48 protein-coding genes (2 of these 48 cut by a window edge) are annotated in these 57,671 nt (G+C 61.3%); 14 read left to right on the forward strand and 34 right to left on the reverse strand.

Translation table 11 applies throughout. The annotated features are described in order from the left end of the window. From AO268_RS31800 to AO268_RS31820, 5 genes are all read right to left on the reverse strand, one after another. Window positions 1-1,308: the 5' portion of a dihydroorotase gene (locus AO268_RS31800; protein WP_099170873.1), read on the reverse strand. Its footprint begins 30 nt before the window's first position; only the first 1,308 of its 1,338 coding nucleotides appear in the window; it begins with the start codon at window positions 1,306-1,308; its stop codon lies beyond the left edge, outside the window. Window positions 1,309-1,310: 2 nt separating this feature from the next. Continuing rightward, entirely contained in the window at window positions 1,311-1,871 is a 561-nt protein-coding gene (locus tag AO268_RS31805) for a gamma carbonic anhydrase family protein (protein ID WP_076963068.1), read from the reverse strand. Further along, window positions 1,868-2,293, reverse strand: coding sequence for a phosphoribosyl-AMP cyclohydrolase (hisI, locus tag AO268_RS31810; RefSeq protein ID WP_076963069.1), 426 nt, complete (start codon window positions 2,291-2,293; stop codon window positions 1,868-1,870). Before hisI ends, AO268_RS31805 begins: the two co-directional genes overlap by 4 nt. Beyond that, a complete protein-coding gene (folE2, locus tag AO268_RS31815; protein ID WP_099170874.1) occupies window positions 2,290-3,195 on the reverse strand; it encodes a GTP cyclohydrolase FolE2 in 906 nt (301 codons plus the stop codon). Before folE2 ends, hisI begins: the two co-directional genes overlap by 4 nt. Window positions 3,196-3,273: 78 nt before the next feature. Continuing rightward, window positions 3,274-3,642: a glutamine synthetase gene (locus tag AO268_RS31820; RefSeq protein WP_099170875.1), complete on the reverse strand. Its 369-nt coding sequence runs from the start codon at window positions 3,640-3,642 to the stop codon at window positions 3,274-3,276. A 126-nt stretch (window positions 3,643-3,768) separates the two neighbouring features. Between AO268_RS31820 and dksA the strand changes: the two genes are divergently transcribed. From dksA to AO268_RS31840, 4 genes are read left to right on the forward strand one after another with little or no spacing between them, the layout of a single operon-like run. Further along, window positions 3,769-4,173: an RNA polymerase-binding protein DksA gene (gene dksA, locus AO268_RS31825; protein WP_099170876.1), complete on the forward strand. Its 405-nt coding sequence runs from the start codon at window positions 3,769-3,771 to the stop codon at window positions 4,171-4,173. A gap of 26 nt (window positions 4,174-4,199) precedes the next feature. After that, window positions 4,200-5,408, forward strand: a complete 1,209-nt coding sequence (gene zigA, locus AO268_RS31830; protein WP_076963073.1) for a zinc metallochaperone GTPase ZigA — start codon at window positions 4,200-4,202, stop codon at window positions 5,406-5,408. Then, window positions 5,408-6,052 carry a DUF1826 domain-containing protein gene (locus tag AO268_RS31835; protein WP_099170877.1) on the forward strand — a complete coding sequence of 215 codons (645 nt, stop codon included), beginning with the start codon at window positions 5,408-5,410 and terminating at the stop codon, window positions 6,050-6,052. Before zigA ends, AO268_RS31835 begins: the two co-directional genes overlap by 1 nt. A gap of 45 nt (window positions 6,053-6,097) precedes the next feature. Beyond that, window positions 6,098-7,060, forward strand: a complete 963-nt coding sequence (locus AO268_RS31840) for a CobW family GTP-binding protein (RefSeq protein WP_099170878.1) — start codon at window positions 6,098-6,100, stop codon at window positions 7,058-7,060. Here AO268_RS31840 and AO268_RS31845 read toward each other — a convergent pair. Next, a complete protein-coding gene (locus tag AO268_RS31845) occupies window positions 7,054-7,446 on the reverse strand; it encodes a DUF3301 domain-containing protein (protein ID WP_099170879.1) in 393 nt (130 codons plus the stop codon). The genes AO268_RS31840 and AO268_RS31845 overlap by 7 nt on opposite strands. 116 nt (window positions 7,447-7,562) lie before the next feature. On the opposite strand from AO268_RS31845, the gene pdxY reads away from it, so the two are divergent. Continuing rightward, entirely contained in the window at window positions 7,563-8,435 is an 873-nt protein-coding gene (gene pdxY / locus AO268_RS31850) for a pyridoxal kinase PdxY (protein WP_076963077.1), read from the forward strand. A 35-nt stretch (window positions 8,436-8,470) separates the two neighbouring features. Here pdxY and AO268_RS31855 read toward each other — a convergent pair whose 3' ends face one another. Then, window positions 8,471-8,956: an acyl-CoA thioesterase gene (locus AO268_RS31855; protein ID WP_076963078.1), complete on the reverse strand. Its 486-nt coding sequence runs from the start codon at window positions 8,954-8,956 to the stop codon at window positions 8,471-8,473. A gap of 292 nt (window positions 8,957-9,248) precedes the next feature. Between AO268_RS31855 and AO268_RS31860 the strand changes: the two genes are divergently transcribed. After that, window positions 9,249-11,012: a cation:proton antiporter gene (locus AO268_RS31860; protein ID WP_076963079.1), complete on the forward strand. Its 1,764-nt coding sequence runs from the start codon at window positions 9,249-9,251 to the stop codon at window positions 11,010-11,012. Window positions 11,013-11,072: 60 nt separating this feature from the next. Here AO268_RS31860 and AO268_RS31865 read toward each other — a convergent pair whose 3' ends face one another. From AO268_RS31865 to uvrD, 8 genes are all read right to left on the reverse strand, one after another. After that, window positions 11,073-11,480, reverse strand: coding sequence for an SMI1/KNR4 family protein (locus AO268_RS31865; protein WP_099170880.1), 408 nt, complete (start codon window positions 11,478-11,480; stop codon window positions 11,073-11,075). A gap of 99 nt (window positions 11,481-11,579) precedes the next feature. Continuing rightward, window positions 11,580-13,013: a surface lipoprotein assembly modifier gene (locus AO268_RS31870; RefSeq protein ID WP_236309575.1), complete on the reverse strand. Its 1,434-nt coding sequence runs from the start codon at window positions 13,011-13,013 to the stop codon at window positions 11,580-11,582. A gap of 159 nt (window positions 13,014-13,172) precedes the next feature. Next, window positions 13,173-13,931 carry a Slam-dependent surface lipoprotein gene (locus AO268_RS31875; protein ID WP_076963080.1) on the reverse strand — a complete coding sequence of 253 codons (759 nt, stop codon included), beginning with the start codon at window positions 13,929-13,931 and terminating at the stop codon, window positions 13,173-13,175. Window positions 13,932-14,019: 88 nt separating this feature from the next. Next, on the reverse strand, window positions 14,020-17,136 hold the full coding sequence (locus AO268_RS31880; protein ID WP_099170882.1) for a TonB-dependent receptor domain-containing protein: 3,117 nt from the start codon (window positions 17,134-17,136) through the stop codon (window positions 14,020-14,022). A 135-nt stretch (window positions 17,137-17,271) separates the two neighbouring features. Then, window positions 17,272-18,252 carry a FecR family protein gene (locus AO268_RS31885; protein WP_257154496.1) on the reverse strand — a complete coding sequence of 327 codons (981 nt, stop codon included), beginning with the start codon at window positions 18,250-18,252 and terminating at the stop codon, window positions 17,272-17,274. A 43-nt stretch (window positions 18,253-18,295) separates the two neighbouring features. Beyond that, window positions 18,296-18,793: an RNA polymerase sigma factor gene (locus tag AO268_RS31890; protein ID WP_038444572.1), complete on the reverse strand. Its 498-nt coding sequence runs from the start codon at window positions 18,791-18,793 to the stop codon at window positions 18,296-18,298. 183 nt (window positions 18,794-18,976) lie between these two features. After that, the gene (locus AO268_RS31895) at window positions 18,977-19,852 is read right to left on the reverse strand and encodes a Tim44 domain-containing protein (RefSeq protein WP_099170883.1); all 876 of its coding nucleotides are present in this window, start codon (window positions 19,850-19,852) and stop codon (window positions 18,977-18,979) included. Window positions 19,853-20,076: 224 nt separating this feature from the next. After that, entirely contained in the window at window positions 20,077-22,260 is a 2,184-nt protein-coding gene (uvrD, locus tag AO268_RS31900; protein WP_099170884.1) for a DNA helicase II, read from the reverse strand. Between the two features lie 279 nt (window positions 22,261-22,539). Here uvrD and AO268_RS31905 point away from each other — a divergent pair, with 279 nt between their 5' ends. From AO268_RS31905 to AO268_RS33465, 3 genes are all read left to right on the forward strand, one after another. Next, entirely contained in the window at window positions 22,540-25,413 is a 2,874-nt protein-coding gene (locus tag AO268_RS31905; protein ID WP_076963084.1) for an EAL domain-containing protein, read from the forward strand. Between the two features lie 162 nt (window positions 25,414-25,575). Beyond that, window positions 25,576-26,442 carry a transcriptional regulator HexR gene (gene hexR, locus AO268_RS31910; RefSeq protein WP_029290040.1) on the forward strand — a complete coding sequence of 289 codons (867 nt, stop codon included), beginning with the start codon at window positions 25,576-25,578 and terminating at the stop codon, window positions 26,440-26,442. Between the two features lie 223 nt (window positions 26,443-26,665). After that, entirely contained in the window at window positions 26,666-26,863 is a 198-nt protein-coding gene (locus tag AO268_RS33465; RefSeq protein ID WP_076963085.1) for a PA3496 family putative envelope integrity protein, read from the forward strand. Here AO268_RS33465 and AO268_RS31920 read toward each other — a convergent pair. After that, window positions 26,793-27,767, reverse strand: a complete 975-nt coding sequence (locus tag AO268_RS31920; RefSeq protein WP_076963086.1) for a LysR family transcriptional regulator — start codon at window positions 27,765-27,767, stop codon at window positions 26,793-26,795. The genes AO268_RS33465 and AO268_RS31920 overlap by 71 nt on opposite strands. A gap of 194 nt (window positions 27,768-27,961) precedes the next feature. On the opposite strand from AO268_RS31920, the gene AO268_RS31925 reads away from it, so the two are divergent. Beyond that, window positions 27,962-29,377, forward strand: a complete 1,416-nt coding sequence (locus tag AO268_RS31925; protein ID WP_029290035.1) for an acetyl-CoA carboxylase biotin carboxylase subunit — start codon at window positions 27,962-27,964, stop codon at window positions 29,375-29,377. An 11-nt stretch (window positions 29,378-29,388) separates the two neighbouring features. Next, window positions 29,389-31,197, forward strand: a complete 1,809-nt coding sequence (oadA, locus tag AO268_RS31930; protein ID WP_076963087.1) for a sodium-extruding oxaloacetate decarboxylase subunit alpha — start codon at window positions 29,389-29,391, stop codon at window positions 31,195-31,197. Between the two features lie 78 nt (window positions 31,198-31,275). Here the strand turns inward: oadA and AO268_RS31935 are convergent, their stop codons facing one another. Beyond that, the gene (locus tag AO268_RS31935; protein WP_099170885.1) at window positions 31,276-32,544 is read right to left on the reverse strand and encodes an autotransporter outer membrane beta-barrel domain-containing protein; all 1,269 of its coding nucleotides are present in this window, start codon (window positions 32,542-32,544) and stop codon (window positions 31,276-31,278) included. A gap of 275 nt (window positions 32,545-32,819) precedes the next feature. Here AO268_RS31935 and AO268_RS31940 point away from each other — a divergent pair, with 275 nt between their 5' ends. Further along, window positions 32,820-33,353: a hypothetical protein gene (locus AO268_RS31940; protein ID WP_099170886.1), complete on the forward strand. Its 534-nt coding sequence runs from the start codon at window positions 32,820-32,822 to the stop codon at window positions 33,351-33,353. After that, window positions 33,350-33,628, forward strand: a complete 279-nt coding sequence (locus AO268_RS31945) for a helix-turn-helix domain-containing protein (protein WP_076963090.1) — start codon at window positions 33,350-33,352, stop codon at window positions 33,626-33,628. Before AO268_RS31940 ends, AO268_RS31945 begins: the two co-directional genes overlap by 4 nt. A gap of 3 nt (window positions 33,629-33,631) precedes the next feature. On the opposite strand, the gene AO268_RS31950 is transcribed toward AO268_RS31945, so the two are convergent. Genes AO268_RS31950 through AO268_RS31960 form a run of 3 tightly spaced genes read right to left on the reverse strand, consistent with a single transcriptional unit; the run spans window position 33,632 to window position 35,395 of the window. Then, window positions 33,632-34,306 carry a GNAT family N-acetyltransferase gene (locus AO268_RS31950; RefSeq protein ID WP_099170887.1) on the reverse strand — a complete coding sequence of 225 codons (675 nt, stop codon included), beginning with the start codon at window positions 34,304-34,306 and terminating at the stop codon, window positions 33,632-33,634. 10 nt (window positions 34,307-34,316) lie between these two features. Beyond that, window positions 34,317-34,763: a GNAT family N-acetyltransferase gene (locus AO268_RS31955; protein WP_099170888.1), complete on the reverse strand. Its 447-nt coding sequence runs from the start codon at window positions 34,761-34,763 to the stop codon at window positions 34,317-34,319. Beyond that, complete coding sequence (locus tag AO268_RS31960) at window positions 34,760-35,395, reverse strand: FMN-binding negative transcriptional regulator (RefSeq protein WP_076963093.1); 636 nt, start codon at window positions 35,393-35,395, stop codon at window positions 34,760-34,762. The genes AO268_RS31955 and AO268_RS31960 overlap by 4 nt, the downstream gene beginning before the upstream one ends. A gap of 103 nt (window positions 35,396-35,498) precedes the next feature. On the opposite strand from AO268_RS31960, the gene pdxR reads away from it, so the two are divergent. Beyond that, window positions 35,499-37,034: a MocR-like pyridoxine biosynthesis transcription factor PdxR gene (gene pdxR, locus AO268_RS31965; RefSeq protein WP_076963094.1), complete on the forward strand. Its 1,536-nt coding sequence runs from the start codon at window positions 35,499-35,501 to the stop codon at window positions 37,032-37,034. A 3-nt stretch (window positions 37,035-37,037) separates the two neighbouring features. Here the strand turns inward: pdxR and AO268_RS31970 are convergent, their stop codons facing one another. The 14 genes from AO268_RS31970 to AO268_RS32035 form a co-directional block, all read right to left on the reverse strand. After that, on the reverse strand, window positions 37,038-41,648 hold the full coding sequence (locus AO268_RS31970) for a dermonecrotic toxin domain-containing protein (RefSeq protein WP_099170889.1): 4,611 nt from the start codon (window positions 41,646-41,648) through the stop codon (window positions 37,038-37,040). 114 nt (window positions 41,649-41,762) lie between these two features. Then, window positions 41,763-42,854, reverse strand: a complete 1,092-nt coding sequence (locus AO268_RS31975) for a polyamine ABC transporter substrate-binding protein (RefSeq protein WP_076963096.1) — start codon at window positions 42,852-42,854, stop codon at window positions 41,763-41,765. After that, complete coding sequence (locus AO268_RS31980; RefSeq protein WP_099170890.1) at window positions 42,851-43,885, reverse strand: histone deacetylase family protein; 1,035 nt, start codon at window positions 43,883-43,885, stop codon at window positions 42,851-42,853. Before AO268_RS31980 ends, AO268_RS31975 begins: the two co-directional genes overlap by 4 nt. A 147-nt stretch (window positions 43,886-44,032) precedes the next feature. After that, window positions 44,033-45,025, reverse strand: coding sequence for an AraC family transcriptional regulator (locus tag AO268_RS31985; protein WP_076963098.1), 993 nt, complete (start codon window positions 45,023-45,025; stop codon window positions 44,033-44,035). A 48-nt stretch (window positions 45,026-45,073) separates the two neighbouring features. Next, window positions 45,074-49,645, reverse strand: coding sequence for a hypothetical protein (locus AO268_RS31990; protein WP_099170891.1), 4,572 nt, complete (start codon window positions 49,643-49,645; stop codon window positions 45,074-45,076). A 116-nt stretch (window positions 49,646-49,761) separates the two neighbouring features. After that, window positions 49,762-50,739 (reverse strand): asparaginase, encoded by a 978-nt coding sequence (locus AO268_RS31995; RefSeq protein ID WP_099170892.1) that lies wholly within the window; start codon window positions 50,737-50,739, stop codon window positions 49,762-49,764. Window positions 50,740-50,816: 77 nt separating this feature from the next. After that, window positions 50,817-52,268: an alanine/glycine:cation symporter family protein gene (locus tag AO268_RS32000; protein WP_076963101.1), complete on the reverse strand. Its 1,452-nt coding sequence runs from the start codon at window positions 52,266-52,268 to the stop codon at window positions 50,817-50,819. 688 nt (window positions 52,269-52,956) lie between these two features. Next, a complete protein-coding gene (locus AO268_RS32005; protein WP_257154497.1) occupies window positions 52,957-53,643 on the reverse strand; it encodes a tail fiber assembly protein in 687 nt (228 codons plus the stop codon). Continuing rightward, complete coding sequence (locus tag AO268_RS32010; protein ID WP_099170893.1) at window positions 53,640-54,719, reverse strand: hypothetical protein; 1,080 nt, start codon at window positions 54,717-54,719, stop codon at window positions 53,640-53,642. The genes AO268_RS32005 and AO268_RS32010 overlap by 4 nt, the downstream gene beginning before the upstream one ends. Further along, entirely contained in the window at window positions 54,719-55,294 is a 576-nt protein-coding gene (locus tag AO268_RS32015; protein ID WP_099170894.1) for a YmfQ family protein, read from the reverse strand. Before AO268_RS32015 ends, AO268_RS32010 begins: the two co-directional genes overlap by 1 nt. After that, on the reverse strand, window positions 55,291-56,361 hold the full coding sequence (locus AO268_RS32020; RefSeq protein WP_099170895.1) for a baseplate J/gp47 family protein: 1,071 nt from the start codon (window positions 56,359-56,361) through the stop codon (window positions 55,291-55,293). The genes AO268_RS32015 and AO268_RS32020 overlap by 4 nt, the downstream gene beginning before the upstream one ends. 1 nt (window position 56,362) lies before the next feature. Next, window positions 56,363-56,713 carry a phage GP46 family protein gene (locus tag AO268_RS32025; protein WP_099170896.1) on the reverse strand — a complete coding sequence of 117 codons (351 nt, stop codon included), beginning with the start codon at window positions 56,711-56,713 and terminating at the stop codon, window positions 56,363-56,365. 56 nt (window positions 56,714-56,769) lie between these two features. Next, window positions 56,770-57,312: a phage baseplate assembly protein domain-containing protein gene (locus AO268_RS32030; protein WP_099170897.1), complete on the reverse strand. Its 543-nt coding sequence runs from the start codon at window positions 57,310-57,312 to the stop codon at window positions 56,770-56,772. Then, window positions 57,312-57,671 carry part of the coding region annotated (locus AO268_RS32035) for a phage tail protein (RefSeq protein WP_099170900.1) on the reverse strand (this coding region is incomplete at its 5' end). The annotated region continues 561 nt past the right edge of the window, so 360 of the 921 annotated nt are shown. The genes AO268_RS32030 and AO268_RS32035, both read right to left, overlap by 1 nt.

The following is a 57,671-nucleotide window of genomic DNA, read 5'->3' on the forward strand; positions in this document are numbered from 1 at the left end:
GCAACTGTCAATGACCTGCCCCTGGTGCCAGGCCACATGGCCTGACACCAGGGTAGTGCTGACGCTATGGCGAAAGCTGCGCCCGGCAAAGGGTGTCCAGCCGCAGCGGGCGAGGATCGGCTGGCTGCTCACCGGCTTGCCTGCGGGCTCGGGCTTGATCAGTACCAGGTCGGCCCAGTAGCCCTCGCGTAGATAACCCCGGTCAGGAATGGCGAACAGGTCGGCGACGCGATGGCTGGTTTTCGCCACCAGGGTGGTCAGGGGCAACAGGCCGTCAGCCACCAACTCCAGCAATGCGGGCAGCGCATGTTGCACCAGGGGCAATCCCGCAGGCGCTTCGCGGTATGCCCGTTGTTTTTGCTCCCAGGTATGAGGCGCATGGTCGGTGCCGATCACATCCAGGCGATCGCTCAGCAGTGCCAGGCGCAGGGCATTGCGGTCGGCGCGGGTCTTGATCGCCGGGTTGCATTTGATCTGGTGCCCAAGGCGGGCGTAGTCGCGGTCATCGAACAGCAGGTGATGCACGCACACTTCTGCAGTGATGCGTTTTTCTGCCAGCGGTTTGTCTTCAAACAGTGGCAGTTCCCGGGCGCTGGTCAGGTGCAACACATGCAGGCGCGTACCGTGGCGGCGCGCCAATTCCACGGCCAGGGACGAGGAGCGATAGCAGGCTTCGGCGTCGCGAATCAGTGGGTGGGCGACGGCGGGGATTGCCTCGCCAAACCGGTTTCGCAAACGTTGCTCATTGGCCTGGATGCTCGGCGTGTGTTCGCAATGGGCCAGGAGAATGGTCGGCACCTCGGCAAACAGGCGCTCTAGAACCCTTGGATCATCCACCAGCATATTGCCGGTGGAGGCGCCCATGAATACTTTGACCCCGGCGACCTGCCGCGGATCCAGGGCGGCCACGGTGTCGAGGTTGTCGTTGCTGACGCCAAAGTGAAACCCATAATTGGCCACCGAGTGCAGCGCGGCGCGGCGTTTCTTGTCGGCCAGGGCTTCCAGGGTCAGGGTCGCCGGTTGGGTATTGGGCATGTCCATGAAACTGGTGATGCCACCGGCCACCGCGGCGCGGGACTCGCTGTAGAAACTGCCTTTATCCGATGCCCCCGGTTCGCGGAAATGCACCTGGTCGTCGATCATGCCCGGCAGCAACCATTGGCCTTGGGCATCGATCTCGCTCTCGGCCGTTTGCCCCTGGAGACTACTGGCGATGTTTTCGATACGGCCGTTGGCGACCAGCACGTCGGCGTCGAATTCCCGGCCCTCATTCACCAGGCGTGCGTTGCGGATCAGCAGGCGGCTCATGTTCAGAACTCGTTTTGCAGGGCTTTGTAGCCACGCACCAGGTCGACATTGGTGCGCGCCACGTCTTCGGAAAACTCCGACGCGCTGACGCTGACGGGCGGGAACTGCGACAGGTCGGTATTGGGCCCGATACGGGTGGTGGACGGCACGTAGAAGGCGGCCGGCAAGTCACGGCCATCGACCACCGAGTTGTGCCGCACCACGCAGCCATCGCCGACCACGCAGTTGAACAGCACGCTGTTGAAGCCGATAAACACCCGGTCGCCGACGGTGCACGGGCCGTGGACAATCGAGCGATGGGCGATGGAGGTGAATTCGCCGATGGTCACCGCCGCCCCGGATTTGGAGTGGATCACCACGCCGTCCTGAATATTGGAGTTGGCGCCGATGGTGATCGGGTCCATGGCGCCGTCGGCGTTGACTTCGTCGGCGCGGATCACCGCATAGGGGCCGACAAATACGTTCTCGCCGATGATCACCTTGCCGCAGATGATCGCGGTTTTATCCACGTAGGCCGATTCGGCAATCACCGGCAGATCGCCGGAAGGGTTCTTGCGGATCATGCAGCAGGTTCCTTGAGGGGCGCGGTGAGGATATGCACTTGGTCGTCTTCGATGGCGTTGTAAAAGCAGGTGGGGCGGCCGGTATGGCAGGCCGGGCCTTGTTGGTCGACGATCAGCAAGATGGCATCGCCGTCGCAGTCCAGGCGTGCTTCGATCAATTGCTGCCAGTGGCCGGAGCTTTCGCCTTTGCGCCACAACTGCTGGCGTGAGCGTGACCAGTAGCAAACCTGGCCGCTGGTGAGGGTTTCGTCGAGGGCCCGGCGGTTCATCCAGGCCAGCATCAACACCTCGCCGCTGCCGTGTTGCTGGGCAATGGCGGCGATCAGTCCGTCACGGTTCCACGGCAAGGCCTCCAGCACCGGGGCCAGGGGAAAGCGGCTGCCCACGGCGGCGGCTTCCAGGTCGAGCATTGTCAGCTTCATGGTGTGCCCAAGGCCGCCCTCGTCCAACGGCTCTCGGCCACCGCGTCATGGGCGTGCAGGCTTTCGGCGTGGATGACCTTCAGGTGCAAGGCTTGCACCGTATCCAAACGTTTTAGCGCCAGATTCAGACGGCGAGCGGCGTCTTCGCAGAACATCAGGTTCTGGCCATTGGCCAAGGCGAAGGCTTGTTCATCGGCGCGTTTTACGGCGGTCTGTACGGCGGTGCCGAGGGCTGCTTCAGCCTGGTCAATCACGTCAGTCAGGGGCAAGGCTTGAACGCCTGGTTGCAGATGGACCTGCAACAGCGCACTGCTGCGTTGGCTATGGGGGGTGGCGACGATGCCGTTGGGGCTGCCCAGCCAGGCCAATACCTCTTCGTGTTGCAATGAGATGTTGGCGAAATCGTCGACAAATTGCTGTTGAATCAACTGCCTGGCGAGGGCGGCTGAGCACGGACAGGTTGAGGAGTAGCTCACGTCAATTTTTAGTTCCACGTGGAACATCTGTTTTTCCAGACGCGCTTCGATGGTCACTGGGTAGGTCTTCCAGCCTGATAGCGGGCTGACCAAGGCCGGGCGTTTAAGCAGCAAGTCGCTATGAATCCGCAGGTAGGCGCTGCTCGATAACCCTTCGTGGCTATCGAGGAATTGCTGCAACACCTGGCGCAACAGCGCCGGCCGCAGGTCTTGTTGCTCAAGCATTGCCAGCGCCAGGTACAGGCGCGACATATGAATGCCGCGCGCCGCGCCGTCATCCAGGCTCACGCCCGCATCGGCCTTGGCGCTCAAGCGTTGGCCGTCGATCAGGATAGGAAGGGCAATGCCACACATGCCCACCCAGTCGAGAGGCAAGGCTTGGCGAGAAGCCTGCGCGGCGATATCCGGCAGAGTCAGCGCATTCATGAGCAGGTCCGTCGTTGAAAATAATTCGACATGTTATATTATAACAATTGAATCGACGATTATTTTTCTACGACAGGCCTAGCACCCACTGATCCGGCTGCAGGTGAACTTGGCGCTGGAACCCCCCGAACTGGAAAACCGGTTGATCGTGGTCCAGCCCACACGCCGTGTGTAGCCGACCCACGCCTCACCGTCGGAGGCCAGCCCGGTAAAGAACGTCAATTGGCCATAGCGGCTATTAGTCTGCGCCCAGTAGCGCTTGCCGATCACCTCGAACCCGCGCAAATACGTGGTGTTGCCTGCGGTCGCGACACTGTAGGCATTGCCCTGGGCATCGACGCAGGCCAACAGGGTGGCACTGCGGGTGCAGGTGGCCAGCGGGCCGGGCACTTGGGCGCCGGCCTGGGTCGCCGTCAGCAGCAACACGCTGCATAACAGGTATCTCATCGCGGTTCTCGGGGCATGGAGGGGCTCAAGGATTGCGCCCTTCGTCGTGACGGGCAAGAGGGGATTGGCTTATTTGCATTGTTATACTATAACATAAAAGCACAGCCTGACCCGTGAACCGTCCCGATGACTGAACAAGACCTGCTTGCCCAACCGCCTGCGGATTACATGAATGAGGCCCAGCAAGCCTTTTTCCGCGAGCGGCTATTGGCCCAGCGCGATGACCTGCAAGCGCGCATCGAAGCCGAATTTATCGTGCTGCGCGAGCAAGAGCCCAACAGCGACCTCGCCGATATCGGCAGTGCCGAAGAACAGCGCCAGTGGCAATTGCGCCTGCTGGAGCGGGAAAAGAAGCTGCTGGACAAGATCGACGAAGCCCTTGAGCTCCTGGCGCGTGGTGAATACGGCTGGTGCCGCGAGACGGGCGAGCCGATTGGCCTCCAGCGTCTGTTGCTGCGGCCCACCGCCACCCTGTGTATCGAAGCCAAAGAACGTGAAGAGCTGCGCGAACGCCATCAACGGGCGATTTGACCGACCACCCTGATGAGGAACACCCGATGACCGACCGTCTACCCGTTACTGTGCTCTCCGGCTTTCTCGGCGCCGGTAAAAGTACGCTGCTCAATTACGTCCTGCGCAACCGCGAAAATCTGCGGGTGGCGGTGATAGTCAACGATATGAGCGAAATCAACATTGATGGCGCCGCAGTCCAGCGCGACGTCAGCCTCAATCGCGCCGAAGAAAAACTGGTGGAGATGAGCAACGGCTGCATCTGCTGCACCTTGCGCGAAGACTTGCTGGTCGAGGTAGGAAAGCTCGCCAGGGAGGGTCGGTTCGATTACCTGCTGATCGAATCCACCGGCATTTCCGAGCCGCTGCCGGTGGCGGAAACCTTCACCTTTCGCGATGAAAACGGCCAGAGCCTGGCGGATATTGCGCGGCTCGACACCATGGTCACCGTGGTCGACGGCATGAACTTCCTGCTCGATTACCAGGCGGCCGAAAGCCTGGCGTCCCGCGGCGAAACGTTGGGTGAGGACGATGAACGCTCCATCACCGACCTGCTGATTGAACAGATCGAGTTCGCCGACGTCATTCTGATCAGCAAGATCGACCTGATCAGCCGCCACGAACGTGAAGAACTGGTGGCCATCCTGGAGCGCCTGAATGCCCAGGCGCGCATTATCCCTATGGTGATGGGCGAGGTGCCGCTGGCCGAGATTCTCAATACCGGGCGTTTTGATTTTGAGCGCGCGGCCCAGGCGCCGGGCTGGTTGCAGGAGCTGCGCGGCGAACATGTGCCGGAAACCGAGGAATATGGCATCGCCTCCACGGCTTATCGGGCGCGCCGGCCATTCCATCCCCAGCGCTTTTTCGACTTTATCGACCGCCCGTGGAGCAATGGCAAGCTGCTGCGCTCCAAGGGGTTTTTCTGGCTGGCCAGCAAGCACCGTGACGCTGGCAGTTGGTCCCAGGCCGGTGGCCTGATGCGCCATGGTTTTGCCGGTCGCTGGTGGCGCTTTGTGCCGAAAAGCCAATGGCCCGAGGACCAGGAAAGCGTCGCGGCAATTATGGGTAACTGGCAACTGAGCACCGGCGATTGCCGCCAGGAACTGGTGTTTATCGGGCAGAACATCGATTTTGTGCAGATGCGTATGGAACTGGACGCGTGCCTGCTGACGGATGAAGAAATGGCCCTGGGCGCCGAAGGTTGGGGCCTGCTGGCCGATCCTTTTGGCCCTTGGTACGAGGAGGCAGCCGCCTGATGCTGGCACCTGTGATTCAACTGCGCCCGGTGATTCGCCAGACCCGTGGGGAAACCCCGTTGGCCCTCGCCGACATCCTGGATAACGGCGTCAACCTGGCGCTGTGGCAGCGCCAGTTGCCGCTGCACATCGCCGAGTTTGGCGCGTTGCTGGTCTCGCTGGGCGAGCCGCTCGCCGAGTCGCTGGTGGTGGAGTTGGACAGCGAAGACGCCGAACCCAACTTGCAGGGGCTGGCCGCAGGCTGTCGTGACCTTGAGGGCTACGAAGGCTTTATCGCTGATGTTGCCTGGCTGATCAGTGCTTTTGCCTGCCTGTTGGGCGCCAAGCGTATTGGCGTGCGGCTGAGGCTGCTGGACAAGGCCATGTGCCCGCGCTTTCACGTCGATCACGTGCCCGTGCGTTTGATCACCACCTATGCCGGCATCGGCAGCCAATGGCTGCGCGAAGGGGTGATGGACCGGCGCCAGTTGAGCCAGGCAGACGCGGAACCCCGCGAGCGTATCGAGCAGATCCACTGTGGCGAAGTCGCCCTGCTCAAGGGCGAAAAGTGGCGCGGCAATGAAGGCTATGGCTTGATTCACCGCTCGCCGACGCTGGCCGCCAACGAGCGACGGCTGATTCTGACGCTGGATTGGCTGGCATAACCGGGTAGGATCAAGCGTCTCTACACGGCCTGAATAATGTCCACGATGCTGCAGAATATTCCCACGCATGTGATTGCCGGCCCATTGGGGGCCGGCAAGACCAGTTTGATCAAACACCTGTTCACCCAGCGTCCGGCCAACGAGCGCTGGGCCGTGTTGATCAATGAGTTCGGGCAGATCGGCCTGGATGCCGCGCTGCTGACCCTGGATGACGACGGCATTGCCCTTGGCGAAGTGGCCGGTGGCTGTTTGTGTTGTGTGAACGGTGCGCCGTTCCAGGTAGGGCTGGGCCGCCTACTGCGTAAGGCCAAGCCGGACCGGCTGTTTATCGAGCCCTCTGGGTTGGGGCACCCGGCGCAATTGCTTGCGCAGTTGCGCCAGGCGCCCTGGCAAACCGTGCTTGCCGTCCAGCCTTGTGTGCTGGTACTCGACGCCCAGGCACTGGCGGCGGGCAGACCGTTGCCCGACGCGCAACGCGAGGCATTGGCCAGTGCCGGGTTGCTGGTGCTGAACAAGGAAGAAGGGCTGGACCCCGCGCAACGAACCGCGATCGAAAGGGCACTGCCGGCCTGCGAGGTTTACTGGGCGCGGCAGGCGCAGTTGCCATTGGCTCGGCTACCGGGGTTTGGCGCACAGGCCGGGGCGGCTGTGGATAACTTTCAAGTGCCCAAGGGAGTGGCGCAAATCCAGGCAATCTGGAGCGATCCGTGTGTGCCGATTTGCCTGCATCAGGCCCAGGAGGGGGGCTGGAGCATCGGTTGGCGCTGGCACCCGAGCCAGCAGTTCGCCCCCACGCTGCTGCGGCAATGCTTGCAGGGCCTGGACTGGCGTCGTGCCAAATTGGTTATCCACAGCGCCGCGGGTTGGGTCTCGGCCAACGCTGTGGATAACACCACGCTCACCTGGCAGCCCAGCGAATGGCGCCGGGACTCGCGCATCGAGCTGATCTTTCGCGAAGAGCAGGACGTGACAGCACTGCAAAAAGCCCTGGCCGCTTGCCGTCAGTGACGGCCCTTGCCGTGCTCCTGGCGCCACTGGCTCAGTTCAATCACTTCGGCGCTGGGCTGTGGTGTCTTTATTTCAAACGGGTAGGGCGCCAGTTCGATCTGCGCACTGTGGGCCCCAAACTGGGTGATGGTGCCGGGATGGCGGGCTTCGCCGGTCACGGTGAATTCAAAGTTGTAGACCCGCGCCAAACGCCGTCGGCCGCTGGCGTCCTTGACGAAACCGATGCGTTTCAAGGCCACGGCACCATCGAGCAGTTCGATGTCGAGCTTGGCGCAATGCTGTTTGACCCTCTCCAGCGCGCGCTCGCGCAAGCCGTGGTTGTGCCACACCCAGGCGGCAGTCGCCGCCAGCAGCATCAGCACAAAGATATTTCCCAGGGTCAGCATGCGATTTGCTCCAACAAAGTAAGGCCAGCTTAACTGTGTCTCCGGTCTGTCGTACAGGCTGCTTTTAGTCGCATACTGCGCGGCCAGAATTTAACGGTTTTACGGAAGTTTCCTGCATGAAACGTACTCCTCATCTGCTTGCGATCCAGTCCCATGTGGTCTTCGGCCATGCCGGCAACAGCGCCGCCGTGTTTCCCATGCAACGGGTGGGGGTGAATGTCTGGCCGCTCAACACTGTGCAGTTCTCCAACCATACCCAGTATGGCCAGTGGGCGGGAGAAGTGTTGGCGCCGCAGCAAATTCCTGCGCTGGTGGAGGGGATTGCGGCGATTGGCGAGCTGGGCAACTGCGATGCAGTGCTGTCCGGCTACCTGGGCAGCGCCGCCCAGGGCCGGGCGATCCTGAGCGGTGTGGCACGGATCAAGGCGATCAACCCCAAGGCCCTGTACCTGTGCGACCCGGTAATGGGCCACCCGGAAAAAGGCTGCATCGTGCCCCAGGAAGTCAGTGATTTTTTGCTGGACGAAGCGCTGGCCATGGCTGACTTCTTGTGCCCCAACCAATTGGAGCTGGACAGTTTTTGCGGGCGTAAACCGCAGTCGCTGTTCGATTGCCTGGGCATGGCGCGGGCCCTGCTGGCCCGTGGACCGAAAGCGGTGCTGGTCAAGCACTTGGATTATCCAGGCAAGCTGGCAGAGGGTTTCGAGATGCTGCTGGTGACGGCTGAAGGCAGTTGGCACCTGCGTCGGCCATTGCTGGCCTTTGCGCGCCAGCCGGTGGGGGTCGGCGACCTGACGTCGGGCCTGTTCCTGGCGCGGGTGTTGCTGGGCGACAGCCTGCTGGCGGCCTTTGAGTTCACCGCCGCAGCCGTGCACGAAGTACTGCTGGAAACCCAGGCGTGCGCCAGCTACGAGTTGGAATTGGTGCGGGCCCAGGACCGCATCGCCCATCCGCGTGTGCGCTTTGAAGCCACGCCGATCAGCCTCTAACACCACCAGCCCAATGTGGGGTCCACAGCCTGGGATCAGAGAGTGTCAGCCTTGATCTCCTGGTAGCGCTTCTCCAGCTCCTGGCGAACCTGCCGGCGCTGTTTGGCCTGGATAAACCGGCGCTTGTCTTCACTGCTCTGTGGCTGCAACGTGGGCACGGCGGTCGGTTTGCGGTCGTCGTCGACGGCGACCATGGTGAAGAAGCAACTGTTGGTATGGCGTACCGAACGCTCGCGGATGTTCTCGGTGACGACCTTGACCCCCACTTCCATCGACGTATTGCCGGTGTAGTTGACCGAAGCCAGGAATGTCACGAGCTCGCCCACATGGATCGGCTCGCGAAAAGTCACCTGGTCCACCGACAGTGTGACTACGTAGCGGCCGGCATAACGGCTGGCGCAGGCGTAGGCCACTTCGTCGAGGTATTTGAGCAGGGTGCCACCGTGGACATTGCCTGAAAAATTGGCCATATCAGGGGTCATCAATACCGTCATCGACAGCTGGGCGTTTCCGGGTTCCATAGCACACTCACGGTTGTAGGCATTGGTTGGGGGGCACCTCTGCGGATGCTGGAATCATTACAGCGCCATCCCTTACGGGACGCCGGGGCGGGGCTTGCCGTCACGCCCGGGTCGATCTGTTTCCATATATTGCACCGGCTTTCTGCCGCAAGTCGCGGTGTTACCCTTGAAAAGCTCATTTCAAGGGCATTTCTTACGAATAACACAGACTTTTCCTTCCGCACATTGCGCGCCGTTGTGGCGGCTGCGTGGAACCTGGGAACGTGCCAGTACCCTCAAGGAGCCCCTCGCCATGCACGCCATCAGCTTTATCCAGGACTTGGCGGTGATCATGCTCGTGGCAGGGGTGGTGACCATCCTGTTCCACCGTCTCAAGCAGCCGGTCGTCCTGGGGTACATCGTCGCCGGCTTTATCATCGGCCCGCACACCCCGCCATTCGGCCTGATCCACGACGAAGACACCATCAAGACCCTGGCTGAGCTGGGGGTGATCTTCCTGATGTTCTGCCTGGGCCTGGAGTTCAGCCTGCGCAAGCTGTTCAAGGTGGGCGCCACGGCGTTTATCGCGGCCTTCCTGGAAATCATCCTGATGATCTGGATTGGCTACGAAATTGGCCAATGGTTCGACTGGAACACCATGGACTCGCTGTTCCTCGGCGCGATCCTGGCGATTTCCTCGACCACCATCATCGTCAAGGCCCTCAACGACCTGAAGATGAAAAACCAGCGCTTTGCCCAACTGATCTTTGGCGTGCTGATCGTCGAAGACATTCTGGGCATTGGCATCATCGCCCTGCTGTCGAGTATCGCCGTCAGTGGCACGGTCAGTTCCGGCGAGGTGTTTTCCACGGTCGGCAAGCTCTCGCTGTTCATGATCGTGGCTCTGGTGATCGGCATCTTGCTGGTGCCACGGCTGCTGGCCTACGTGGCCAAGTTTGAAAGCAACGAGATGTTGCTGATCACCGTCCTGGGCCTGTGTTTCGGTTTTTGCCTGCTGGTGGTCAAGCTGGAGTACAGCATGGTGCTGGGCGCCTTCCTGATCGGTGCGATCATGGCTGAATCCCGGCAGTTGCTGAAAATCGAGCGCCTGATCGAGCCGGTTCGCGACATGTTCAGCGCGATCTTCTTTGTGGCCATCGGCTTGATGATCGACCCGCAGATCCTGCTGCAATACGCGTGGCCGATTGCGGTGATTACCGTGGCCGTGGTGCTGGGCAAGATGCTGTCCTGTGGCCTTGGCGCGTTTATCGCCGGTAACGACGGCCGCACCTCGTTGCGGGTGGGCATGGGGCTGTCACAGATTGGCGAGTTTTCTTTCATCATTGCGGCGCTGGGGATGACCTTGCAGGTCACCAGCGACTTTCTCTACCCGGTGGCGGTGGCCGTGTCGGCGATTACCACCTTGCTCACGCCGTACCTGATTCGTGGTGCCGACCCGTTGTCCTTGAAGATCGCGGCGGTGATGCCGCAGCGCCTGAGCCGGGTGTTTGGCCTGTATGGCGAATGGCTGCGCAGCATCCAACCCCAGGGCGAAGGCGCGATGCTGGCGTCGATGATCCGCAAGATCATCCTGCAGGTGGGGGTGAACCTGGCGCTGGTGGTGGCAATCTTCTTTACCGGCAGCTTTTTCGCCGCGCGGATTGGCGGGTATCTGCAAGGCTGGATCAGTGATCCAAGTTGGCAGAAGGCATTGATCTGGGGCGCTGCGTTGTTGCTGTCGCTGCCATTTTTGATCGCCGCGTATCGCAAGCTCAAGGCGCTGTCGATGTTGCTGGCGGAGATGAGCGTGAAGCCGGAAATGGCCGGGCGCCATACCCAGCGCGTGCGGCGAGTGATTGCCGAACTGATCCCGATCCTCTCGCTGTTGGTAATTTTTCTGCTATTGGCAGCCTTGTCGGCCAGTATCCTGCCGACCAACAAGTTGCTGGTGTTGATTGCCGTGGTGGCGGCGGCAGTGGCCGCCGTGCTCTGGCGCTGGTTCATCCGCATCCATACGCGCATGCAGGTAGCCTTGCTGGAGACCCTGGACAATCACAAGGACACGCCGGAGCACTGACCTTATGTGGCGAGGGGGCAAGCCCATCGCCACGTAAACCGGCTTGTCACAGGCTTGGGATCAGCTTTCCAGCCACACGTCCCGTGCCCAGTGCCACACCGACTCCCAGGACTCTTCGGTCACCAGTTCCTCTTCACCGGACCACAACACCACCGTGCCGTCTTCTTCGACGCAGTAGTAGTCGTCGCCGTCCTGGCAAATCGGGATCAGCTCGCGAGGCACGCCAAGATCCCAGGCATTGGCGGCGACTTCCGGCAGATAGGTGTGGGACTGGGGGTCGGTGATGGTCACCGGCTCCAGGCTGCCATACACCACATCGCTGACGGTCAGCAGGAATTCCTTGAATACAAACGGGATGTTGATAAACAGCTGTTCTTCGACTTCCACCAACTGGTCTTCGTCGGGCAGTTCCAGAGGAACCGGTACCGGTTCGTTGGCTTCACGCAATTGTTCGATGACTTCTTCCACGGCCGGGATCCTCATGCTAGATGGCGCGGTTTATAGGGGCGTTTTATACAGTAGCTCGCTATAAGTGCAACCGCGAAATAGAAAACCCGGTGAAGCCGGTTAAAACTGCTTTTCTAGCTTTAGGCTGATGCTGTTTTTGTCGTAGGAATAAAGCCAATCCACATTACTGACAACCTTGTTGTACTTGACCGTCAGGCTGGGCACCGCATCCAGCACCGCCAGGCGTGGGGCACGTAGGATAAAGGTGTAGCCTTGTTCTTTCTCATTGCGTCGGTCATCGACGATAGCGCTGTAGGCATCGTATTGGCGTTTGCGGTACGAGGCGAACAGCACGGCGCTGACGCCCACCTCGAAATCCTTCGCCACCCCTAGCCGCACGCCCTTTTGCAGGTAGGCCGCCGTGCGGTCCTGGGTGTTGCGGTCGCTCAGGTCTACGCCGCCGAACAGCGTCCACCGCTGGGGCAGGGCCTGCCACAGGGTGGCGTAGACCGAACTGATGCCGCCGTCGAGGTTGCTATTGATCTCGTGTTTGTAGGCCATGTCCTTGTATTCGCCTTCCAGCTTGAACATACGTGTGGCCGACAGTGTATGAATCCATTCGCCGCGCAGCCCCCAGGCGCTATACATGGCGTTGTCACCAATCGTATTGAATTCAAACGACGGCCCGAGGGCGTACTGGTTTTTGGCGTCGTGGTAGCTATAGCCGGCGTTATTGATGAGGGTGCCTTCGTTGTACTTGCTCTGTTTTTCATAGGCCTGGCCATAGAGCAGCGAGCGCATGAACACCCCGTGATGGCCGCTGATGGCCACGCGTTTGTTGAGCGTGGCCTCGTAGTCCGCGCCGTGGGCAGACACGGCCTTGGGCAGTGAGCGTTTGACGTAGATGGTTTCGTCGGGGGTGACGTAGCGATAAGTCACCTCGCTTTCCGGGGACTGGTTGAGGTTGTAACCCCAGGTCGGGCCGATAGCCAGGGAGCCCTGCCAGTCTTCACGGTGGTCCAGGGCCTGGATAAAACTGTCGACGGTCTTGCCCACGCCCATGGCTTGCGCGTCAGCTGGGCTGAGGCTGCTGCTGATCTGCTGGAATACGCTGTTGGACTCGCCATCCTTGCGGTTCTCGAACAACACCCGCGCCAGTTCCAGGCGCCCGGGCAGGAAGTCGGCCTGCAATGCCAGCAACTGGCGGTATTGGCTTTCGGCCTGTTCAAGATCGCCATCGGCGCGGGCCAGGCCGCCCTTGGCATAGGCGGTGAGCATCGGGTCGTGGCCGGGCAGGGCGGTGTAGCGCCTAAGGTAATCCCTGGCTTGCGGCCATTGCTGGCGCTCGATGGACAGGTACACCGCGCGGCCCAGTTCATCGAGGTTGTTGCCCACGCTGTAGGTCTGCCCATCGATATTCAACAGCGGCGGTGCGCCGTCGCTGGGCAGTTCATCCTTGAGCAGCTCGCGCTCTTGCTGGTTGGCGCGGTATTCGATGGTCTGGTTCAGGCGCAGGCGGGTGTCCTGGTCGGCGGCAAAAACCCTCGGGGCCATGGACAGCAGCAGAAAAAAGGGCAGAACGTGGAGCGTAAGGGATCGCATGCAGTAGGGCTGGGGCATTACCGGGCTCTCGGGATCGCTTCAAAACGCCAAAAGCAAGTGCCTGGGGGCAGGCACTTGCTTGGGTGGTGCTACAACAGGTTCAACGGGCGATTACTTGGCGACGCCACCGAAGGCGGTGTCGTAGTTGCGGTCGGTGAACTTGGCGATACCGGCCAGCGACGCGGTAGAGCCTGCGCCGAAGAAGCTGCCTTGTGAGGTGCCGGACGAAAGCAGTGCATTGGTTGCGGTATTACGCGCCTGGGCAGTACCGGCGAAGCCTGCGGTGGCGGTGTCGATGGCTGCGGTGACTTGAACTTTAAGCGCGCTGTTGCTCAGCGAGCCGGTCAAGGTGGGTGTCGCGTTGCCGAACGAGGCGGTCAGGTCGCCAGACAGCACATTCGCCCCGGAGTAGTTGTTGATGCCCTGTACTGCATAGGTCACGTTGGCTGTTGGCAATACACGGCCGGTGGTGTCGCCAGAGTAGTACACGACACGGGTCGGGTCGTTGGTGGCGCCGGTCTGCGACCATTCGCCGTAGTACACCTGCTGGTTGGCGACTTGTTTGAAGTCGAAGTTGCCAAGGGCGGAGTGAGAGGCTGGCATCATTGCCGGGGTAATGGTTGTCACCCCATTGGTGTCAGTGGCCACCATGCCTTTGAGGCCGCTGAACGGCACTTTTGCGCCACCGTAGAACGCGAGGACGCCCACGGCGGGCTGGCCTGGCGAGCTTGGGTGGTTAGGCGATGTGGCGCCCGTGCCGCCGACGACGATAGTACCGGTGTAACTTTGCGCGGAAGAAGTGTCTGCCTGGGCAACGCCGGCTAGACCCAGAAGTGCCACTGCCAATACTGTGTAGTTGAAAGATTTCATTTCATCATCCATTGAGTGATTTAAATTAAGTCAACACGTCAAGCGTTTGCCAATTTCTTCTTTAGCCTCCCATGCAGTACCTCCAAACTTAAAAAGTAGTGGTGAAAGCGAGTTTTAACGTTCGACCGGGCGCGGGCATGGCCGAACGCGTCAGTGGGTCGATGTAATAAAGGTTGCTCAAGTTGGTGCCGGTTAACTCGACGGATGCGTCATCGGTCAATTTGTAGTTAACGTAGGCGTCATACGTGATGATCTTGTCCCATGACATGGGCGTATTCAGGTAATAACTGACCATGGCGCTGTTGGGGTAGTTGTCATAGAACTTGTTTTCATGTTGGCGGTAATAAATAGCCCGTCCGCCCACTTCCAGTTTGCGATCAAGGAAGCGCGCACCTAACCCGAGGTTGGCAGTCCACTCTGGCATTGCCATGCTCACCAGGTATCCACCTACAAAACCGTCATCCACGCAGTTGGGGGTACTGCCGTCGGTGCTGACGGAGACCGCCGAGTTTTCATCGCAGACTCTGTTTTTCAGGACATGGCCGATACTCATATCGGTGAAAAAACGTCCGTTATCGTAGCGACCCTGGAACTCCACGCCGGAAGTGACTTGCTTCTCAAGGTTACTGAAGCGCAGTTGTGGGTCGCGTTCGATCACGTTTTTTGTAGTGTTGTAGTAATAGCTCAGCTTGATGTCAGCGCTTTCACTGCCACCCCAGCCGGCCAGGTTATGGATGTAGGCGGCTTCGTAGTTATGCGCATGTTCTGGCTCAAGCCCCCAGGGGTTGACCGATGAGGAAAAGCCAATGGTGCTTTCAAACATGCTTGGGTAACGGATGGCCTCGCTGTAGCGCAGGTAGACCCGGCCATTTTCCGAGGTATAGAACGTTGCAGAAAGCGAAGGTGTCCAGCCACTGTCTTTCTGGTGTTTGGCTTTGATATCTTTTTCGTAGCCCTCGCCGTTTCCGGAAGCGCTGCAGGAAATAATATTTTCGCCTGCACTCAATCCATTAATGCATGGATTGTTATCGCGTGAATAACGACCTTTTGCGTCACTCGCCCAATCCGCCTTGTGCTGAGTGTCTTGCACACGTGGTGTTTGTTGTTTGATTACGTCAATTATCTCCTGACGCTCCGACTCCGGGGTATCAAACATATCCCAGAAAACTTTGTTGTTTGCAATTTGTCGATCAATGTCGGCTTGCCACTCGGACTCGGTCAGCGTCTTTCGCGTGGTGTAATCCACCTGCCGCCCGGTTTCTTCAAGTTGTGTTGTGACCCCACTCTTGTCTTGGGCACTTTTCAAGTAGTCATCAAATGCCCAATAAGACGAATAACGCATCCCCGCCTCAAACTTGGCAAAACTCACGGGCCGCCAGTCGAATTTGAAGTTGTATTCCTGTTCCTCGCGGCGTCCGGCCCGAGGGTACATGCGCAACGTGTCGCTGATGATAGGGTCGTAATAGTTGTCGTTCGAGCCCAACTTTTCATGCTGATAACTACCACCCAGGGTCAGATCGAGGCTATCAAGCAACTTAAACTTATTGCTTGCGGTCAGGCCGACCCGATCATGCTTGGCGTTGGCCAGGGCGGTATTACGGTACACCGGGTCGGCGATGGTGGTTTGATTGGGCACGCCACCGCTGCTGTAGGTATCGCTACGGGTGTTGGTCATCCACAGGTTGGAATAGAAATCCACCCACGGGTTGCCTTCGGGCTTGAGGTTGTATTCCAGGTTGTAGGCTTTGCTTTGCACATGGCTCAACGGCCATTGCGGCACGCCGTTGGTGGCGGCGTCGTAAGTCGTGCCGGGTTTAAAGAACGAGATCCGTGATGGCAGGATCTCGCCGTACAGCGCATCGGTGTCGCGATAGCCGAATTCCAGGGACTGGTTTTCATCAATCTTGAGTTTGGCCTTGCCCAGCCAGGACTCCATCTTGCTGGAGGTGTTGGGCACTTCATCGCCCGGTTTGTAGATAGTGGCGAGGTTGGGAATGTAGTCAAACTCGCCGTTGACTTGCTTGCCGCTGGAATAGAAGCCGCTCTTGTTCTTACCCGCGTAGTGGTTGCCTTTTTCACGCAAGGCGTAGGCTGCCAGCAGTTCGAATTTTTCCTGGCGCGTGGCCAGTGCCAGGCGGTAGGCGGAGTCATCGCTGGACAGCAGTTTGTTACTGCTGCTGGTACGTGGGTGTTTGTACAGCGAGTGATCGTAATAGCCCCTGATGGGTGAGTACTCATAGCCGGGGCTGGGCATTTGCCCGGTCATCAGCGTCGGCAGTTTGGGCGACACCGAGTTGTTGCTGCCTTCGATTTTAAGTTCGCCACCATATTCCTGGTCCTGCTTGAGCACGTCGTCGACGTTTAGGGTGCTGGCCACCACCGCGCCGCCAATGCCGCTGTAGACGTTACGCTCCAGGTTCGGCCCCTTGAGCACCTTGATACTGCCGATCAGGTTGGGGTCGATATAGTTACGGTTGTTGGCGCCCATGTAGCCGCGATAAGCGGTGATTGCCTGTTCGGTGCCGTCGATGGTCAGGGGCACGCGGCCAGGGCCCTGGATGCCGCGGATGTTCGGGTCCAGTGCGCCGCTGTTGCGCGAATCGCCGCTGTACACGTTGAGCATGCCCTTGAACATATCGGCGGGGGCCGCGCCTTTGTAGCGTTCGATCTGCTCCTTGCCGGCATACACCGAGGAGATGTCCTGATCGTAGATATCGTTGTAGCCCTTTTCGTCGCGGGACTGCTTGCCTTCCATGCCCATGACGTAGGTCGGATGCAGGTCGCCAGCCTGGATCCCCGTCGAATTGGGTGCCGATTGCACCTGGATGATCGGGCGCTCGGCTGAGCCGGTGAGGCTGTAGCTGACCCCTTGGTTGGCCAGCAGTGTTTGCAGCGCAGCGTCCAGGGACAGGCGACCCTTGACCGGGTTGCCGTAGCTGTTGGTGAAGTCGTTGCTGCCCAGATACAGCTCGACACCGGCCTGGCGCGCCAGCAGGACCAAGGCTTGATCCAGCGCCAGGGTGGGCACGTCGAAGTTGTGTACGTCAGTGGCCGGGGCGTGGTTGGCGCTTGCGGCTGGCGCTGCCAGCACCGGGCTGATGGTCGTGGCATCGGCGACCAGCGCAATGGCGGCCAACTGAATCCCCAGGCTCAGTCGGGTGCGTTTTGTTGCCTTGCGCTTTTTGTTGTTTTCTTGCGTCTGCAAAACCGGCCTCACTAAAGTAAATAAGATTTATTCACATGTAGTAGAAACGGCCCAGCTGCAAAAACGCGATAGATCGTTATGATCTATTAATATAGTTTTTTATCTGATTTTGAAGTTTTCGCGGCGTGAGGCCGCTCAGTAGATCAGCGTCAACCCAGGCAGGTTAACCATGCGCCCGTGGACTTGCGCCACCAGGCGTTCAAGCGCGGCATCGAGGTTATCCAGGCGCATTACTGCGCTGACCCGTACGTTGCGCAGGGCCTCGCCCTTGACCAGCACCCGCCCGGGTCGGTAACGGTTGATGTGGGCTGCGACGTCGGCCAGGGATTCGCGCTGGAAGACCAGCCGGCCTTCCTGCCAACTGGCCAGTTCCTCGGGGCTGGTGTTCAGCGGTACCAGGCCCGTCTTGGGGCTGAAGTGCAGGCTGTTGCCCTGTTCCAGCAGGGCTGCGCCTGCGGCTTCATCGCGCCCGTGGGGGGTCAGGTTGACCTCGACCCGGTGTTGCAGCACACCCACCCAGCCTTCGCGATCCTTGCCGATCCCCACCAGGTAACGCGTGCCGCGCGCCGTGATATCGGCCCCCGGCGCCTGTACAGTGAAGGGGCGCCGTTCCTGTTCATTCATCGGCGCAGGGCTGAACACGGCCTCGCCCTGGCTCAGAAGCACCCGGCGGGTCTGGTCGTCGTAGGCCAGGTTCAGGATGCTGTGGCTCCCCAGTTGCACCTGGCTGCCGTCGGCCAGGGTGATCTGGCGCACTTCGCCAAACCCGGTGTGATAGTCGCTGTTCAGGGCTTGGACCCAGAAAGGTGGCGCTAGCAGCATCCAGCAGCCCAGCGCCAGCGCAGCCACGGCGCTGCCGCCGACCACCGGCATACGCAGCCAGGCGGCACGCGGTGGGCGCTGGGGTTTTACATAACCGGGGCGTTGCTTAAGCTGGGCGGTGGCCTGCCACGCACGGTTGGCGCGCTCGGCGGCGGCGGCGTGCAATGGGTCGGCGGCCAGCCAGCGCTGAAAAGCCTCGAGTTCACGTGCAGAAAGCTGTCCTTGGCGATGGCGCATCACCCAGTCGGCAGCTTTGCGCTCTACCGGGTCGATAGTGTGTGGGGAGGCGTTCACGGTTCGGTCTATTTACCTTTTGGCTCTTTGTCGTACACAAGGCTCAGCCCTCTTGGCCAGGCTCCAGCGCCCGACCAATCCTGGCCAGGGCCATTGCCATGTGTTTTTGTACAGAGCTTGTGGATATCCGTAAATAGCGCGCGGTCTCTTTGTGCGTCATGCCCTCCACCCGGCACAGCATGAACACATCGCGGGTACGCGGTGGCATGCGCTCCAGCAGGCTTTCCAGGTGCTCCAGCTCCAGTGCGCCGAGGGCCTGTTCTTCGGGGCAACTGGTCTCATCGACCAGGGTGGCGAAGAAGGCGGTGGGGTCATTGTCGTAGCGCTTTTCACCATAACGGCGGTGATGATCGATCATCAGGTTGTGCGCCACCCGAAACAGGTAGGACGGTGCGCACAGCACGCGCTCCAGGCTCTCCAACTGAGCGATGCGCAGGAAGGTGTCCTGCACCAGGTCCGAGGCCAGGCTTGGGGAGCATTTCTTGCGCAACAGGTAACGATGCAAGGCAGGCGCATGTTGAGTGAACAGTTTTTCCAGCACGGCGGCACTTTCCTATGCTCGGGCAGAACCGGGGAGGGCGAGTATAATGAGAGTCGTTCTCATTAATCCAGCGAAACTGCGCACTGACTTTTCCACAGGCAAAAAAACACCCCGGTTGTGCAGGCTCCCAAGAGCACTGCACACGACCGGGGTGTGTTACAGCAGGCTGTGTGCCTTTGCGGATCAGCCGTTCTGGCGGATACCAGCTACCAGCCAAGGCTGGTTTTCGCCCTGTGGACGTTCCATGTTCCAGCTTTCGCTGAACACTTCGCCCTGGTCGAAGCGCGAAGTCTTCGACGTACCGCTGAAGGTCAGGGTAGCGATGGTCTTGTCGGCGCGGTCATCCACACCTTCCAGTTGCACGCGCAGGTCGTCGATATAGGTCGACTGGAACGCGTCGCCCAACTCGGCGCGTTCGCGCTTGAGGAACTCCAGCAGTTGCGGGGTCACGAACTCGGCGATCTTGTCCATTTCGTTGGCGTCCCAGTGTTGCTGCAGGGACTGGAAGTGGTTGCGGGCCGCTTCGACGAAACGCTCTTCGTTGAACCAGGCTGGCGCGTTGATCACCGGACGAGCGGCGGCAGCCGGTGCCGCCGAGCCGCCGAAGATCGAACCCATGGCAGGCTTCTGCTCGAACACTTCACGCTGCATCGGCGCGCCGGCTGGAGCCAGGTGCTCCTGCTGCTTGCGGCGACGGGCGGCGATAAAGCGGAAGATCACAAAGGCGATGACCGCCATGATCAGGATGTCGAAGATCTGCATGCCCTGGAAGCCGCCGCCCATGAACATGGAAGCGAGCAGGCCGCCGGCAGCGATACCGGCCAGCGGACCCAACCAGCGCGAAGCACCGCCGGCCTTGGCAGCAGCGCCAGCGGCACCGGCTGCACCTGCGGTGGCAGCCGCTCCGCCCATGCCGCCAGCGGCTGGGGCCATTTGGCTGGTCTGGTGGCTTGGCGCTGCGCCGGAGCTTTTACCGCCACCGAAGCGTTTGGCGTTGGCGTCGAGGCTCATCGTCAGGCCGATGCACAACGCCATGGCGATGCTAAGAAAACGTTTCATAAAGGGAATTCCCATTTGTGGATTGCACGCGCGCCATGTTGCACAGGTGCAGAGGCAGTGGCTAGCAGCATAATGTTTCGGGCTTTTGCGTAAGACCTATTCGGAATGGTCTGTAGGACTAATTACAGATATTGGCCCGTACTTGCTAAAAACAAGGGCAGGGCGCCTTCAAGAGCGGACGCAGAGCGTCCAGGGCAGTGTTCCCACGCAGAGCGTGGGAACGATCAGACCGCTTCGAGCTTGGCGTAACCCATCATCAGCCACTTGCTGCCTTCGGCGAAGTTCACCTGCACCCGAGCCTGGGCCCCGGCGCCTTCAAAGTTGAGGATCACCCCTTCGCCAAAGATCGCATGCCGGACCTGCTGGCCAAGGCTGAACGGGGTCTCGGGAATTTCCGAACCGGCAAACAGGCTGCTGGAATTCTGTTGCTGGCCCCCGCCAAACGGCCGGCTGACGCTATTGGACAAGCGCACTTCCTGAATCAGCCCTTTCGGCACTTCCCGTACGAAACGCGACACCTTGTTGTAGGTCTCGCTGCCATACAGGCGCCGTGTCTCGGCGTAGGTCATCACCAGGTTCTGCATGGCCCGGGTGATGCCCACATAGGCCAGGCGGCGCTCTTCTTCAAGGCGGCCGGGCTCTTCCAGGCTCATCTTGTGCGGGAACAGGCCTTCTTCCATGCCCACCAGGAACACGTAGGGGAACTCCAGGCCTTTGGCGCTGTGCAGGGTCATCAGTTGCACGCTGTCTTCGTGTTCGTCGGCCTGGGTATCGCCGGCTTCCAGGGAGGCGTGGCCGAGGAACGCCGCCAGTGGCGACAGGTCGGCATCTTCCTCGCTGTTCTCGAAGGCGCGGGCGGCGCTGACCAGTTCCTCAAGGTTTTCTACCCGGGCCTGGCCTTTCTCGCCTTTTTCCGCTTCGTGATAAGCGATCAGGCCGGATTGCTCGATCACGGTCTGGGTCATCAGGTGCAGCGGCATTTCCAGGCATTTGGCGGCGAGGTTGTCGATCAGCTCGACAAACGCCCCCAAGGCCCCGGCAGCACGGCCGGTCAGGCCTTTATTGGCGATCAGCAGGCGCATGGCCTCCCACATCGACACATCGCTGTGACGCGCATGCTCGCGGATCGCCTCGACGGTTTTCTCGCCGATGCCCCGCGCCGGTACGTTGATCACCCGTTCCAGCGCGGCGTCATTGCCGCGACCTTCCAGCAAACGCAGGTAGGCCATGGCGTTCTTGATTTCTGCGCGCTCGAAGAAGCGCTGGCCGCCGTAGATACGGTACGGGATACGCTCGCGCAGCAAGGCCTCTTCCAGCACCCGCGACTGGGCGTTGGAACGGTACAAAATGGCGATATCGCTGCGTGCCAGCCCGGTTTTCAGGGCGCTTTCAATGGTTTCCACCACGTAGCGCGCTTCGTCGTGCTCGTTGAAGGCCGCGTAGAGGTTGATCGCCTCGCCTTCGCCGCCGTCGGTCCACAATTCCTTGCCCAGGCGCCCGGTATTATTGGCGATCAAGGCGTTGGCGGCCTTGAGGATCCCGGCGGTGGAGCGATAGTTCTGCTCCAGGCGAATGGTCTCGGCGTCGGGGAAGTCGTCGGAATACTGGTAGATGTTCTCGATTTTCGCGCCACGCCAGCCGTAGATCGACTGATCGTCGTCGCCCACCACCATCAGGCTGTCGCCGCCCTTGGCCAGCAGGCGCAACCAGGCGTACTGCACGGCGTTGGTGTCCTGGAACTCGTCCACCAAAATGTGCCGGAAGCGCTTCTGGTAATGGGCCAGCAAGCCGGGGTTGTCGCGCCACAGGTCGAGGGCCCGCAGCAGCAGTTCGGAGAAGTCGATGACGCCGGCACGCTGGCAGGCCACTTCATAGGCTTCATAAATGCTGCGCATGGTGGCCAGGAACAGGTCGCCACTGGCCTGGATATGTTGCGGGCGCAGGCCTTCGTCTTTCTGGCCGTTGATAAACCACTGGGCCTGGCGCACCGGCCAGCGTTGTTCATCCAGGCCCAGCTCGCGGATCACCCGCTTGACCAGGCGTTGCTGGTCATCGCTGTCGAGAATCTGGAAGGTCTGGGCCAGGCCCGCCTCCTGCCAGTGGGCCCGCAACAAGCGGTGCGCCAGGCCGTGGAAGGTCCCGACCCACATTCCGGCCGGGCTGATGCCCATCAACTGCTCGATGCGGTGGCGCATCTCGGCAGCGGCCTTGTTGGTGAACGTCACCGACAGGATGGAATGCGGGGACGCGTTCTCGACCTGGATCAACCAGGCGATACGGTGCACCAGCACTCGGGTTTTACCGGAGCCAGCACCGGCCAGGACCAACTGACGGCCAACGGGGGCGGCTACGGCCTGGCGTTGGGCATCGTTGAGGGAGTTCAGCAAAAGGGAGAGATCATCGCGCATCGACGCATTCTAGGGTGCCGGGGGGAGGGGGGCAAATCCCATTGCCCGGTGGTCGGCACAAAAAACCGCCGGCGATCTTCAATTGGTCACTGTTGGAGCCATAGTGATGACCGGTAAGTCATCGCCTGTAGCCCGCGCCCTGTCTTGTTAAGCCCCTCTGGCCCGAAGGTTTGCGCAGGTTTATTCGCGAATTTTTATGATCCAGAGCAGTTTGGTCTGCCCGTCTGCTTGTGTATGCTCCGTCGACGTTTCGGGCTCACCATTATAAGAACACTGCCTATGACCCTCAGCACCGACTTGTCTGGCCCCTCTGTCGTGCCGGCGCAGGTTATCCGCAAGCATTACGCCATGGAGATGGCGGTCGAGCGTACGCGTCTGTTGTACCAGGGGTCGCTGCTCCCCACTTTATTGATGTTGCTTAACGGTCTGGTCTGCGCCTGGTTGCTCTGGAGCCCGCAGCGCTATGTGCTGGTCGGCAGTTGGTTGGTGTGGTTGCTGGCCCTGGTGGCGCTGCGCGTGATCCAGGTAGCGGCCTTCGATAGCGCCCTGCCCAGCCGGCAGGCCCAGCCGATCTGGCGGCGCATGTTTATGCTGGGCTCGGCGGCCAGCGGCCTGACCCTGGCGAGCGCGGCCATTGCCCTGGTGCCACTGGACAGCTTTGTGCAACAGGCCTGGATCTTCGGCCTGATTGGCGTGGCCACCCTGTCGGCCAGCGTGGCCTATGCCGTCAGCGTCCCGGCGTTTTTGTCGTTTGCCTTGCCCTGCCTGGTGCCCACCATCCTCTATCTGTTCTGGAGCGGCGAACCGCAATTACAGGGCTGGAGTTACCTGGGCTTGATCCTGCTGGCGTCCCTGAGCCTGGTGGCATGGCAGGTCAACCGCCTGATCCAGCGCGGTTTGCTGCGCCGGTTCCAGAACCAGGCCTTGATCGAGCACTTGCAGCAGGCGCGCCAGCGCAGCGAGCAGTTGAATCAGGACCTGGTGCGCGAGGTCGAGCAGCGGCGCGAGGTCGAGCAGGAACTGCGTCAGGCCCAGGTCGGCCTGCAGCAGCGCGTCGAGCAGCGCGGCCAGCAATTGGACGCCGCCAGCCTGGCCCTGAGCAAAAGCGAGGCGCGCCTGGCCATGGCGTTGCAGGCCAGCGAGCTGGGCTTGTGGGACTGGAACCTGCAAACCGATGAAGTCCACCACACCCGGCTCAAGGAACTGTTTGGCCTGGAGCCGGAGTACGTCACGGCGATGCTGCGCGACCTCAAGCCACGCCTGCACCCGGACGACTTGCCGCTGCTCAAGCGCGCGCTGGTGGGGCACTTGAAGGGGCGCAGCGAGGACTATCAGGTGGAGTACCGCGTGCGCCATGGCGACGGGCGCTGGGTGTGGATCGAGGACCGTGGGCGCGCTGTGGAGCGTACCGCCAGCGGGCGCGTGACGCGCATGCTCGGCACCCGGCGCGATATCAGCGTCGGCAAGGCGCTGGAAGAGCAACTGCGGCTGGCGTCGACGGTGTTCGAGGCGGCCAGCGAAGGCATTGTGATCCTGGACCCGGAGTACGTGTTGATTGCCGTCAACCAGGCCTTTAGCCGCGTCACCGGTTTTGATATCGACGACATGCTTGGGCGCAATGTCGTGGAGTTGCCGTGCAGCCGCGACGCGCGCCGACACTTCCCGGTAATTCGCCAGGCCTTGTTGAGCCACGGCAGTTGGCAGGGCGAGCTGGTGGAAGCGCGCAAGAACGGCGAGCTCTACCCCCAGTGGCTGCAATTGAGCGTGGTGCGCGATGTTCGGGGAAATGTCAGCCATATCGTAGGCTTTTTCGCCGATCTGTCGGCCCGCCGCGAATCGGAGGAGCGCATGCGCTACCTCACTCATTACGACGAACTGACGGGCCTGGCCAACCGCTCGTTGTTCCGCGAGCGCCTGCGCGAGGCCCATCAACGGGTGCGCCAGGGCGGCCGCAGCCTGGCGTTGCTGCATATCAACCTGGACCGCTTCAAGCTGCTCAATGACAGCCTGGGCCATGAAGTCGCCGACCAGTTGTTGCAGAAAATGGCCCGGCGCCTGATCAATGCCTTACCGGAAGCCGACACCATTGCGCGGCTGTCCGGCGACGAATTCGCGGTGTTGTTCGACGCCTATGGCAGCTTGTCGAGCCTGGCGCGGGTGGCCACCCGGCTGTTGGCCAAACTGCGCGTGCCGATGACGGTGGACGGGCATGAGTTGGTGGTCAGCGCCTCAATGGGTGTCAGCCTGTTACCGGATAACGCCCGGGAAATTTCCGCACTGGTCAGCCAGTCGAACATGGCCATGCAGCATGCCAAGCACCTGGGCGGCAATAACTTCCAGTTTTACACCGACAGCCTTCAGGCCAGCACCCTTGAGCGTTTGCAGCTGGAAAACCAACTGCGCAAAGCCATTGATGAGCGGCAATTGAAAGTGTTCTACCAACCCAAGCTGTGCCTGGTCACCGGCAAGATGACCGGCGCCGAGGCGCTGGTGCGTTGGGATCATCCGCAATGGGGCAGCGTGCCGCCCGGTGATTTTATCGGGCTGGCGGAAGAGACCGGGCTGATCGTGCCATTGGGCGAGTTCGTGCTGCGCCAGGCCTGCTGGCAGGCGTGTGAATGGCAGCGCCAGGGCCTGGCGCCGATCCGGGTCTCGGTCAACCTGTCGGTGCATCAACTGCGCCAGGGCAAGCTGGTGAGCCTGGTGCGCCAGGTGCTGGGCGAAACCGGGCTGGCGCCGCAATACCTGGAGCTGGAACTGACCGAAAGCCAGTTGCTCGACAGCGTCGAGCACATCATCGCCACCTTCCAGCAATTGCGGGACTTGGGGGTGAAGCTGGCCATCGACGACTTTGGCACCGGCTATTCGTCCCTCAGCTACCTCAAGCGCATCCCAGTGGATTACGTGAAGATCGACCAGACCTTTATCCGTGGCCTGGGCCAGGGGCGTGAAGACCTGGCGATTACCCGGGCGATCATCGCCATGGCCCATGGCTTGGCGCTCAAAGTGGTGGCCGAGGGCGTGGAGGATCAGCAGCAGCTGGATTTCCTCAGGGCCGAACAGTGTGACGAGGTGCAGGGCTACTTGATCAGTCGTCCGATGGAGGCCGAAGGGCTGGCAGATTTGTTACGGAAAAATGCAGATTTTCCTTAGTGTATCCAAGGCCGCATCCAGGGCTACATTGCGCTTGCCCGCTGATTCAGGGGGCAACAGGGTGATTTAGTGATGCATCGAACGGGCAAATCGGCAATTCTTGTAGTATAACTACAAGCTTGCTACATCCCTGGCGCCTGCCAATAACAAGAGTCCTGCCCTTTGAACCTGTTGCAACATATCGCCCAGTCGCGCCACCTGTTACGCAAATCGGAACTCAAGGTTGCCGATCACGTGCTGCTTGACCCTGCGGCCGTGATGCACAGCTCCATGGCTGATCTGGCCCACAGCGTGGGGATCAGCGAGCCGACCATCGTGCGCTTCTGCCGCGCTATCGGTTGCTCGGGGTTCCAGGACTTGAAGCTGAAACTGGCCCAGAGCCTGGCGGCCGGTGCCAGCTTCGGGCAGTTTGCGATCCACGAAGACGACTCCGTCGCCGACTACAGTCTGAAAATTTTCGATACCACCCTGCACACCCTGATGGAAGTGCGGGAAAAGCTCGACCCGATCGAGCTGCAAAAAGCCGTGACGGCCATGTCCCAGGCCCAGCGCGTGGAGTTCTATGGCTTTGGTGCCTCCGGCGCGGTGGCGGCGGATGCCCAGCACAAATTCTTCCGCCTGCTGCTGACGGCGGCGGCCTACAGCGACCCGCACATGCAGGCGATGTCGGCGGTGACGTTGAAGCCCACCGACGTGGCGATCTGTATTTCCCAGTCGGGCCGCTCCAAGGACTTGCTGATCACCGCCAATCTGGTGCGTGAAAGCGGCGCGTCGCTGATCACCTTGTGCCCGAGCCAGACGCCCTTGGCGGAACTGTCCACGGTCAACCTGGCGATCGATGTGCACGAAGACACCGAGATCTACACCCCGCTGACCTCGCGCATCGCCCACCTGGTGGTGATCGACGTGCTGGCAATGGGCGTGGCCATGGCGCGCGGGCCGAGCCTGGTCAACCACCTCAAGAGCGTCAAACGCAGCTTGCGCAGCCTGCGTCTCTCGCCCAAATCGGTCAAAGCCCTCGACGACTGAAGGTTACACACAGTCAAAAATGTGGGAGCGGGCTTGCTCGCGATGAACGGTGGATCAGTCAACATATCAGGCGTCTGGCTCACCGCTATCGCGAGCAAGCCCGCTCCCACATTTGGATCTTGCGCATATTAAGAAGATTCATCGTCCTGTAACCCCCACGCCGCCAAACCGTCATCCCCCGCGCCCATCCTGAACTCCCCGTACTCGCATTGGGAGACTCGAAATGGCCCGGCACTACGAAGACAGCACCAGCACCGTCAAGACCCGTCGTCAGCAGGAAGACCAGCGCCGCATGGCGTTCCGGCGTGCAATTGAAGATCGCTGCGAACAGCGCCAATTACAGCAAAGCATCAGTGACTACCCGGAGCTGCACTGGCAGGCATCCGCGGCTGCCCAGCGAAGCGTTCAGCCAGCGCGCTGATCTGCACCCGCTCGCTGCGGATAAAGCCCAGGAACGCATGGGCCACCGGTGACAGGCGCTTGGCCTTGGCCTGCACCAGGCACCAGCTGCGGTACAGCGGCAGCTCTTCCACCGGCAGCTCCTTGAGCCCGCCGGTGGCCAGTTCCAGGTTCAGGGCGTGGCGCGTCAGCAGCGCCACGCCCAACCCCGCCACCACGCACTCACGTTGCGCCTCGGCCGACGCCACTTCCACCGTCTGGGTGAAGTGCACGCGTTTTTCCTTGAAATACTCCTCGCAGGCCAACCGCGTCCCGGAACCCGGTTCGCGCAGCAGCAGCGTATAAGGCTCCAGGTCCTGCAGGCGCAATGGGCCTTGCAGGCTCAGTGGATGGTCCGGCGGGGCCACCGCCACAATCGGGTTATTGAGAAACGGCAGGAACTCCAGGCCCATGTCCTGGGGCACCATGGACATGATCACCAGGTCATCACGATTGTCTGAGAGCCGGCGGATCACCTGGGCGCGGTTGACCACCGTCAGGTGCAACTGCACCTCCGGGTGCTGGCGCTTGAAGGCCGCGAACAAGTGCGGCACGAAGTATTTGGCGCTGGACTCCACCGCCAGCTTCAATTGCCCCTGCAGCGAGCCCTGCATGTCCGAGAGCTGCATATCGAGGTTTTCCAGGCGCCCGAAAATGTCCCGGCTGGCCCGTTGCAGGGCTTCGGCGGCTTCGGTCATGTAGAGTTTTTTGCCCACATAGTCGAACAGCGGTTGGCCGATCAGCTCTTCGAGCTGGCGAATTTGTAGGCTGACGGCGGGCTGCGTAAGGGACATTTCCTCGGCGGCGCGGCTGTAGGAGCGCAAATCACAGACCTCATTGAAGATCTGCAATTGCCGTAATGTAAGGCGCATCAATGACTTACGCATAGTTCAAAGCAACTCGCCGGGGCTGTAGGGTCAACTATAAGGCTTTACTTATACACGGCCCAATAATTATTGATTTTTGTTAATCCCTAAGTGCGCATAGTGTGTGTCTGGCGACTGGCCTGAAACATTTGGTCACGCGCCGACCTGGTCTAGCAGGTCGAAGAACGCAGCAATCGGCTCAAGGGAATTTCCAAGTGATAACAAAGATCCTGATCGCCAACCGTGGTGAGATTGCCGTCCGCATTGTGCGGGCCTGTGCCGAAATGGGGATCCGTTCGGTGGCGGTCTATTCCGACGCAGACCGGCATGCCTTGCACGTCAAGCGCGCCGATGAGGCCCACAGCATTGGTGCCGAGCCCCTGGCCGGTTACCTGAACCCGCGCAAGCTGGTGAACCTGGCCGTGGAAACCGGCTGCGACGCGCTGCACCCTGGCTACGGCTTCCTGTCGGAAAACGCCGAACTGGCGGATATCTGCGCCGAACGTGGGATCAAGTTCATTGGTCCATCGGCCGAAGTGATTCGCCGCATGGGCGACAAGACCGAAGCGCGCCGCAGCATGATCAAGGCCGGTGTGCCGGTCACCCCCGGCACCGAAGGCAACGTCGCTGACATCGCCGAAGCGCTGACCGAAGGCGACCGCATCGGCTACCCGGTGATGCTCAAGGCCACCTCCGGTGGTGGCGGTCGCGGCATTCGTCGCTGCAACAGCCGTGAAGAACTCGAACAAGCCTTCCCCCGCGTGATCTCCGAGGCCACCAAGGCCTTTGGTTCGGCGGAAGTGTTCCTGGAAAAATGCATCGTCAACCCCAAGCACATCGAGGCGCAGATCCTCGGTGACAGCTTTGGCAACGTGGTGCATCTGTTCGAGCGCGATTGCTCGATCCAGCGTCGTAACCAGAAACTCATCGAAATCGCCCCCAGCCCCCAACTGACTCCCGAGCAGCGCGCCTATATCGGCGACCTGTCGGTGCGCGCGGCCAAGGCCGTGGGCTATGAGAACGCCGGCACCGTGGAGTTTCTGCTCGCCGAGGGCGAGGTGTACTTCATGGAAATGAACACCCGGGTGCAGGTGGAGCACACCATCACCGAAGAAATCACCGGCATTGATATCGTTCGCGAGCAGATCCGCATCGCGTCCGGCCTGCCGCTGTCGGTAAAACAGGAAGATATCCAGCACCGTGGCTTTGCGTTGCAGTTCCGTATCAACGCCGAAGACCCGAAGAACAACTTCCTCCCCAGCTTCGGCAAGATCACCCGCTACTACGCCCCCGGCGGCCCTGGCGTGCGTACCGACACGGCGATCTACACCGGCTACACCATCCCGCCGTTCTACGACTCCATGTGCCTGAAACTGGTGGTCTGGGCGTTGACCTGGGAAGAAGCCATGGACCGCGGCCTGCGTGCCCTGGACGATATGCGCCTGCAAGGCGTGAAAACCACCGCCGCTTACTACCAGGAAATCCTGCGCAACCCGGAATTCCGCAGCGGCCAGTTCAACACCAGTTTTGTGGAAAGCCACCCTGAGCTGACCAACTACTCGATCAAGCGCAAACCCGAAGAGCTGGCCCTGGCCATCGCCGCCGCCATCGCCGCCCACGCAGGCCTGTGAGGAATATAACAATGAGCAAGAAGATCTTCGTTACCGACACCATCCTGCGCGACGCCCACCAATCGTTGCTGGCTACCCGCATGCGCACCGACGACATGCTGCCGATCTGCGACAAGCTCGACAAAGTCGGCTACTGGTCCCTGGAAGTCTGGGGCGGCGCGACCTTCGACGCCTGCGTACGCTTCTTGAAAGAAGACCCGTGGGAGCGCCTGCGCAAACTGCGCGCCGCGTTGCCCAACACGCGCCTGCAAATGCTCCTGCGTGGGCAGAACCTGCTGGGCTACCGCCATTACAGCGACGACGTGGTCAAGGCCTTCGTGGCCAAGGCGGCGGTGAATGGCATCGACGTGTTCCGCATCTTCGATGCGATGAACGACGTGCGTAACCTGCGGGTGGCCATCGAAGCGGTGAAAGCGGCGGGCAAGCACGCCCAGGGCACCATCGCCTACACCACCAGCCCGGTGCACACCATCGAGGCGTTTGTGGCCCAGGCCAAGCAAATGGAGGCCATGGGTTGCGACTCGGTGGCGATCAAGGACATGGCCGGCCTGCTGACCCCGTACGCCACCGGCGAGCTGGTCAAGGCGCTGAAGGCCGAGCAGAGCCTGCCGATCTTTATCCACTCCCATGACACAGCGGGTTTGGCCGCGATGTGCCAACTCAAGGCCATCGAAAACGGTGCCGACCATATCGACACCGCCATCTCCAGCTTCGCCTGGGGCACCAGCCACCCGGGCACCGAGTCGATGGTCGCCGCCCTCAAAGGCAGCGAGTTCGACACCGGCCTGGACCTGGAACTGCTACAGGAAATCGGCCTGTACTTCTACGCCGTGCGCAAGAAGTACCACCAGTTTGAAAGCGAATTCACTGCGGTCGACACCCGCGTGCAAGTCAACCAGGTGCCGGGCGGGATGATTTCCAACCTGGCCAACCAGTTGAAGGAGCAGGGCGCCCTCAACCGCATGAGCGAAGTGCTGGCGGAAATCCCGCGGGTGCGTGAAGACCTCGGCTTCCCGCCGCTGGTGACGCCAACCTCGCAGATCGTCGGCACCCAGGCGTTCTTCAACGTGCTGGCCGGCGAGCGCTACAAGACCATCACCAACGAAGTGAAGCTGTATCTGCAAGGCGGCTACGGCAAGGCACCAGGCACGGTGGACGAGAAACTGCGGCGCCAGGCCATCGGCAGCGAAGACGTGATCGACGTGCGCCCGGCCGACCTGCTCAAGCCGGAAATGACCAAGCTGCGTGGTGAAATCGGCACCTTGGCCAAGTCCGAAGAAGATGTGCTGACTTATGCGATGTTCCCGGACATCGGGCGCAAGTTCCTCGAAGAGCGTGAAGCCGGCACCCTGAGCCCGGAAGTGCTGCTGCCGATCCCCGAAGCCGGCGGCGTGGCCCGTGCCGGTGGCGAAGGTGTACCGACCGAGTTCGTTATCGACGTGCATGGCGAAAGCTACCGCGTGGATATCACCGGTGTCGGCGTCAAGGCCGAAGGCAAGCGCCACTTCTACCTGTCCATCGACGGCATGCCGGAAGAAGTGGTGTTCGAGCCGCTCAACGAATTCGTCGGCGGCGGCACCAGCAAGCGTAAGCAAGCCAGCGCGCCGGGCCATGTCAGCACGGCGATGCCGGGCAATATCGTCGATGTGCTGGTCAAGGAAGGCGATGTGGTCAAGGCCGGCCAGGCCGTGCTGATCACCGAAGCGATGAAGATGGAGACCGAAGTACAGGCGGCCATCGCCGGCAAGGTCAGCGCCGTTCACGTGGCCAAGGGCGACCGGGTCAACCCGGGCGAAATCCTGATCGAAATCGAAGGCTGATCTCCAGCCTTCGACACTACCGTTTAATCCTCGGGGGGCAATGTTGCCCCCTTTTTTTCGCCTGCAAAACGTGCGAAATCAGAAGGCCAGGGTCCATTGGCCCATCACGGCCTGGTTGCTGCTGCGGGCGCCAAAGTCGCCGGTATAGGTCAGGCCCACGCTTTGCGTGGTCGACATACCGAGCCCCAGCCCGGCTTGCAGGGCCAGGCTATTGCGGTCCAGGGCCGTGCCTTCGATGGTGAAGTCGCTGTTGAACACCGACCTGTCCACCCAGGCCGAGGACTGGCGCACGCGGCTGCCGACATTGCCGTACAGGTGCTTCCAGCTTGCACTGAGGTGGGGTTTGAGGGTCATCTGGTTGTCCAGGGTATAGAGGCTGGTCAGGCGCAGGCCCAAGGTGCTGCTGAGGTTTTGTTGGGTCTGTTCGCCGACGTTAAGGGCGCTGAGGCCGCCTTTTTCCTTGAAGCGTTCGCGGTGGTAGCGCTGAAAGCCCACGCCGGCGAATGGTTCGGCGGCGAAACTGCCGGAGTCCACGCGATAGCCCAGTTCGCTGAAGATATTCTGGCTCTGGGCGGTGTACTTGCCCTTGAGCTGCTCTCGGTAATCGATGAAATCAAAATCGACACTGCGCTTGTTCAGCCCGGCGTGGTTGCTGTAGATCGCCCCCAGGCGCAGCGCCAGCGGCCCGTCCTGGCGCACCGCATAAGCCCCCAGGTGCCAGCTGTCCAGTGCAGCCTTGAAGCGTTTGGCGCTGAGGTCGCTGGTGGTCTTGGCCCCCATGACCCCTGCGCGCCAGGCGTGGTCCACGGCCCAATCGGCGCCCAGCACCAGGCCTTGGGTGCGCTGCTGCAAATCGGCCGCGCCGTGCTGGCCGTCCAGGCTGCCGGCGTTGCCCAGGCCTTGCAGCCAGAAGCGGCCAGCGGCGTCGCTGTTCACGTCGCCCATGGCTGACAGCAGGCTGGCCTGCACAGGCTTGAGGCTGTTATGGGTGGCGCTGCCCAGGTTGGCGTTCTGGCTGGCGGCCAGTTGCTCAAGCACCGCGCCGATTCTTCCGGGGGCCAGGTTGCCCATATAACGGGCGTCATCTGCAATCAGATACTGCTCGCGCACGCTCAGGTTGTCTGACTCCAGCAAAGCATCCACTGCACGGTCCAGCACCTGGGCCACGCCCCGGCCATTGCCGGTGGTGGCGTAATCGACAAAATAGAACGGCGTGGCCGGTTCTGGGTAGGCAGGGTCATGGTCGCTCGGCGGCTCCATATCCCCGCGTGCCACGGCCAATTGAATGCTGAAAAGACTCAGCGTGAAGGTGATGACAAGGGCGAGTCGCTTGGATGTGCGGGGCATAGGGTCCGACCTCTGATATGTGAGGCGGGGAATTTATCGAGGCGCTGGAGGGATAACTGTCAGGGTGAGCGTTTGCGGTTTGCGGGAGAGGTCTTCGGTGCCAGAAGAATCAAGGCGTAGGGGTTGTGGTCTGGAGGGGTGTGTATTTTATTGCGTATTTGACCGAAGTCATCCGTGATAAATGCATTTTAATGCGTTAATTGAGTTCGTCGCGTCGAGATAAATGCACTATATTGCAGAGTAAGCTGTGCATAAGCTCTTGAGGATGCATTAAATTGCAAATGGAAACGCCTTACACATTCATGCTACAGATCTTCAAGGAGGGCCATTGGCATGACGCCATGCGGCTGGAGTTTTCCGAGCCGCAGCAAGGCTTCGATGGGCCTTGTCGGTTTCATTATCGCCAGGATTATCTGGTCGAGAACCTCGATGACATTCAACGGGCATTCTCCAACGCCGTGAGTGGCCGGTTCCCTTTGGAGTGGGATATCAGTTTCTTGAAGATGGCCCCCGCGTTCTTGCACGATATTGCGCCGGCAGGTGCGGCGAAGCGCTTTTTGCTCAAGCGAGTAGGTCAGAGCAAGCCGGACAATGTCAGTATGGACTTGTTTTTACTCGGTCTCTGCACGGCGCTGGCCGATCTGGTTGATCCCGAGCAGGCTTTTGAACGGTTGCGAGCGGATGCCGATCACTTGCGGGCATTGCCCGACATCCTGGTGGCCAATGGTTTGCCAGCGGTCACCCTCAATCACCCGGCCATTGCGCTCGGCAAGCTGGACCAACGTCTACAGCAATGGGGGCTCAGATGACTGTCAGCATGGATACCCGCGCCTTGTTGATCCAGAGCGTGGAACAGGGCCTGGCCGAGGGCACCCTGCAGATCGGCGAAGCCGTGCGCCGGCTACGGGTGGAAGTCACTGGCCTGCACCAGAGCCAATTCGCCAGGATGTGCAAGATTTCCCTGCGCACCCTGGTGCATATCGAGCACGGCGAGGGCAATCAGACGCTCAAGTCGTTGAACGCGGTGTTCCGGCCGTTCGGCTTGCAGATGGGCGTGGTCAAGGTTCGGCGGTCGTTGAGCTGAGTGTCAGCCCCGGCATTGCGCCAGGCTTTTCACCTGCCCATCCGCCGTCTGGTTAGCCTCGCCCAGCCACGCCTCAAACCCCGCGCCCACCTTGGCCCATTCCCCATCGAGGATCGAATACCACGCCGTATCGCGGTTTTGCCCCTTGACCACCATATGCTGGCGGAACACCCCTTCAAAACTGAAGCCCAGGCGCTCGGCCGCGTATTTGGAGCGGGCGTTGGCGTTGTTGCACTTCCATTCCAGGCGCCGGTAGCCCAGCTCAAACGCGTGCCGGGCCAGCAGGTATACGGCCTCGGTGCTTTTGGGCGAGCGCTGCATCGGCGCGCCGAAGGTGACGTGGCCGATTTCGATGCGGCCCTGGGCCGGGACGATCGACATCAGGCTGAGGAGGCCCTGCACATCGCCGCTGGCGCGGTCTAGCACGCTGAAAAAGTACGGGTCGCTGTTGGCCGCGTGGTTGTCCAGCCACGCGTCGAACGCGGCGCGCTCGGGAAATGGGCCGTAGGGCAAATAGTCCCACAGCTTGGGATCGGCGCCGGGGCCCTGTAGGGCCTGCCACAGGCCATCGGCGTGGCGGGCCGGGTCGAGGTTTTCCAGGCGGGTAAAAAGCCCTTCGANGATCAATTGGGCGGTGGGCGCCGGGGCACCTTTCCAGTCTGCGAGTGAGGTCGACATGCGCTGCTCCTTAAAGGCCTTGGCGAAATTGGATAAAGCCGGGACGTTCGGCGATGCGCTCGTATAACGCAATCGCAGTGGCATTGCTCTCATGGGTCAGCCAGTGGACTTTGCAACACCCCTCGGCCTTGGCGGTGGTGTAGACGAATTCGATCAGTGTGCGACCGACCCCGGTGCCGCGTTGGGCGGCCTCCACGAACAGGTCTTGCAGGTAACAGGCGCTTTCGATGCTCCAGTTGGAGCGATGGTAGATAAAGTTGACCAGGCCCAGCGCCTTGCCGTCCTGCCAGGCCAGGGCCGAATGGGTCGGCTCGTTGGGGTCGAGCAGGCGTTGCCAGGTACTGGTGCTGACCGCGTCCGGCAGCTCGGTGTTGTAGAAGCGCAGGTAGGCCTGCCACAGCGGCAACCAGGCAGCGTGGTCGGCGGCGGTTACCCGGCGGATTGCGATCGGGCTCATGTGGGCTCCTTGGGAATGAATCGGGCGAGGGTTTGGTCGCGCACGTCAGGGCTGGCAGCCAGCCCTTGGCGCACGCCGGCGATATCCGCCGCGCTGCGGTTCTGGCTGAGCTTGCGTTTGCCTTGCAGGCGCTGGATCGGCAGGGCGAAACCGACGATGGCCTTGAGCATGCCATCCATGTAGTCCGCAGGTGCGTCGCTGACTTGCCAGGGCTGGGCGCGGCCGCGCTCGTGGCGGTCGGTCAGGGCGCTGACCAGTGTGAGCAGGCGCTCGGCTTCGGTGAACACCTCGGCCTGGCCATAGGCGTGGACTGCCAGGTAATTCCAGGTGGGCACCACTTTGCCGTGCTCAGCCTTGGTCGGGTAAAACGCCGGGCTGATATAGGCCTCGGCACCGGCAAAAATCACCAGGGCCTGGCTGCCGTTCTGCAGGTCCTGCCACTGGCGATTGGCTTTGGCCATATGCCCATAGAGCGTACCGTTGGGCCCTTCATCCGGGTTGAGCAGCAGCGGCAAGTGGCTGGCTTGCAGGCCGTGTTCGCCAAAGGTCACCAACTGCGCCAGGCGCGTGTGCCGGATCAGTTGCTGTATTTCGGGCAAGTCGTCGAGGGCAAAGGCGCGGGGTGTGTACATGAATATTTTCCTTGGCGAATGGCAGCATCCTAGGCAGGCTAATGGTTCGTTGTAAGAGCCATCTTTGATCCATTTCATGGGTCCAATGTGCGGAGTCCATGCCATGCCCCCGTTAGCGCCCCCGCTGTCGTTCAACCCGGCCGGAATCGAACTGGACCGCCGTCAGGGCCTGACGCGGCAGTTATACGAAGCGCTGCGCCAGCGGGTGCTGGATGGGCGGCTGGTCAGCGGCACCCGGTTGCCGGCCAGCCGGGATCTGGCGGCGGCGTTGTCGATTTCCCGCAACAGTGTGGTACGGGCCTACGACCAGCTGTATGCCGAGGGCTTTATCCAGGGACGGGTCGGCGATGGGACCTATGTGGCGCAACTGGCAGAAAAATTATCCACAAAACTGTCCACAGGGTTATCAACAGGCTTATCCCCAACCTTATCCACAATTCACGCCAATCCGCCTGGAATTTCCCCCAGGAAAGTTATCCACAGCCCCGCCTTGGGGCGCCTGGAAACCAACCATTTACCCTTGCCACCCACGGGCCCGCCCCGGGCTTTTCGCGTAGGTGTACCGGCCTTTGACCTGTTCCCGTTTGACGTGTGGGCCAAGCTCAATGCGGCTTTTTGGCGCAAACCGGACCTGCAGCAACTGTGCTACGGCGATCCGGCGGGGGACGAGCGCCTGCGCGGGTTGATCGCCGCCTACCTGCGCAGTTCGCGAGGCCTGCAGTGCAGCGCTGAACAAATAGTGATCACCAGCGGCGCACAGCAGGGAATCAGCCTTTGTGCACAGCTGCTGGTGGCGCCCGGGGATCGCGTGGCGCTTGAAAATCCCGGCTATCGGGCGGCAGGGCATGCGTTCGCCATTGCGGGGGCGAAACTGGAGGGCGTGGCGGTAGACGCCGAAGGCATCGACTGCCAGGCATTGAACGCGCTCCACGACTGCCGCCTGGCTTATGTCACGCCTTCGCACCAGTACCCGACTGGGGTGGTCATGAGCCTGCCCCGGCGCCTGGAGTTGCTGGCCTGGGCCGAGCGCACGGGCGGCTGGATCATCGAGGACGACTACGACGGCGAGTACCGCTACAGCGGCGCGCCCCTGGCCCCGCTGGCCGCCCTCGACCGCAGTGGCCGGGTGCTCTATGTGGGGACGTTCGGCAAGGTGGCGTTCCCGGCGTTGCGCCTGGGCTACCTGGTACTGCCACACGGGTGGGTGGACGCCTTCACCCGGCGCCGTGCCGTGGATGTGCGGCACTCGGAAGTCAGCACCCAGGCGGTGATGGCCGAGTTCATGGCGGCCGGGCACTTCCAGCGGCATATCCGCCGCATGCGCCGCGCGGCCTTGAGTCGGCGCAATGCTTTGCTCGCCGGCTGGCCGGCTGACGTGCCGGGCATGGGCAGCCTGCCCGGCGTCGCGGCGGGGTTGCACCTCACGGTGCGGGTAGAGGGCCTGGCCCGTGAAGCGCAATTGCTGGCCCAGGCCCACGGGGCGGGTGTCGAGATCAATGGCCTGAGCAGCTATTGGTTGCCCGACGCCAGCCCTACGGGCAACCCGCGGGCCGGCCTGGTGCTGGGGTTTGCCGCCGTGCCCGAAGCTGCCATCGCCCAGGCCCTGGCCAGGCTGCGCCGGGCATGGCAGGTCGGTTGACGGTCAGCTCTGGAAGAACAGTGACCGGGCCAATTGCGGGCTGATTTCACTGCGATAAATGGCGATCTGGTCGCGGTCGCTCAAGCCTGTACGGTGGATCGCGCCGCCGAGTTTTTGCTGGTCGCGGGTTTTCAGGTGGCCGGCGCTAAAGTGTTCGGGGGCGGCGGTGGGCGATTCATAGTGAAAGTGGGCATACCACAGCACGGCGTGAGTCTGGTGATCGCGCACTTCGTATTCGTCCAGGTAGTTTTTGCCGGGGCCCTTGAGGCGCCGGCGGGTGACGACCTTGGCAATTTTTACCAACCCCTTGGCATGCAGCCACTCCACCCGTGCGGCGGTGGGCGGTTGCTGTTTGGTCATGCGGATGCGGGTGGTTGTGCCCTGCTCGTAGAGCCGCTGGGCTGTGTCGTTGAGTTTGCGGTTGAGGGTGGCGGCTGATGGGTTGTCGCTGTCTGTGAGGTTGAGCCGGGTCAGCGCTTCTTCAATGGCGCTCGCTGCGTGCTCCAGGCGTGCGGCGTACTGATGGAGCATTTCTTCGATTTCCACCGGGATGCGTCCGGCTTTTTTTGCATGTTCCAAGGTGCGCAGGGTGGAGGTGGGTTCTTCATTGAGCAGTGTCTGCCCAGCCTCCATGCTGGTCGCCAGGTCGCGGGTCTGTGGCTCGCGCCGGCTTGAAGACGGGCTCTGGCGCTCGACCCAGACCCCCGGGCTTTTTTCGTGAAAGGTCGCAATGACCTTGCCGGTCACCGGTGCCTTGATGTCGACCAGATCGCTTTGGGCCGCCCGCGGTTCGCCCACCATCACACCATTGAAGCGCGTCTTGATGACTTTGCGCCTGGGTGTCTGCGGTGTTCTTGAAGTGCCGGGCTTGGGCACCTGGGCTTTTCTTTCTCTGAGCAGCAGCGCCAGTTCCCGCACGGCGGGCTGGTTGAATTGCTCGACTTGCTGGCGAAGGGTTTCCAGGGGTTCGCGCAGCACGTACTCCGGGTGTTCGGCATGCAGGTCCAGCAGGCGTTGATCGACGAGTGCAAACTGCTCGACCAGGCTGTTGAGTACCTCAATGCGCTCGTCCCGGTTGCTGATATGGGTTTCGGTCAGGGTCTCGATCCACGTTTGCACGTTGAGGTCGGCGATATTGATGATGTCATTGAGCTGGATATAGGTATCGGTGAAGGCTTCCCCACTGCCTTCCCCTATGCACAGGTAGCGACTAAGGGTCAGTTGCAGGGCCTTGAGGTCGTGAATCCTGAAATCGGGCAAGGCCCGTATGGTGGCCTGAATCACCTTCGCCCCTTCTACACCAAGGCTTTCAAGCTCACGGTAGCGGGTTTGCGTGTACTCCATGCGCTTGATCATATCCAGGTTCAGTTCAGCCATGGTCTGTGCGACCTCGGTGCGCTTTTTTATATCCAGGCTGGTCATGGCTTCGATGTCTTCCACGGTCCCCACCAGTTTGTCGCGAAATATCGGTAGACGCTCGGCGATGGCAGAGCGTGTCAGCAGCAGTTGCTTGCGCAGATAGTCGATCATGCTGCTCTGGTAGTTGGGCACCGTGTCGATGATGTTCAGCGACCGCAACTGCCGGATGGGCACGTCATAGTCCGCCAGGCGGCTGTCCACCTTATCGAGGAACGCTTGGCGCTGCCGGTTGCTGGACGGCCCGGGCACCGGGTCGATCGCCGCCCGTGCCTGGGACACTTCCGTTTGCCCGCGTTTTTCGTCGGCGTCGAATTTGTTGAGTTTTTCCCGTAGGTCACTGATGCGCGAGGGCGCCTTGTCTCGGGCCGATTGCCGGCGGTTCCTGAAACCGGCACCGCGCAGGCGCAGGCGGGTATCGACAAACCACTGGCCGGCCAGATTACTCACCAGCAAGGGGCCGGTGTGCGAGGGGTGGGTGGGGTCGATGATGATCACATTGTCGTTGCTATCCACCTTGACCTCGAACCAGCGCTCCCCGACGTTTGCGTACCATTTATGTGCAAGGGCATAGAGGTGCAGGTGCGGCCCGGGCTCTTTGACCTGTTCGCCCAGCCCGGCAGGTTGACTGACTTTGAAGCGGTCCAGGGTTGCACCCAGGCTGGAGGGCGTGCGGTTCAGCGCACCGCTGATGTGCAGGGGGCCTTGATGGTGTGCAGGGAGTTCGACGGTGGGCAGATCGGGTTGTCGCACCACAAGGATTTTTTTTACCGGGGGCAGGCTTTCAGGTTCCTCTACCAGGCTGAGGCCAGGTTCTAAGGGACGGGCCTTGGTGGTGTCTACCGGGTCGGGGTGTCGTAGCGCCACGTGCAGTAGCAGCGCCATGCCCAGGTTGAGCAGCAGGTCGACCTGGGCGGTCCAGGCCGGTTGCTCGTCAGCGCTGGGCTCGCTGTGCGCCACTGTTTGCAGGTCATCCATGATTTGCCAGATCCAGGCGGCGATGCCGACGGTGCGGCCCATAAAGGGCAATGTCGCACTGAAGAGCTGCCAGCCGATCTGCCGGTAGCTTGCCCAACGTTTCTGCACGTTGGACACCGACTGCCGGGTCGCCAGTTCAACCAGGGCATGGGCGTGGGCCTGGAACAATGTGGCCAGGGTATCGTTACCGAGCACTTCATCGCTCAGGGCGATGGGCCCGCTCATTTGCACCGCCACCTGCGGCTCCACCAACCCCTGCACGACGGTCCACGGTGAAGGCAGTTTGCCAGGGAAGACATACTGTTCGTAGTTGAAGCGTATGTCTTCGGGCAGCCAGGCCAGTACGGCATCGCGCAAGGTGCGGTGGTGTTTGATGGCATAGAGCAGGTTTTGCCGCGACGGGTATTGCGCCAGCACCGGGTCCAGCAGCGGGCTATACAGCAGGCAGGGGCCTTGGGTGTGGTCGCGGGGGCCGATCACGAACATGTTGGCAACCACGTCCTGTTCCTGGCCGGGGCGCAGGGTCGGGATAAACGCCAGGCGCCGGATGACGATCTCTTGCCCGTCGGCTTGCCGGTCATGGTCCTGGGCCTGTACGGCGGCGGCGACCATGCGGTAGCCGCGCTCGTCAAGGCCGTTGCGGCCCTGGATCTTCCACTGCAAGGCCAGTAATGGCAGCTGCAGCCGTAAGTGCCGGGTGTAGAGCAATTGGCGGTCTTGGGCTTCGGCCGGGTTGTCCAGGAGGGTGCGTTTGATCAGCGCCGGGTAGTGCTCGCCGATGTCCAGGGTTTCGATCAGCTCTTTGAGGTAGTTGTACGACAGCCATTCGGGGGCCGGGCCACCGTTGTAGCGTACGCTGGCCTGGCCGGTGGGCAGCCCGGTCAGGTTTGCCAGGGCCAGGTCGATCAGGCTGTGCTGGGTGGTATCGCTGGCGCCGGGCAGGATGAACGTGCCCCAGAGCACCGGGCTTTCGATACTGACCTGGATCTTGTCCACATTCAGGCCAGCGCCTTGGGGGTGCTCGCGAAGACGGTTTTGCAGGTGTTCGCGGGCGTAGTCGCGGATCGGCAAGATACCGTCGCGAAAGGAGCGCCCACGGGACTGGGTATGCAATTGGGCCAGTTCGGTCATGTACCGGCTGTAGGTCGTCACGTCCAGGTCCGACGCATTGGCCAGCCAGTCAGGCAGCCGTTCATGGATCTGGTGCATGTTCGACAACGATTGATCGCTGAGGTCTTCAAGCACCGGCAAGACCCGTGTGACGGCCTGCACGGGCATGGTCTGCGCCGGCGGTTTTTCAAGGTCGGAGGAGCCCAGTGAGCCGATGGCCTGCAGTTGCAGGGCGATCAGGGCACAGGCCGTGCTGTCGAAGAAGTTGCCGGCGGGCTCGTACAGCCGCCACTGCAGCGTCACGTCTGGACGGTACTGCACCACACTGGAAGGTAGCGCTGCGCCGAGGCGCTCCAGGGACTCGAATTTCCGGTACCCGTCGGCCAGCGAATACGCGAGGATCCGCTGGCGCCGCTCATGCTCGCCAATCAACACCGCCATGTCTGTGAGGCCGACATGGGTTAAACGGTTGTCGTGCAAGGCATCGATGTCCACCAGGTAGGCCCGGATCCGATAAGGGTCGAATCCCGGGCGCCTGAGCGGGTCGGGAAAGTGGAACAGCATCCTGGCCATGGCGCAGTCGTGTTCATCCCAGCCCTCCAGGGCGGTGAGGTTCCACATGTTGCGCAGGGACTGGGAGAGCCGCTGCCAGCGAGGGCCTGTGGTGTCATTGGATGCATTCCAGTGGTCCAGTTGCTGTTCCTGGAACGCCACGAATATCAACGGCGACAGCTCATTGATCAGGCGGGCGATGGCATCGATCTTGACCGGTAGATGCAGGGCCGGACGTACGTCTGGTTGCAGCGTGAGGTAATGCTCGCCATCGATGTAGATCACCGGCTCAGGCGACAGGGCCTGGCGAGCCAGGACGCTGGTCAGTGACTGGGCAGACGGCGGTGCCGGTTGGATGAGATAGGGGGCGATACGCCAATGGGGCGTGATGACCATGGCCAGGTCCGGGTCGATCATGAGTGTCGGGTATTGCTCCCTGAGGGCTGAACGCAACAGGTTGGCGGCGACTTCCCGGATGGTGGGGCCGGTGCTCAACTGTGTCAGCAGTTCGTAGGTACTGGGGGCGTGGTGGTTGTCCTGGGTCGAGTTGTCGGGCATGTGCAGCTCCTTGGCCGGTGTAAGGCGTGAAGAGCTGCACAGTAGTTTCTGGTGTGATCGGGAAGACGGTAGATAAATAAGCCTGGCCGGGGATTTGCCCCCGGCCATCCCCGGTCAGGTCCCGGACTTGATCTTGGTCCAGGCGCGCGTCCTGGCCCGCTCGGCATCGCGGCCCAGGGGCTTGAGCGTATAGAGCGTGGCCATCGCCGCGTCGGTGGGGTACAGGTTGGGGTTGTTGCGGATCGCCACGTCGACGTGTTCGGTCGCGTCTTTGTTGGGGTTGGGGTAACCGACAAAATCACTGATGGGCGCGATCACCTGGGGTTGCAGCAAGTAGTTGATAAAGGTGTAGGCGTCCTGCGGGTTTTTTGCCCCCTTGGGGATGGCCAGCATGTCGAACCAGATCGGTGCGCCCTCCTTGGGCAGGCGCATATCGACGACCACCCCGTTCCTGGCTTCCCTGGCCCGGTTGGCGGCCTGGGAAAAGCTGCCGGAGTAGCCGACGGCCACGCAGATGTCGCCGTTGGCAATATCGGCCATGTATTTGGAGGAGTGGAAGTAGGTGATGTACGGGCGGATTTTCAGCAGCAGCGCTTCGGCCTTTTCATAGTCACCGGGGTGGCTGCTGTTGGGGTCAAGGCCCAGGTGCTGCAGGGCCAGGGGCAGGATTTCCGAGGGTGAATCCAGCAGCGCCACGCCGCACTGCTTGAGCTTTTTGATGTGCTGTTCGTTGAAGATCAGGTCCCAGCTGTCCACCGGTGCATCGGCGCCCAGGGCGGCCTTGACCTTGTCCGGGTTGAAGCCGATCAGGATAGTGCCGTACATGTAGGGCACCGCATGGTTGTTACCGGGATCGTTGGCCTCGATCAGCTTCATCAGCTTGGGGTCGAGGTGGTTCCAGTTGGGCAACTGGCTGCGGTCCAGCGCCTGGAACACCCCGGCCTCGATCTGCTTGGCCAGGAACACATTGGAGGGCACCACCACGTCATAGCCGGAGTTGCCGGTGAGCAGCTTGGCCTCCAGGGCTTCATTGGTATCGAAGATGTCATAGACCAGTTTGATCGCCGGGTTCTGCGCCTTGAAGTCTTCCAGGGCCTTGGGAGTGATGTAGTCGAACCAGTTGTAGACCCGCAGGGTTTTTTCTTCGGCCTGGGCGGCGCTGCTCAATATCGCAGCGCAGAGCAGCAGAGACTTGAGCCTATTCATTTGGCTGCCCCCTCAAAACCTTCAAGAACATTGACGGCGTTGATGCCGATTTCCTCCACGTCATAGCCGCCCTCCATCACAAACAGCGTCGGCTTGCCGAGCCTGGCGATACGCTTGCCCATGGCCAGGTAGTCCGGGCTGTCGAGCTTGAACTGGGAAATGGGGTCGTCCTTGAACGTGTCCACCCCCAGGGAGACCACGAGGATGTCGGCCCCATAGCGCTCGATTTCCTCGCAGGCCTGCTCCAGCGCCGCGCTCCACTGGGCCCAGCCAGAGCCGGCCGGCAGCGGGTAATTGAAATTGAAGCCTTCGCCGGCCCCCTCGCCCCGCTCATCGGCATAACCGAGAAAAAACGGAAACTCCGCTTCCGGGTGCCCGTGGATCGAGGTGAAGAGCACGTCGTCGCGGGCATAAAAGATCGACTGGGTGCCGTTGCCGTGGTGGTAATCCACATCGAGAATCGCGACCCGGCTGTGGCCCTGGTCGATAAAGGCCTGGGCGGCGATGGCGGCGTTGTTGAGGTAGCAATAGCCGCCCATCACGTCGCTGGCGGCATGGTGCCCCGGTGGCCGGCACAGGGCGAAGGCGCCAGGGGCGCCGTGTTGGATCGCCTGTTGTGCCGTCAGCGCGACCTGCGCCGCGCTGTAGGCCGCTTGCCAGGTGCCGGCGGTGATCGGTGCGCCGCCGTCGAAACTGTAGTAACCCAACTGGCCATGCAGGCTGGTGGGCAACACCCGGCGCAGGGTGCGGGCGGGCCAGGTGTAGGGCAGCAGGTCGCCGTCCTGGCCAAAGGCCGTCCAGCGTTGCCAGGCGCCTTTGAAAAAATCCAGGTAGTCGCGGCTGTGGATGCGTTGCAGCGGCGCCAGGCCAAAGTCCTGCGGCGCTTGCACCGGGCCCAGCTCACGGTCCTTGACCCGTTGCAGCACATGGTCGGCGCGCGAGGGCATTTCAAAGCAGGGCATCAGTTGCCCGTCCATCAATTCGCAACGGCCGTGGTGCAGGTGATGATCGTCCGAATAGATCGTCAGCATGGTTATTGTTCTCCGCAGGCGGGTTGAGATGCCTTGCAGTGTTGCGGGGCGGGCAGGTTTGGAGAACGGCAGGAGCGGCCAAAAGGGGATAAATATGGCCAAAGAATGTGTCCGTTATTCGCCCCATGTAGGCGCACTGCGCGAGGCTCAAGGGCGAAACTGACTCGGCGCCACGCCACTCCAGCGCACGAAGGCATGGCGGAAACTCGCGGTTTCGCTAAAGCCCAACTGCTCGGCAATGCAGTAGATCGGCAGTTCATCCTCCCCCAGCAACTGTTTGGCTCGCTCGAAGCGTAGTTCATCCAGCAGTTCCTGATAGCTACAGCCCAGGTCGTGCAGGTGGCGGCGCAAGGTGCGCGGCGAACAATTCATCTGCGCGGCCAGGCCATCGATGCCCGGTGCGACGTTCAATTGCGCCGCCAGCAACAGGCGCACCCGCCCCAGCCACGCCTGGCGCCCGGTAAACTCGGTGTTTTGCTTGCGGCAGCGCTCGGCCATGGCACGGTGGGTGATGGCATCGGCCAGCGGCAGCGGTTGATCGAGCCAATGGCGGTCGAAGGCAAAGGCATTGGTGCTGGCGTCGAACTGCAGCGGGCAATCGAAGCGCTCGGCATAACGCGCCCGGTAGTCAGGCGCGGTGTATTCAAAGCGGGCGCCGAGCAACGGCAGGGCGTGGCCCAGCAGGTCGTCGCAGATGACTTTCAACGAGACCAGGCAGAATTCGACATTGAAGGCGGCCAGCGCCGGGTTTTCCCGGTAATCGCTGGCGGTAAACCAGAGGTGCTGGCCGTCTTGCTCCAGGTTCAACGCAAAAAGTGTTCCCAACAGCGCCGGGTAGCGCAGGGCCAGGCGCAAAGCGTCACCGAAGGTGGCACTGGTCAGTAGCGCGTAGCCGAGCATGCCGTAGGACGACACATGCATGCGCTGGCCCAGTTCCAGGCCGATATCCCGGCGCAAGGCCACGGCGTTGGCACACACGCGCATCTCCTGGTTGGTGGTGATGCGCGGGTCGGGCCGGCTCAGGTCGGCGCTACAGATGCCGCTGCCGGCCAGCAACAGGTCGCTCGCGACGCCTTCGGCCTTGAAGGTATCGAGTATCAGCGAGACGGCATTGAGCGTTGTCAGGTGCGAGTGCAGCATCGGTGAGTCCTGCCAGGGTTGGGCAAGAGCCAGCAAGGAGTGTGCCGCCTACTTGTGGTCAAAAAATAAGCGCTTGGCGGCCTCCAGGTTGATCTCGCTCCGGTAGTAGGCAATTTGCTGCTGTTCGTCGAGCCCTTTGATGGAGTCGGCCGCCGGGCCCTGGCGATACTCGTGGGTTGTTTTCAAGCGCGCGGACAGGAATGACTTGGCGGGTGTCCAGTTGGCCGAATAATGAAAATGCGCATACCAGAGGACTTCGTGGGTGCTGCGCTCGGTGATGATGTATTCGTCCAGGTAGTCTGGCTCGCGGCTCTTGAGCCGGCGGCGCTTGATGGATTGCTTGATGGCGATGAGGTTGCGGTCCTTGAGCCATTCAACCCCGGCGGTGGTCGGCGGATGCTGTTTGATCATGCGTGTCATGTAGCCGCTGGCCTGATCGTAGAGATCGCTCGCGGCCTTTTCGAGTTGTTTGCCGAGGACGGTTGCCGGGCGCGCTTGGCTGTCCGTGACGTTACTGCGGGTCAGCGCCTCTTCGATATGTTGATTGGTTTCTTCCAGCAGCAACGCATGGCGGTGGTACAGGTATTCGATGCCCACTGCCGTGCGATCCGGCTTGCTCGCCTGCTCGCTGGCCCTGTGCTTGAACGCGCCCAAGCCGTCCAGCAGGGCTCGGCCCTGTGCCAGGCTGGTCGACAGGTCAGGTACGGCGACCTCGCTTGGCGTTGAGGTGACGCGCTGTACCCAGACATTCGGGCTTTTCTCGTGGAACGTGGCGATGATCTGCTGGGTCAGCGGTGACTTGACGTCCACCAGGTCTGTTTCAAGCCCCAGGGCTGTCAGGCGCGGCTCGCCAATGATCACGCCGTTGTAGCGGGTATGGATAAACCGCTTGCGGGGCTTGGGGGGTGTGGCGGGAGGCGTGGGCCGGTTTCTCAGCATGTCGCGTTCAGCATGCAATAGGGCAAGGTGGCTCAGGGCGTCGCGGGCAAACCCGCGCAGTCGTTCCCGCAGGCGTTCGACGGGGCCGGGCAGGGCCTGCCGGGAAAACTCCTGGGGGAAATCCTCCAGGCGTTCGTCGATGACCTTGAACTGCTCGATCAGGCTGCCCAGGCTGTCGATACGTTCGTCCAGCCGGGACTCGCTGCGCTCCTGCACGGTATCGCGCAAGGCCTGCACCGACAGGTCGGCGCTGTCGACAATATCGTCGAGGGCGGCCCAGGCGGTGGGCTCGGTGGTGTCTTCTTTCAGGCACAGATTGCGGGCCAGGGTCACTTGCAGGCTCTTGAGGTCGGTACTGGTGTAGGAGGGCAATTTTTTCTTGGCGTCCTGAATCAGGCGCAGGCCGTCCTGGGCGAGGGTCTGGAGTTGGCTGAAGCGTGTTTGCGTGTACTCCAGGCGTTCGATCATGTCCTCGCTCATCTGCGTCATCTGCCGGGCGTCTTCTATCTGCCGGCTCTGGGGGGTGTGGGCCTGGAGTTCAATGTGATCGAGCACGGTTCTGAGCTTGGGCGTGAAAGTGGTCTGTGCTTCCCGGATGCCGGCATCGGTGAGGTCCAGTTGAGCCTTGACATAACTGAGTGCCCTTTGCGGGTAATCGGGGAGCGGGGTAAACACATTCAGGCTTTTGAGCTGTTGCAGCGCCGCTTCATAGTCCGCACTCTGGCTGTCGAGTTTGTCAAGGTAGGCCTGGCGCCTGGTGGCGCCGGCGGAGGTGCCAACAACGTCGCTCATCGCCAGGCGCGTTTGTTGCAGCTCATGCTGGGCCGTCTTTTTGGCGTTCTCGAAGGCGGTCAGTTTGCGTCGCACCTCGGTCGCCTTGAGCGTTGCATCGGCCTCAGCCTTATTGATCATGCGCTTGGGGCCACCCCCGCGCAGGCGCAGGCGAGTGTCGACGAACCACTGGCCGGCGGCGTTGTGCAGTAGCGGCGGCCCGGTTCGCGCGGGTTGCCGGGGGTCGATGATCAGCACGGTATCGTCCTCGTCCGTCGTTACTTCAAACCAGCGCTCGCCCACCTGGGCGTAGTGTTTTTCGCCAAGGCGAGAGAGGTATTGGTACGGGCCCGCTTGGGTTTGCGGGGTGCCCAGACCTTGTGGCTGGTTGACCTTGAAGCTGTCCAGCACCTTGCCCAGGGTTGCTGGCGCACGATTCACCGCGCCACTGGTGTGCAGCAGTTGAGCATGGTTTGGCGGCAGTTCGTGGGTAGCCAGGGTATCCAGTTGCTTGACCTTGACCTGATGTTCTACCGCAGGTGTGCCTGGCTCGGGCTCGGTTTTATGGGCGCCGGGGTGCAAGCGCGTGCTGATATGCAGGGTGATCGCCATTGCCAGGTTCAGCAGGGCATCGGTGAAGGCCGCCCACTGTGCGGGTTTATCACCCTGCTCGCGGGCATCGACGAACTGCTGCAATTGCTCGACGACCTGCCAGATCCAGGTGCCGGTGGCCACGGCAGGGCTGGTAAAGGGCAGCAGGGTATTGAGGATCAGCCAGCCGGCTTGCTTGAAGGTGGCCCAGCGGTTTTCGGCATTGGAAACCGACTGGCGGTCAGCCAGCGTGGTCAGTGCGCGGGCGTTGGCTTCGTACAGGGTACTGAACCACTCACCGTCCAGAGCCCTGTCGTCCAGGCGCATGGGCCCGCTCATGGTCCACAGTGTCGAGGTATCCACCAGGAAGTCCGCGACGGCCCAGGGCGATGGCAGGTCGCCGGGGAACACATAGTTGGCGTATTCGTTGCGCACCGGGTCGGGCAACCAGGCCAGCACCGAGCTGCGCAGGCTGGGGGACTGGGCAATGGCATACAGCAGGTTGGTCGGGGATGGGTATTGGGCAAGTGTGGGGGTAAACAACGGCCGATACAGCAGGCAGGGGCCGGCGGATGGGTCCCGGGGGCCGATCACATACATGTTGGCGACCGTATCCGGCGTGGAGGGCGCACGGCGTTCGGGGATGAAGGCCAGCGGCCGGATGACAATCGGCTGCCCATCCACCCGGCGGTCTGTGGCTTGCGCTTGCATCAGTGCAGACACGTAGCGGTAGCCTTGCTCGTCCAGCCCGTGTTCCTGGCGGATCTTGTTTTGCAGGGCCAACAGCGGTAGTTGCGTACGCATCTGTTGCTCATACAGGGTTTTGCGCCGTGAGGCTTCGCTGGGGTTTTCCAGCAGTTTGCTCTTGATCAGCGCCGGGTAAGCCTGGCCGATATTGGCTTGAGTGATGAGCCCTTCGAGGTAATCGACAGTCAGCCACGCCGGTAGCGCCTGGGCACTTTTCCACTGCAGGGTCTTGTTGCCGATGGGCACCGCGATCAGGTTCTGCAGGGCCAACTCGCTGAGGCTCAAGAAGAGGGTGTCAGTCCTGCCGGGGACGATGAACGCGCCCCAGACCACCGGGCTCTGGACCCGCAGGGTGAGCTGCTCCAACGGCAGGTGGGCGGCTTCGGGATGCTGCTTGAGCATTTCGGCTTTCAGCACACTCAGCGCATAGGGCTCGATGGACGGAATATCGTCCTGATAGGAGGCTGCGCCGTTGAGGCTTTGCTGCACGGCCAAATCCTTCAAGTGCCGCGCATAGAAGTTCAGGTCTGAGGTGGAGGCTTCCCGCAACCAGTCGGGCAGCGATCTCTGGTACCAGGCCCGGTCCATCTCGTGATCACCGGACAGTTCACTGAGGATGGGGGCGGGTGGGGCGTCAGGCGACTGGAGATCGGAAAAATCCAGTGCGCCGATGACCGCAACCTGCAACGCGATCAGGTTGATGGCCTGATGATCGAAAAAATTGCCATCGGGCTCGAACAGGCGCCACTGGAGCTGTTGGCGTGTCGCCGAAGGGGTCAGGCGCTCGGGCAGGGTCTGGCCCAGTTGTGCCAGGGAGGCGAACTTTTCATAACCCTTGAGCAGGGAGTGGGTGAGGATGACGTCCTGGCCGGCCTGCTGGCCGATCAACACGGCCATGGAGAACTCATTGAGATGGGTCACCTGCGTGCCATCGACCTGGTCAATATCGATCAGGCAGGCGCGGATGTTGTAGGGATCGTTGAGCCGTCCCAGGCGGGCCGGGGCGTGGAACAGCAGGCGGGCCATGGCGCAGTCGCGGTCACTCCAGCCCTCGACCTGATGCACGTTCCACGCGGTACGCAAGGTATTGGACAGCTCGTGCCAATGGGGGCCATTGCCATCGCTCTTGTTCCAGTAGTCCACCTGCTGCGCCTGGAAGGCGCGCAGCATGACCGGCGCCAGGATGTTGAGGGTATGGGCAATGTCGACAATCCGCACCGGCAGGTGCGTTGGCGGCTCGGTGAGGGGGTGCCGGGTGAGGAAATGCTCGCCTTCGATACACTCGGTCGGCCGGGCCAATACGGCCTGTTCGGCCAGGATATCGCTCAGCGGCTGGTAGGTGGTTGGGCCGCGCACGATCTGTTCATCGACGATCTCCCAGGCGGGCGTGCCCAGCAGGGTGGTGTCGGGGTCAAGGTCCAGTGTCGGGTGCTGTTCCTGTAGCCTTTGGCGCAATAGCACCGCCGCCACTTCTCTGAATGAGGGGCCCGCGTACAGCTGCGCAAGCAGTGCCTGCTGCAGGTTGGCGGCTTGGGCGGGCGATGATGAGGCGGTTGAGTGAGGCGTGGTCATGGGGCATCCCTGTCTTGCCGGTAGATGGAAACGGCCCGAGGTATCCACTCGGGTGTTCCATGCTAGGGGCCGGCCAGTCAGGGGCGGGGGTGATTATGTAGGGCGCGGTGGGGGCCTTAGCCCAGTTCGCCACACAGGTCCAGCTCCACCAGCCGGCGCACCTCGGCGTTGGCCAGGCCTGCGCCGAGCAAGGCGTTGAGCTTGCCGAATGCCGCTTCGCGGGTCATCCCTCCCCCCGACAACACCCCAACACCCCGCAGGCGGCTGCCCGCTTCATACACGTCCAGTTCCACTCCGCCTTCATGGCACTGGGTGATTGCCACCACCACGATGTCCTGCTCCTGCGCCCGCTGCAGGCTGGCGAGGAACGCCGGGTTATCGCTGGGCCCGGTGCCGCTGCCAAAGCATTCGAGCACCAGCGCCTGGATGCCGCTGTCGAGCAGGGCATCCAGTTGCCCGGCGCCCATGCCCGGCACCAGGGGCAGTACGCCGACATTGGCCAGGGCCTTGGGCTGGCGGTAGTCCAGGGCGGCAGGCAGCGCCTGGGCCTTGGCCACGCCACCGTTGCGCTGCAAGGCGGCAAACGGATGGCGGCCAAAACTGCGGACCTTCGCACAACGGGTCGGCGCCATCAGTGCGCCGTGGAAGTACAGGTGCACCCCCGCTGCCAGGCCTTCGCCCAACGCCGCCAGGGCGCCGCTGACGTTTTCCCAGGCATCGCTGTCGGGCACCCCGGCCGGCAGCATCGAACCGGTGAACACCACGGGCGCCGGTAGGCCCAGCAGTTGGAAACTCATGGCCGCCGCGCTGTAGGCCAGGGTGTCGGTGCCATGCAGAATCAGCACGGCGTCGCAGCCCTCGTCCACGGCCTCGACCACGGCACTGCGCAGGCGCTGCCAGTAGGCGGGGGTCATGTTGGCGCTGTCGATCAGTGGCGACATTTCCCGAAAGCGCCAGGCTGGCGCCGGCAGGTGGGCCAGTTGCTCGCGCATGCGCGCTTCAAAACCCGAAGCGGGCGCCAGGCCGTTGGCGCTGGCCTGCATGCCGATGGTGCCGCCGGTGTAGAGCACCATGATGTTATTGGCTTTGGACATCGAAGAATCTCCTGAACGAAAAACGCCGCCGGGCCCAGAGCATGCCCAAGGCCGGGCGGCGTGTCATCTGTCTACGCTCAGCGTTGCACTTGGGCGTTCAGTTTTACGCTGGCTTGAGTGCTGGGTTCAGGCTTTACCGGGTTGGCCGGCCAGGCCTTGCGGTCCAGGTCCAGGTCCGGGAACTGGCTGGAGTCGAACACCGGGGTCTTGATGCCCGCCGCGCGCTGGTTGTCGTAGTCGTTGAGGATGCGCATGGCGATCTTGAACAGGAACGCCAAGGCGAACAGGTTGACGAACGCCAGCATGGTCATGGTGATGTCGGCGAAGGCGAACACCGTGCTCAGGTTCTCGATCGAACCCCAGAAAATCAGGACCAGCACCAGTGCGCGGTAACCGATCAGCACCTTGCGGTTGTTGCCCACCAAAAAGCGCAGGTTGCTCTCGCCCAGGTAGTAGTTGTACATGATCGACGTAAACACGAACAACGCCAGGGCCACCGAGATAAACATCCGGCCCCAGTCACCGACCACCGCCGCCAGGGAGTTCTGGGTCAGGGCAATGCCGTCGCCTTCAAAGCCCGGGGTGTAGAAGCCCGAAAGCAGGATCAGCAACGCCGTGCAGGTGCAGATGATAAAGGTGTCGAGGAACACGCTGAACGCCTGCACCACACCCTGGGCGACCGGGTGTTCCACCGAGGCCACTGCGGCCACGTTGGGTGCGCTGCCCAGGCCGGCTTCGTTGGCGAACACGCCGCGCTTCACGCCCATGATGATCGCGCTGCCCACCAGGCCACCAAACGCCTGGTCGAGGCCAAAGGCGCTCCTGACGATAGTCGCGAGCATGGCCGGCACCTGGTCGAATTGCAGCACGATCACGTAGATCGTCACGGCGATATAGACCAGGGTCTTGACCGGCACCAGCAGGTCGGCAATCGAGGCAATACGCTTGATCCCGCCGATAAACACCAGGCCCAGCAACACCGCCAGCGCCAGGCCGGTGTAGGTGGTGTCGAAACCAAAGGCGTTGTTCAGCGAGTGGGTCACGGCATGGGCTTGCAGGCCGTTGAAGGCGAACCCGAAGGTCACCAGCAGCAGAAACGCCATGACCATGCCCAGCCAGCGTTTTTGCAGGCCGTGCTGGATGTAATAGGCCGGGCCGCCACGGTAGGTGCCTTCGGCGTCGGTGCGTTTGTAGAGCTGGCCCAGGGAGCACTCGATAAAGCTCGACGACATGCCCACCAGCGCGGTGACCCACATCCAGAACACCGCCCCCGGGCCACCCAGGGTTACGGCAATGCCGACCCCGGCGATGTTACCGGCGCCCACCCGCCCGGCCAGGCTGAGCATCAGCGCCTGGAACGAACTGAGTTGGCCGGCGCTGCTTTTGAGGCTGTCGCGAAACACCGCGAACATATGAAAGAAGTGACGAAACTGAACGAAACGCGAGCGGATCGTGAAGTAACCACCGAGCCCGACAATGAGCACGATCAGTACTTTTCCTGAGAGGAAGTCGTTGATGACTTCTAGCATGGAGTATTCCTCGCTGTTTTTTTGTAAAGGCAAAAGCCGGACGGCTCGACGCCACACCATTTCGCAGACAGCACGATAGGTGGGGCGAGGGCTCGTCCCGGCTCCAAGTCGCGGGTTGTTATTAGTTCGGCGTTCGCATGCGGTAGACGATCGTGCATGCGAAGAGGGGCGGCACTATACCTAGCTGCGCGCCAGCCGTCTGCAAGCAGCGCAACTGACCGAGGAATGGTCGAGCGTCACACTGACCTAATGTGGGAGCTGTTGAGCTTTGGTGAGGCTGCGATGGGCATGAGTTTCTACACAACGATGTAGTGGTTTAGGTATGAGTACATATCCGTTGCTGCGGTCATGGCGGCTATTGGTTCCGCCCTTACGGCGGGTTACTTTTGGAAAAGAGCCCCAAAAGTAACCAAAAGGGCTCCTGCCCCACCACTCGGCACCTCGCCTAGGCTCGGTGTGCCCGTCATCCGACATTGATTTGGGGGGCCGCCGCGATGGGCCATCCATGGCCCAGCGCGGCTAACCCGGCGTCCTGCCGGGTTACCCCCCAAATCAATATCGGATGACGGCCAGCGTGGTTTAACGGGGCGCCTGAGATCAAAATCACAAGCAAAGCGAGGCGGCCTGATGTAAGCGCGCGCCGGATTTGGCACCGCGTTGCACGATGATTGGCACGGCCTATTAGGGGTCAACCTGCTGAGTTTTGCGGGATGATTGGCACCTCAGGCCACTCGATTTTCAGGGGGTAACCCTGTTGCTCATGCACTCGGTTCAGGGCCACCCGATACTTCTTCCAGGCTTTGAGTGCTGCAACCTCTGAGTCGGTTGCATCATCAATATCTACCGCGTCCTGAAACGGCCTGATTGAGTAATCAGCAACGGCGCGTCGGCTGGCGATTTCGTTTTGAGCTTCCTCAGCCGGAGTGGGCATTGGAACAACTCGTTCCTGGTATTCCGTGACAGGCTCACCCGCTTCAATCTTTGCAAGGACTTGCTCGTAAACCTCGGGGGTCTCTAGCCTTGTGGCGTGATATGGAAGGCCCTTGTAAATGACAACGTAGCTTCCATCGGTTCGGCTTTGGATATTCTCAATCGTTGGCTCTGGCACGGAAGGCTTCAATTCATCAGAAGTACTCGACCCCAGATATTTTTCGACTCTCGCCCCAGCCTCTATGCTCGCAAGGACCATGGTGTATAGCTCGGGTGACTCCAGTTTTACGACATGATGGGGCGCCCCGTTATAGGTCACCATATAGCTCCCATCGGACACCCTCTGGATGTTCTCGATAGTAGGCTCTGCTGGGACTCCCGCCAGATCGCGGGCGATGGCTACATTTGACGCCCCTACAATCGCCACTTTCTTAGTCGTCATCATGCAATCCTCCATGCAAAACCATTTGAACTGTTTGTGAAGCCGACAGTTGTTCCACCTGTCGTCACCCCGGCACCACTTTGAGCAATCACCCCGACGTTGTTGTAGCTAACGACAAAGTAAGCCCATGTCCCACCCGCTGGAATAGCTCCCGACCCGCTCAGACCCACCCACTGCCCAGCAACAGGCTTCATGAATGAAGTGAGGGTATGAACGTCTGTGAGGCCGTAACCGGCAGCGGTTGATGCCTTATCAGCCTTGAAAACGAGCTTGTAGTCGACATCGACGGCACGATAAGAGTCCGAGATTCGATAGTCGGCCAGAGTGGTTCCCCAATTGGCCTTGGCATCCAGCCTCCAGTCCACGTCGACGGCCCGATAACTGTCGAGAATCCCATAATCTTTTAGGGTCGTGCCCCAGTTGGCCTTACCGGACAGACCATTAATTACGTCAGTCGCAAAATTTGGGTTGTTGTTGAGCGATTTAGCAAGCTCTTCAATCGTATCTACAGCACCGGGAGCGGCACCGATCAGTCGAGCAACCTCTCCGTTTATAAGTGCTTCGACCTGCGTTTTGGTGAAAGCATCGTAGATGCCATGCCCCGCTAGCGTGGTTGGTACTCCAGTCAGACTCGAAAAGGAGTGGCTGTGATGTGCTGCCGCCAAGAGGATGTTGGTGCCGGTCGATTTTTGGCGAATGTAGGGTTGCGCTATGTTATCGCTCGCAAAACCAATGGTATCTACCCAATCCCCATTAACCTTACCGTCCAGTTTGGAGTCGATATCAACGGCACGGTAGGTATCCTTAATACCTGCCTCCGCAAGTGTGGTTGGCTTGTTCAGCAGCTTTTTATAGTCTGCCGCTGACCCAGCCAGCGCTTTGACAGCCTTGGACAGTTGGGAGTCATCGTCTTTGTTAAGAGTTACCCCAGCAGCGAGGACAACCGCGACAAGTTCTCGCTGAATGGTGTTCAGCCAAGCTGCCTTGATCAGTGTTGCGTCTGCCCCAGCTTGTGGGTTGCCCTCGGTAAACTCGCCATCAGCATTCGCGGTGCTGGTGCTGTCGCTGATCTTCTGCATTAGTTGTCTCCGTAACCGAACAGCAAAATGGACTCGGCGGGCTTCATCTGGCCCAGCCGACACTCCAGGGCTCTGCTGCCCCAGACGGATAAAGGATCGCCAGCGCCCGTAGCACCGGCCCTGGCATAACTCACCGTTACGGCCGGAGCGTTAACCCGCCAGGTGAAGTCCCAATCACCACCGTTGATGGGGTCGCCAGCTCGCGCTATGCCAACTCGCGCTGGTCGGAATGTGGTGATGGTGATGTCGTAGCCCAAAGACTTAGCCAGGGCGATAAAGAAGGGTTTACTTTGGCCTGCACGGCCAGGCAGCTTGCTAACAACGGCCTTTACACGTTGGCCGACAGTCTGGGCTTGGCCGAGCAGACAGGGGTCGGGCAAGGCCAGCACCCGCTCCCAATCGGCAAGCCCTTCGCCGGAATCGGGAAAAATTGTGTTGTAAACCACGTTTGCCTGGGCGTCGGCCAGGTCCATGGCTTTGGCTTCGGCCTCAATGGTGGCTGACAAGTAAGGCGCCGCCCCGTCATAGGAAACAGGCGGCAGCAGCAACCGGAGCTGATCGGCGAGCGTGGTCATTCCAGTAGGCCCAAAGTGATGGTGCCGGGGCGAATCCAGCCAATAAGCGCCGGGTCATCGGACGCTTTGACGTTCCCGGCTGGAGCAGTGACAGCACGGTCCAGGACGCCAGCCAGGTTGTTGATCATGGCTTCGATCTGCGAGCGCTTGAGGGGCTCGCCGGGTTTCAATGCACCCAGGAGGACGTTGTAGGCCTTTTGCGCTGCGGCCTGCACTTCGGCCAGAGTGAAGCCTGGGGCTAGTTCAATTTTGGCGGCGGCGTTGACTACGCGGATAGTTGGCGCGTAGACCCATACGTCAGCGATGACTGAGCACTGGTCTTGTATATGTGCCAGGCATGCCGCGATAACTTCGGCCGAAGGTTTACCGGTGCTGGCCGTGATAACAACGTCAACGGTGCCGCCCCCTCTGCGCCTGGGGATAGGCAGCGCATCGGCTACCCCGTCGACCTCCAACGCCCAGCGGCGGTAGTCATAGGCCGCACCACCGGCCGGGGGTGACTGGATGATGTCCAGGTAACGCGCCAGCAGGGATTCGATTGTCTCCCGTTCTTCGCCGCCTGTGGTCTTGCCGACGAAAGTAGCGGCCGCGTCCATGCCCAACGGCGGGCTGGTAAGCACCAGGGCGCCCGTAAGGTCGTTGAGTGCAACGCCGACGGTTTGGGCTTCCACTAGGACCGAGGCGGTGCCATTGGTGCCAATCTTCGCGCTAGCTTTGGCGGTGAACAGTTCGCCCGTGACAACGTGCTTTAAGGTGGCACCGAGCAGCAACGGTACGCCGGGCGCGCCTTTGAGGGCAGCCGTACCGGTGGCCGCTACGGGGTCTTTTTGTAGCACCCCCCTAAGCGCGGCCGCGTGGACCAGTTCCTCTTCGTCGGCAGTGTCCGGGAAAATCTGGCGGTATACCCAGGCTAGTTTCTGATACAGCCCCTCAATAGCCGAGGCCACAGCGGCCGAGCGTACATAGTTGTCGCTGTCGGGGCCGATATCGGCTTCGGCTTGAAGGTTGCGAATGTCGCGCAGGATGCCGCGCAGAATCTCGTCCAGGCCGGGAGCGGTATAAGCCATGTCAGTTCACCCTTACAGGTTGGCGAAACACCTGCGGATTGCCGGTGGCGTCGGTGATGTCGATTTGAAGGTTGAGCCAGCCGTTGTGGGGCTGCTCGACGGTGATAGTGATGTCTTGGGCGCGGCCGTCATCGAGCAACGGCTGGAGCGCCTGCTCGGCGTACTGCTTGGCGAGTTTGCCGACCCTTGGCAGGTCTTTGGATCGTTTCAACTCATGCAGGCGGGAGCCCACGGTGGTGTCTTTCCACCAGGTGCCGAGGGGTGTCTTGAGGCGGATATAAACGGCGTTGCCCAGCGTATTGATACGCTGGCCCGTCAAGTCGCCAGTGGTTGGGTTTATGCCTGCTTCCATAGGTTGGCATAGTGCTTGCGCGCAGGCGGGTAAGGATATTTCAGGGGCGTTTAAGGTTATTGCTGCTGACCTGGTGCTGGCCCACCGCCGTGGTTGTGGCCGTTGTAGATCAGCCGATCTGCCTGCATGGTCCGCTTATGGTCAGCGATATCTCCCGCAGCCTTAACGTCCTCGCTCATTTCGACCAGGGGCGTTTCAAAGCGCACTTTGGTCTTGGCTTTGACTACCAGGGTGTCGGTTTCCACTTCGATCAAACGGCCGCGCTTCATGTGGATGTAATCACCCTCATCGGTGTACAGCGATACTTCGCCGTCTATGAGGGTGATTCGATAACGCCCGTCCTCACTGGCGACAACGACCGTGTGTTTGCTGTTGCCCCCCACGGGGATGGCAAGAAATTCCGCACCAGGTAACGGCGCCGAGCTGAACCCGTAGTGCTGCATCAGTTCGCCTGAAACCGGCTCGCCTGCCAGGCCTTCCATTTCGATGCCAATCAACTTGCCGTGGGTGTTGCGTGCTGCCGTGCCACGGAAGGCCTGACGCACGTTAGCCATCACTCTACTAACCTGCTCGCGCACCAGGCGTGCCATATTGCTCATTACAGCCCCCTAAAAATCTCGATAAGTTCCGCATCCGGGCTGGCCTTCTTACCCTTGCCCTTGCGCTTCTTGGTCGGGTTGCCATCCAGCACCCACAACTTATCCTCGCGCAGCCGCAACTCAGTAATGCGCCCTTCACTACGGGTCAGGCGCAATGTGCGCGACATCAAAAAGTAGGTCGCGTCCAATCCATGGGGCTCGCTACGGACGATGACGCGCTGGCCGGGACTCCAGACCTGGCCGTTATCGGCACGGTGGCCCATCACCACTGCGCGGATCTCGAAACCTTCCAGACGACTGTCGGCCAGCAACTTACGGCCGCGAGTGGTCGCCATGTCCTGGTTCTCGCTGGAGCTATC

Source organism: Pseudomonas sp. ICMP 8385 (genome assembly GCF_002699915.1).
GTDB lineage: Bacteria > Pseudomonadota > Gammaproteobacteria > Pseudomonadales > Pseudomonadaceae > Aquipseudomonas > Aquipseudomonas gessardii.

Bases quoted from the DNA above. Each gene is read 5' to 3' on its own strand.
- AO268_RS31805 (WP_076963068.1), bottom strand. From the start codon at position 1,871: ATGATCCGCAAGAACCCTTCCGGCGATCTGCCGGTGATTGCCGAATCG.
- hisI (WP_076963069.1), bottom strand. From the start codon at position 2,293: ATGAAGCTGACAATGCTCGACCTGGAAGCCGCCGCCGTGGGCAGCCGC.
- folE2 (WP_099170874.1), bottom strand. From the start codon at position 3,195: ATGAATGCGCTGACTCTGCCGGATATCGCCGCGCAGGCTTCTCGCCAA.
- AO268_RS31820 (WP_099170875.1), bottom strand. From the start codon at position 3,642: ATGAGATACCTGTTATGCAGCGTGTTGCTGCTGACGGCGACCCAGGCC.
- dksA (WP_099170876.1), top strand. From the start codon at position 3,769: ATGACTGAACAAGACCTGCTTGCCCAACCGCCTGCGGATTACATGAAT.
- zigA (WP_076963073.1), top strand. From the start codon at position 4,200: ATGACCGACCGTCTACCCGTTACTGTGCTCTCCGGCTTTCTCGGCGCC.
- AO268_RS31835 (WP_099170877.1), top strand. From the start codon at position 5,408: ATGCTGGCACCTGTGATTCAACTGCGCCCGGTGATTCGCCAGACCCGT.
- AO268_RS31840 (WP_099170878.1), top strand. From the start codon at position 6,098: ATGCTGCAGAATATTCCCACGCATGTGATTGCCGGCCCATTGGGGGCC.
- AO268_RS31845 (WP_099170879.1), bottom strand. From the start codon at position 7,446: ATGCTGACCCTGGGAAATATCTTTGTGCTGATGCTGCTGGCGGCGACT.
- pdxY (WP_076963077.1), top strand. From the start codon at position 7,563: ATGAAACGTACTCCTCATCTGCTTGCGATCCAGTCCCATGTGGTCTTC.
- AO268_RS31855 (WP_076963078.1), bottom strand. From the start codon at position 8,956: ATGGAACCCGGAAACGCCCAGCTGTCGATGACGGTATTGATGACCCCT.
- AO268_RS31860 (WP_076963079.1), top strand. From the start codon at position 9,249: ATGCACGCCATCAGCTTTATCCAGGACTTGGCGGTGATCATGCTCGTG.
- AO268_RS31870 (WP_236309575.1), bottom strand. From the start codon at position 13,013: ATGGCCCCGAGGGTTTTTGCCGCCGACCAGGACACCCGCCTGCGCCTG.
- AO268_RS31875 (WP_076963080.1), bottom strand. From the start codon at position 13,931: ATGAAATCTTTCAACTACACAGTATTGGCAGTGGCACTTCTGGGTCTA.
- AO268_RS31895 (WP_099170883.1), bottom strand. From the start codon at position 19,852: ATGAAACGTTTTCTTAGCATCGCCATGGCGTTGTGCATCGGCCTGACG.
- uvrD (WP_099170884.1), bottom strand. From the start codon at position 22,260: ATGCGCGATGATCTCTCCCTTTTGCTGAACTCCCTCAACGATGCCCAA.
- AO268_RS31905 (WP_076963084.1), top strand. From the start codon at position 22,540: ATGACCCTCAGCACCGACTTGTCTGGCCCCTCTGTCGTGCCGGCGCAG.
- AO268_RS33465 (WP_076963085.1), top strand. From the start codon at position 26,666: ATGGCCCGGCACTACGAAGACAGCACCAGCACCGTCAAGACCCGTCGT.
- AO268_RS31920 (WP_076963086.1), bottom strand. From the start codon at position 27,767: ATGCGTAAGTCATTGATGCGCCTTACATTACGGCAATTGCAGATCTTC.
- oadA (WP_076963087.1), top strand. From the start codon at position 29,389: ATGAGCAAGAAGATCTTCGTTACCGACACCATCCTGCGCGACGCCCAC.
- AO268_RS31935 (WP_099170885.1), bottom strand. From the start codon at position 32,544: ATGCCCCGCACATCCAAGCGACTCGCCCTTGTCATCACCTTCACGCTG.
- AO268_RS31945 (WP_076963090.1), top strand. From the start codon at position 33,350: ATGACTGTCAGCATGGATACCCGCGCCTTGTTGATCCAGAGCGTGGAA.
- AO268_RS31955 (WP_099170888.1), bottom strand. From the start codon at position 34,763: ATGAGCCCGATCGCAATCCGCCGGGTAACCGCCGCCGACCACGCTGCC.
- AO268_RS31960 (WP_076963093.1), bottom strand. From the start codon at position 35,395: ATGTACACACCCCGCGCCTTTGCCCTCGACGACTTGCCCGAAATACAG.
- pdxR (WP_076963094.1), top strand. From the start codon at position 35,499: ATGCCCCCGTTAGCGCCCCCGCTGTCGTTCAACCCGGCCGGAATCGAA.
- AO268_RS31970 (WP_099170889.1), bottom strand. From the start codon at position 41,648: ATGCCCGACAACTCGACCCAGGACAACCACCACGCCCCCAGTACCTAC.
- AO268_RS31975 (WP_076963096.1), bottom strand. From the start codon at position 42,854: ATGAATAGGCTCAAGTCTCTGCTGCTCTGCGCTGCGATATTGAGCAGC.
- AO268_RS31980 (WP_099170890.1), bottom strand. From the start codon at position 43,885: ATGCTGACGATCTATTCGGACGATCATCACCTGCACCACGGCCGTTGC.
- AO268_RS31985 (WP_076963098.1), bottom strand. From the start codon at position 45,025: ATGCTGCACTCGCACCTGACAACGCTCAATGCCGTCTCGCTGATACTC.
- AO268_RS31990 (WP_099170891.1), bottom strand. From the start codon at position 49,645: ATGACCACGCCTCACTCAACCGCCTCATCATCGCCCGCCCAAGCCGCC.
- AO268_RS31995 (WP_099170892.1), bottom strand. From the start codon at position 50,739: ATGTCCAAAGCCAATAACATCATGGTGCTCTACACCGGCGGCACCATC.
- AO268_RS32000 (WP_076963101.1), bottom strand. From the start codon at position 52,268: ATGCTAGAAGTCATCAACGACTTCCTCTCAGGAAAAGTACTGATCGTG.
- AO268_RS32005 (WP_257154497.1), bottom strand. From the start codon at position 53,643: ATGATGACGACTAAGAAAGTGGCGATTGTAGGGGCGTCAAATGTAGCC.
- AO268_RS32010 (WP_099170893.1), bottom strand. From the start codon at position 54,719: ATGCAGAAGATCAGCGACAGCACCAGCACCGCGAATGCTGATGGCGAG.
- AO268_RS32015 (WP_099170894.1), bottom strand. From the start codon at position 55,294: ATGACCACGCTCGCCGATCAGCTCCGGTTGCTGCTGCCGCCTGTTTCC.
- AO268_RS32020 (WP_099170895.1), bottom strand. From the start codon at position 56,361: ATGGCTTATACCGCTCCCGGCCTGGACGAGATTCTGCGCGGCATCCTG.
- AO268_RS32025 (WP_099170896.1), bottom strand. From the start codon at position 56,713: ATGGAAGCAGGCATAAACCCAACCACTGGCGACTTGACGGGCCAGCGT.
- AO268_RS32030 (WP_099170897.1), bottom strand. From the start codon at position 57,312: ATGAGCAATATGGCACGCCTGGTGCGCGAGCAGGTTAGTAGAGTGATG.